The 57,671-nt window shown below is 70.8% G+C and carries 46 protein-coding genes and 1 pseudogene (1 of these 47 running past the window's edge); 35 read left to right on the forward strand and 12 right to left on the reverse strand.

Annotated elements, in window-relative coordinates; genetic code table 11:
* The coding region (locus FKR81_RS34535; protein ID WP_186763349.1) for a methionine adenosyltransferase domain-containing protein at positions 1-185 on the forward strand (185 nt) is incomplete at its 5' end.
* 52 nt (positions 186-237) lie between these two features.
* On the opposite strand, the gene FKR81_RS34540 is transcribed toward FKR81_RS34535, so the two are convergent.
* Positions 238-1,662 carry a toll/interleukin-1 receptor domain-containing protein gene (locus FKR81_RS34540; RefSeq protein WP_146358443.1) on the reverse strand — a complete coding sequence of 475 codons (1,425 nt, stop codon included), beginning with the start codon at positions 1,660-1,662 and terminating at the stop codon, positions 238-240.
* A 143-nt stretch (positions 1,663-1,805) separates the two neighbouring features.
* On the opposite strand from FKR81_RS34540, the gene FKR81_RS34545 reads away from it, so the two are divergent.
* The 3 genes from FKR81_RS34545 to FKR81_RS34555 all read left to right on the forward strand — a co-directional run bounded on the left by FKR81_RS34545 (position 1,806) and on the right by FKR81_RS34555 (position 5,834).
* Positions 1,806-2,405 (forward strand): hypothetical protein, encoded by a 600-nt coding sequence (locus FKR81_RS34545; RefSeq protein WP_146358444.1) that lies wholly within the window; start codon positions 1,806-1,808, stop codon positions 2,403-2,405.
* A 90-nt stretch (positions 2,406-2,495) separates the two neighbouring features.
* On the forward strand, positions 2,496-4,460 hold the full coding sequence (locus FKR81_RS34550; protein ID WP_146358445.1) for a phosphocholine-specific phospholipase C: 1,965 nt from the start codon (positions 2,496-2,498) through the stop codon (positions 4,458-4,460).
* A gap of 30 nt (positions 4,461-4,490) precedes the next feature.
* Positions 4,491-5,834, forward strand: a complete 1,344-nt coding sequence (locus tag FKR81_RS34555; protein WP_146358446.1) for a hypothetical protein — start codon at positions 4,491-4,493, stop codon at positions 5,832-5,834.
* On the opposite strand, the gene FKR81_RS34560 is transcribed toward FKR81_RS34555, so the two are convergent.
* Positions 5,831-7,312: an alpha/beta hydrolase gene (locus tag FKR81_RS34560; RefSeq protein ID WP_146358447.1), complete on the reverse strand. Its 1,482-nt coding sequence runs from the start codon at positions 7,310-7,312 to the stop codon at positions 5,831-5,833. The two genes, FKR81_RS34555 and FKR81_RS34560, sit on opposite strands and share 4 nt — an antisense overlap.
* Before the next feature lie 92 nt (positions 7,313-7,404).
* Here FKR81_RS34560 and FKR81_RS34565 point away from each other — a divergent pair, with 92 nt between their 5' ends.
* Positions 7,405-9,390 (forward strand): primosomal protein N', encoded by a 1,986-nt coding sequence (locus FKR81_RS34565; protein WP_146358448.1) that lies wholly within the window; start codon positions 7,405-7,407, stop codon positions 9,388-9,390.
* A gap of 798 nt (positions 9,391-10,188) precedes the next feature.
* Positions 10,189-11,961, forward strand: coding sequence for a gamma-glutamyltransferase (gene ggt, locus FKR81_RS34570; protein WP_146358449.1), 1,773 nt, complete (start codon positions 10,189-10,191; stop codon positions 11,959-11,961).
* 22 nt (positions 11,962-11,983) lie between these two features.
* Here ggt and FKR81_RS34575 read toward each other — a convergent pair whose 3' ends face one another.
* The 3 genes from FKR81_RS34575 to FKR81_RS34585 form a co-directional block, all read right to left on the reverse strand.
* The gene (locus tag FKR81_RS34575; protein ID WP_146358450.1) at positions 11,984-14,884 is read right to left on the reverse strand and encodes a LuxR family transcriptional regulator; all 2,901 of its coding nucleotides are present in this window, start codon (positions 14,882-14,884) and stop codon (positions 11,984-11,986) included.
* Between the two features lie 65 nt (positions 14,885-14,949).
* The gene (locus FKR81_RS34580) at positions 14,950-15,144 is read right to left on the reverse strand and encodes a hypothetical protein (RefSeq protein WP_146358451.1); all 195 of its coding nucleotides are present in this window, start codon (positions 15,142-15,144) and stop codon (positions 14,950-14,952) included.
* Positions 15,145-15,149: 5 nt separating this feature from the next.
* Positions 15,150-17,732 (reverse strand): type 2 lanthipeptide synthetase LanM family protein, encoded by a 2,583-nt coding sequence (locus FKR81_RS34585; protein ID WP_235921981.1) that lies wholly within the window; start codon positions 17,730-17,732, stop codon positions 15,150-15,152.
* Positions 17,733-17,868: 136 nt separating this feature from the next.
* Between FKR81_RS34585 and FKR81_RS34590 the strand changes: the two genes are divergently transcribed.
* The 7 genes from FKR81_RS34590 to FKR81_RS34620 are packed head-to-tail and all read left to right on the forward strand — an operon-like array spanning position 17,869 to position 32,718.
* Positions 17,869-18,291 (forward strand): cobalamin B12-binding domain-containing protein, encoded by a 423-nt coding sequence (locus tag FKR81_RS34590; RefSeq protein WP_146358452.1) that lies wholly within the window; start codon positions 17,869-17,871, stop codon positions 18,289-18,291.
* Positions 18,288-20,480: an amino acid--tRNA ligase-related protein gene (locus FKR81_RS45870; protein ID WP_146358453.1), complete on the forward strand. Its 2,193-nt coding sequence runs from the start codon at positions 18,288-18,290 to the stop codon at positions 20,478-20,480. The genes FKR81_RS34590 and FKR81_RS45870 overlap by 4 nt, the downstream gene beginning before the upstream one ends.
* The gene (locus FKR81_RS34600) at positions 20,477-21,697 is read left to right on the forward strand and encodes a glutamate synthase-related protein (RefSeq protein ID WP_146358454.1); all 1,221 of its coding nucleotides are present in this window, start codon (positions 20,477-20,479) and stop codon (positions 21,695-21,697) included. Before FKR81_RS45870 ends, FKR81_RS34600 begins: the two co-directional genes overlap by 4 nt.
* Positions 21,694-22,956, forward strand: coding sequence for an MFS transporter (locus FKR81_RS34605; protein ID WP_146358455.1), 1,263 nt, complete (start codon positions 21,694-21,696; stop codon positions 22,954-22,956). Before FKR81_RS34600 ends, FKR81_RS34605 begins: the two co-directional genes overlap by 4 nt.
* Positions 22,953-23,168 carry an MbtH family protein gene (locus FKR81_RS34610; RefSeq protein WP_146358456.1) on the forward strand — a complete coding sequence of 72 codons (216 nt, stop codon included), beginning with the start codon at positions 22,953-22,955 and terminating at the stop codon, positions 23,166-23,168. Before FKR81_RS34605 ends, FKR81_RS34610 begins: the two co-directional genes overlap by 4 nt.
* A complete protein-coding gene (locus tag FKR81_RS34615; protein ID WP_186763350.1) occupies positions 23,165-26,212 on the forward strand; it encodes a non-ribosomal peptide synthetase in 3,048 nt (1,015 codons plus the stop codon). The genes FKR81_RS34610 and FKR81_RS34615 overlap by 4 nt, the downstream gene beginning before the upstream one ends.
* 5 nt (positions 26,213-26,217) lie before the next feature.
* Positions 26,218-32,718, forward strand: coding sequence for an amino acid adenylation domain-containing protein (locus tag FKR81_RS34620; protein ID WP_146358458.1), 6,501 nt, complete (start codon positions 26,218-26,220; stop codon positions 32,716-32,718).
* Here FKR81_RS34620 and FKR81_RS34625 read toward each other — a convergent pair.
* Positions 32,697-33,794: a hypothetical protein gene (locus tag FKR81_RS34625; RefSeq protein WP_146358459.1), complete on the reverse strand. Its 1,098-nt coding sequence runs from the start codon at positions 33,792-33,794 to the stop codon at positions 32,697-32,699. The two genes, FKR81_RS34620 and FKR81_RS34625, sit on opposite strands and share 22 nt — an antisense overlap.
* The gene (locus tag FKR81_RS34630) at positions 33,791-34,369 is read right to left on the reverse strand and encodes an RNA polymerase sigma factor (RefSeq protein WP_146358531.1); all 579 of its coding nucleotides are present in this window, start codon (positions 34,367-34,369) and stop codon (positions 33,791-33,793) included. The genes FKR81_RS34625 and FKR81_RS34630 overlap by 4 nt, the downstream gene beginning before the upstream one ends.
* Before the next feature lie 152 nt (positions 34,370-34,521).
* Here FKR81_RS34630 and FKR81_RS43950 point away from each other — a divergent pair, with 152 nt between their 5' ends.
* The 12 genes and pseudogenes from FKR81_RS43950 to FKR81_RS34685 all read left to right on the forward strand — a co-directional run.
* A complete protein-coding gene (locus FKR81_RS43950) occupies positions 34,522-34,671 on the forward strand; it encodes a hypothetical protein (RefSeq protein ID WP_186763351.1) in 150 nt (49 codons plus the stop codon).
* Between the two features lie 49 nt (positions 34,672-34,720).
* A complete protein-coding gene (gene def / locus FKR81_RS34635; RefSeq protein ID WP_146358460.1) occupies positions 34,721-35,269 on the forward strand; it encodes a peptide deformylase in 549 nt (182 codons plus the stop codon).
* A 1-nt stretch (position 35,270) separates the two neighbouring features.
* Positions 35,271-36,194, forward strand: a complete 924-nt coding sequence (fmt, locus tag FKR81_RS34640; protein WP_146358461.1) for a methionyl-tRNA formyltransferase — start codon at positions 35,271-35,273, stop codon at positions 36,192-36,194.
* Positions 36,191-37,645: an RsmB/NOP family class I SAM-dependent RNA methyltransferase gene (locus FKR81_RS34645; RefSeq protein WP_146358462.1), complete on the forward strand. Its 1,455-nt coding sequence runs from the start codon at positions 36,191-36,193 to the stop codon at positions 37,643-37,645. The genes fmt and FKR81_RS34645 overlap by 4 nt, the downstream gene beginning before the upstream one ends.
* The gene (locus tag FKR81_RS34650) at positions 37,642-38,130 is read left to right on the forward strand and encodes a flavoprotein (RefSeq protein WP_146358463.1); all 489 of its coding nucleotides are present in this window, start codon (positions 37,642-37,644) and stop codon (positions 38,128-38,130) included. Before FKR81_RS34645 ends, FKR81_RS34650 begins: the two co-directional genes overlap by 4 nt.
* A 4-nt stretch (positions 38,131-38,134) precedes the next feature.
* Entirely contained in the window at positions 38,135-38,911 is a 777-nt protein-coding gene (locus tag FKR81_RS34655) for a hypothetical protein (RefSeq protein WP_146358464.1), read from the forward strand.
* A gap of 32 nt (positions 38,912-38,943) precedes the next feature.
* Positions 38,944-39,609 (forward strand): ribulose-phosphate 3-epimerase, encoded by a 666-nt coding sequence (gene rpe / locus FKR81_RS34660; protein ID WP_146358532.1) that lies wholly within the window; start codon positions 38,944-38,946, stop codon positions 39,607-39,609.
* Between the two features lie 14 nt (positions 39,610-39,623).
* Positions 39,624-40,631, forward strand: a complete 1,008-nt coding sequence (gene ribD / locus FKR81_RS34665) for a bifunctional diaminohydroxyphosphoribosylaminopyrimidine deaminase/5-amino-6-(5-phosphoribosylamino)uracil reductase RibD (protein WP_146358533.1) — start codon at positions 39,624-39,626, stop codon at positions 40,629-40,631.
* Complete coding sequence (locus FKR81_RS34670) at positions 40,612-41,241, forward strand: riboflavin synthase (protein WP_146358465.1); 630 nt, start codon at positions 40,612-40,614, stop codon at positions 41,239-41,241. The genes ribD and FKR81_RS34670 overlap by 20 nt, the downstream gene beginning before the upstream one ends.
* Positions 41,238-42,497: a bifunctional 3,4-dihydroxy-2-butanone-4-phosphate synthase/GTP cyclohydrolase II gene (locus FKR81_RS34675; protein ID WP_146358466.1), complete on the forward strand. Its 1,260-nt coding sequence runs from the start codon at positions 41,238-41,240 to the stop codon at positions 42,495-42,497. Before FKR81_RS34670 ends, FKR81_RS34675 begins: the two co-directional genes overlap by 4 nt.
* Positions 42,494-42,991 carry a 6,7-dimethyl-8-ribityllumazine synthase gene (ribH, locus tag FKR81_RS34680; RefSeq protein WP_146358467.1) on the forward strand — a complete coding sequence of 166 codons (498 nt, stop codon included), beginning with the start codon at positions 42,494-42,496 and terminating at the stop codon, positions 42,989-42,991. Before FKR81_RS34675 ends, ribH begins: the two co-directional genes overlap by 4 nt.
* Positions 42,988-43,410, forward strand: a pseudogene (locus FKR81_RS34685) (PH domain-containing protein); the annotation flags it as partial. The gene ribH and the pseudogene FKR81_RS34685, both read left to right, overlap by 4 nt.
* Here FKR81_RS34685 and FKR81_RS34690 read toward each other — a convergent pair.
* Entirely contained in the window at positions 43,408-43,833 is a 426-nt protein-coding gene (locus FKR81_RS34690) for a DUF1761 domain-containing protein (protein ID WP_146358469.1), read from the reverse strand. The pseudogene FKR81_RS34685 and the gene FKR81_RS34690 sit on opposite strands and share 3 nt — an antisense overlap.
* 85 nt (positions 43,834-43,918) lie before the next feature.
* On the opposite strand from FKR81_RS34690, the gene FKR81_RS34695 reads away from it, so the two are divergent.
* A complete protein-coding gene (locus FKR81_RS34695) occupies positions 43,919-44,533 on the forward strand; it encodes a hypothetical protein (RefSeq protein ID WP_146358470.1) in 615 nt (204 codons plus the stop codon).
* Here the strand turns inward: FKR81_RS34695 and FKR81_RS34700 are convergent.
* Positions 44,511-45,089 carry a class I SAM-dependent methyltransferase gene (locus FKR81_RS34700; protein WP_146358471.1) on the reverse strand — a complete coding sequence of 193 codons (579 nt, stop codon included), beginning with the start codon at positions 45,087-45,089 and terminating at the stop codon, positions 44,511-44,513. The genes FKR81_RS34695 and FKR81_RS34700 overlap by 23 nt on opposite strands.
* Before the next feature lie 22 nt (positions 45,090-45,111).
* Here FKR81_RS34700 and FKR81_RS34705 point away from each other — a divergent pair, with 22 nt between their 5' ends.
* On the forward strand, positions 45,112-45,807 hold the full coding sequence (locus FKR81_RS34705; protein ID WP_146358472.1) for a hypothetical protein: 696 nt from the start codon (positions 45,112-45,114) through the stop codon (positions 45,805-45,807).
* Between the two features lie 62 nt (positions 45,808-45,869).
* Here FKR81_RS34705 and FKR81_RS34710 read toward each other — a convergent pair whose 3' ends face one another.
* The gene (locus FKR81_RS34710; protein ID WP_146358473.1) at positions 45,870-46,463 is read right to left on the reverse strand and encodes a SecDF P1 head subdomain-containing protein; all 594 of its coding nucleotides are present in this window, start codon (positions 46,461-46,463) and stop codon (positions 45,870-45,872) included.
* A 53-nt stretch (positions 46,464-46,516) separates the two neighbouring features.
* Here FKR81_RS34710 and FKR81_RS34715 point away from each other — a divergent pair, with 53 nt between their 5' ends.
* Entirely contained in the window at positions 46,517-47,122 is a 606-nt protein-coding gene (locus FKR81_RS34715) for a hypothetical protein (protein WP_146358474.1), read from the forward strand.
* A gap of 30 nt (positions 47,123-47,152) precedes the next feature.
* On the opposite strand, the gene FKR81_RS34720 is transcribed toward FKR81_RS34715, so the two are convergent.
* Together FKR81_RS34720 and FKR81_RS34725 are read right to left on the reverse strand one after the other, a co-directional pair.
* Entirely contained in the window at positions 47,153-49,972 is a 2,820-nt protein-coding gene (locus FKR81_RS34720) for an aconitate hydratase (RefSeq protein WP_146358475.1), read from the reverse strand.
* A gap of 134 nt (positions 49,973-50,106) precedes the next feature.
* Positions 50,107-51,522 carry an aldehyde dehydrogenase family protein gene (locus FKR81_RS34725; protein WP_146358476.1) on the reverse strand — a complete coding sequence of 472 codons (1,416 nt, stop codon included), beginning with the start codon at positions 51,520-51,522 and terminating at the stop codon, positions 50,107-50,109.
* 240 nt (positions 51,523-51,762) lie between these two features.
* Here FKR81_RS34725 and FKR81_RS34730 point away from each other — a divergent pair, with 240 nt between their 5' ends.
* The 7 genes from FKR81_RS34730 to FKR81_RS34760 all read left to right on the forward strand — a co-directional run.
* Positions 51,763-52,851, forward strand: a complete 1,089-nt coding sequence (locus FKR81_RS34730; RefSeq protein ID WP_186763353.1) for an ABC transporter substrate-binding protein — start codon at positions 51,763-51,765, stop codon at positions 52,849-52,851.
* 204 nt (positions 52,852-53,055) lie between these two features.
* On the forward strand, positions 53,056-54,276 hold the full coding sequence (locus tag FKR81_RS34735) for an ABC transporter substrate-binding protein (RefSeq protein ID WP_186763354.1): 1,221 nt from the start codon (positions 53,056-53,058) through the stop codon (positions 54,274-54,276).
* The gene (locus FKR81_RS34740) at positions 54,276-55,127 is read left to right on the forward strand and encodes a carbohydrate ABC transporter permease (RefSeq protein ID WP_146358479.1); all 852 of its coding nucleotides are present in this window, start codon (positions 54,276-54,278) and stop codon (positions 55,125-55,127) included. Before FKR81_RS34735 ends, FKR81_RS34740 begins: the two co-directional genes overlap by 1 nt.
* The gene (locus FKR81_RS34745) at positions 55,124-55,924 is read left to right on the forward strand and encodes a carbohydrate ABC transporter permease (RefSeq protein WP_146358480.1); all 801 of its coding nucleotides are present in this window, start codon (positions 55,124-55,126) and stop codon (positions 55,922-55,924) included. The genes FKR81_RS34740 and FKR81_RS34745 overlap by 4 nt, the downstream gene beginning before the upstream one ends.
* Before the next feature lie 13 nt (positions 55,925-55,937).
* Positions 55,938-56,651 (forward strand): ABC transporter ATP-binding protein, encoded by a 714-nt coding sequence (locus FKR81_RS34750; protein ID WP_235921992.1) that lies wholly within the window; start codon positions 55,938-55,940, stop codon positions 56,649-56,651.
* Complete coding sequence (locus FKR81_RS34755) at positions 56,648-57,289, forward strand: hypothetical protein (RefSeq protein ID WP_146358482.1); 642 nt, start codon at positions 56,648-56,650, stop codon at positions 57,287-57,289. Before FKR81_RS34750 ends, FKR81_RS34755 begins: the two co-directional genes overlap by 4 nt.
* Positions 57,289-57,671 carry the start of a BTAD domain-containing putative transcriptional regulator gene (locus FKR81_RS34760; protein WP_235922007.1) on the forward strand. It continues 2,350 nt past the right edge of the window, so 383 of the gene's 2,733 nt are visible here — the first part of the coding sequence; it begins with the start codon at positions 57,289-57,291; the stop codon falls past the right edge of the window. Before FKR81_RS34755 ends, FKR81_RS34760 begins: the two co-directional genes overlap by 1 nt.

Here is a 57,671-nt window from a genome sequence, read left to right on the forward strand (position 1 = left end):
AGATCCAGCAGGCGATCACCGAGGTGTTCGATCTGCGTCCGGCTGCGATCATCCGCGACCTCGACCTGTTGCGTCCGATCTACGCGCCGACCGCCGCGTACGGCCACTTCGGCCGCACCGACGTCGCGCTGCCGTGGGAGTCGACGGACCGCGCCGAGGCGCTGAAGGCCGCCGCGGGCGCCTGAGAAGTTCCTTCGCCGAGGGGCCCGCCCGTTCACGGGTGGGCCCTTTTCGGTGTCAGCCGGTGTGCGCCAGCAGGTCTCGCACCACGGCCGCGACCTCCCGCGGTGTTCGCGCGGTGACCTGAGGGAGCTCGCGCGCGTCCGGCGGCACGATGTCCGAACCGTCGAGGTTGATGATCCACAGCCTCGTTCGGCCCGCGCGGTGGCGCTGCAGGGCGAGGTCCAGCTCGTCGTAGCAGAAGCGGCTGGCCGCGTACGACCGGCTCCACAGCGCGATGAACAGGTCCGACCTGAGCACCGCGTCCTCGATCGCCGCCTCCACCATGCGCGCCGACGAGATCTCCTGGTCGCCGTACAGGACCTGGATGCCCGCGGCGGACAGGTGGCGATCCATCGGTCGCGTGAAATCGGCGTCCACCGCGGCCCGGCTGACGAAGGCCACTCCGGGGCGGCCCTGTGGTCCGTCGATCCGGCGCACCCGTGCGGTCACCATCTCGTTCGCGATGATCATCGCGTCGTCCACCGCGTTCTTGTCGGTGAGCCTGCTGGTGTCCAGCCACGGGTGGACGCCCTGCCAGTCCCGCCTGCGGAACGCGCGTTCCGCCGCACCGCCGAGGAAGGCGAACGGCACGATCGGCAGCTGTCGCGCTTCCGCGAGGTGCAGGATCGTGCTGGCCGTCTTGTCGGGTTTCCCGCCCACCGCCAGCACCGCGTCGGCGTGTTGCAACGCCATCAGCTGGCACAGCACCCAGGCCTGTCCGAACGACTCCCGGTCGTCGGTCTCCGGACCGGGGTAGTACCAGTTCCTGATCCGCGCGGCCGCGGTCGGCCCGAGCAGCTCGCGGAGCTGGTCGGACTGGGCGTCCACGGCGGGGTGGACGGGCCGGTGCATGTGCACCGTCCCGCCCGCGCCGGACTCGAGATATCCCATGAGCGCGTGGAAGTCCGCGGTGTCGGGGAACGGGCTGCACACGACCAGGTCCACCCCGGCCCTGGCCACGGCGGCGCCGAGTCGCCTGCTGAACTGCTGCAGCTCCGCTTCCTCGAGCGACGGGTACGTCGTCTCACCGGTCACGCCGCCGAGCACGAACGCCGACCGCAGCCTGCCGGCCGGGACCGCCGCGACCGGCTCGTCGGAGGCTTCTCCGCCGTCCGCCTTGTCCCACAGCCGCTTGAGCTTCGCGACCTCGACCGCCGGGTCGCGAGGCGGTGTGCTCCACTCGGCCAGCACCTCGACCACCGGTGCCAAGGTGGTCCACTTCGGCAGGCCGACGCCGCGCAGCATCTGTGCGACCTTCTGGTGGCTCACCGTGCCGTCGAACCGGTCGTCGTCGTTCACCCGGTCCGAGATCTGCTGCAGGCTGCGCGCTCCCGCGGCGCGGTAGAGCTGGTGGAGTGCCTCGGTCAGGTCCCGCAACGAACCGGGTGGCAGCACCTCTGGACCCGGCAGGTCAACACCGCGCATCTCACCGTCCGACACGTCGAGGAACGTCAACTTCCGCGCGGATCTTACGCCTGCGGGGTGGTGAGTTCCGTCAACTTCGAGGTGTTGCGTCAACTAGCGATAACGCGCTCTGAGCTGGCCACACGCTTGGTGGAGACCCGACGACGAACGGAGTTGCCGTGCACGTCTCCACGGAAGTTCAGCGGCCCGCGGTGCGCCTGTGCACGGCCGCGGATGTCGAGCGCTACAGCCGGTTCACCGATCTCCAGGCGTCTCGTGCGCAGGAGCGGTTCACCTCCGCGCTGAGGAAGGCACGCGTCAACGCGGGGCTGGCCGAGTCGGAGGTCGACCTGCAGGCGTCGGGCGACGGCGAGTTCGCGGTGCTGCCGCCCGGCATCGACGAGACCGAGGTCATCCCGCGCTTCGTGGCGGAGCTGACCATCGCCCTGCGGGAGGTCAACGCCGACCTGAGCGACCACGCCCGGCTCCGGCTGAGGGTGGCGATGCACCGGGGGCTGCTCGCTCCCGGCGTGTGCGGGTGGGTCGGCACGTCCGCGATCGCGGTGCACCGGCTGCTGGACTCCCCGGCGGCGCGCAGCGCGCTGGCCGAGCACCCGGACGCGGACTTCGCGCTCATCGTCGGCGACACCCTGTACCGCGATGTGATCGCCCACGGGCATCGCGGGCTCTCGGCCGGCTCGTTCCGCGAGGTGGTCGTCGAGATCCCGGCGAAGCGCTTCAGCGAGGTCGCCTGGGTCCACCTGGGGCGGAGCTGGTGAGCAGGGCGAACGATCCCGGTCTGATCGAGACCGGGATCGTTCATACTCCCGTCGGTTTCGCGTCACATCCGGGAACTACAAACTGCAGGCATGTCCCTGACTCGTCGCGGCTTCATGGCCGCTGCCGTCGCCACCGCGGCGGGTTCGCTGCTCCCTCCCTCGGTGTACGCGGCCCTCGCGCGCACACCGAGGCCCGGCGGGTTGAGAGCGATCAAGCACGTCGTGCTGCTGATGCAGGAGAACCGGTCGTTCGACCACTACTACGGTTCGCTGCGCGGCGTGCGGGGCTTCGGTGACCGCAACGCGCTGCCCGGCGTGTTCGAGCAGTCCGGCGTGCTGCCGTTCCCGGTCAGGGAGGCCGCGTCCGGACGGGACGTCCAGTACATCGGGGACCTCGACCACAGCTGGAACGGCGGCCACAGCGCGCTGCGCAACGGCTGGAACGACAACTGGGTCCCGGCGAAGTCGGCCGCGACGATGACGTTCTACGACCGGCGCGACATCCCGTTCCACTACGAGCTCGCCGACACGTTCACGATCTGCGACGCCTACCACTGCTCGGTGCCGTCCTCGACGTCCCCGAACCGGAACTACTGGGTCAGCGCGTACACCGGGTTCGAGCCGAACGGCAGCAGGGCCACCGGCAACGCGGCCTACGACGAGGACCGCCACGCCGGCTACACCTGGACGACCTACCCGGAACGGCTGGAGCAGGCCGGTGTGCCGTGGCGGGTGTACCAGGAGTGGGACAACTTCCAGGACAACAACCTCGAGTTCTACGTGCGGTTCAAGGAGATCGCGCGCAAGGTGCTGCCGCCGGGGTTCAGGTCGCTGGACAAGCTCTACGGCACGGGTGACCCCGCGCTGATCGCCAAGATCGACCTCAGCAAGCTGACGCCGGCCGAGAAGCGCTTGTACGACCGGGGTTTGCACCGCGTGGCGCCGAAGACGCTCGGCCAGGCGTTCCGCGACGACGTGCGCACCGGCAGGCTGCCCGCGGTCTCCTACCTCGTACCGTCCTCTGTGGACTCCGAGCACCCCGGCGCGTCGTCGCCCGCGGCCAGCGCGTCGATCACCTACCAGGTGCTGGACGCGCTCGCGTCCTCGCCGGAGGTGTGGGAGTCGACGGCGTTGTTCATCACCTACGACGAGAACGACGGGTTCTTCGACCACGTGCCGCCACCGCGTCCCGGTGCGGGCGTCACCGACGAGTACGTGGGGGACCGGCCGCTCGGGCTGGGCACGCGGGTGCCGATGACGGTGGTGTCGCCGTGGACCGTCGGCGGGTACGTGTGCTCGCAGGTGTTCGACCACACGTCGATGACGCGGTTCCTGGAGCGCTGGCTGGACGTCCGCGAGCCGAACATCAGCACCTGGCGCCGGACCGTGTGCGGTGACCTGACCTCCGCGTTCGACTTCGACCGGCGCCGCACGTGGCCGGACGTCGGCGAGCCCGCGCCCGTCCCACCCGCCTCGCCCCGGTGGCGGCCGGCGCCGCCCGCGTCGCAGGCGATGCCCGAGCAGGAGGCCGGACGGCGCCGGGCGCGGCCGTTGCCCTACCAGCCTGACGCCCAGGCGGTGGTCGGCGCTGGTGCGGTGCAGCTGGAACTGTCCAACACCGGCAAGGAGTCCGCGCACTTCGCGTTGTACCCGTACGCCAAGGAGTTCGCCGATCCGGTGCACTTCGACGTGGGCCGTTCGGTGGAGCACAGGGTGCCGGTCGCCGGTGCTTACGACCTGCTTTTGCTGGGCCCCAACGGTTTCCGGCGCGAGTTCGCCGGTGCCGTCGGTGGTGAGGCGCAGGTGTCGTCGTCCGTGCGCGGGTACAGCCGGGTGCTGACGCTGACCTTGTCGAACACGGGTGACCGGACGCTGACGTTCCTGATCGGGCGCAAGCGTTACGCGGTGAAGGCCGGACGCCGGCTGGTCCTGCCGCGGCTCACCGCCATGAACTCCGGCTGGTACGACCTGACCGTCACGGTCGCCGAGGAACCGGGGTTCCGGCGCCGGTTGTCCGGGCACATCGAGGACGGCAAGGAGTCGATCTCGGGTTAACCGGCTTCACTCTCCGGCTAAGTTGGGCGGGTGGAGCTGGCGAGCGGCGAGTGGGTCGACTTCGAGGGTGACGTCGTGTCGGCGTCGCTGATACGCGACCTGCTGGTGGACTCGGACCAGCTCGACCCGCGCGGGGTGCGGGTGCGCAACGCGCGGATCGACGGTCAGCTCGACCTGTGCGACGTGGACACCAAACGGCCGCTGGCGCTGCGGGACTGCGTCGCCGAGGCACCGTTGCTGCTGGACCGCGCGCACCTGTCCGCGCTCGACCTCACCGGGCTCGTCGCGCCCGCGGTGAGCGCGCCGTGGCTCAAGGTCGACCACTACCTGTACCTGACGAACGCCCAGCTCAACGGTGGCGCGGACGACTGGGCCGTCGACCTGGGCGAGGCGTGCATCGGCAGCCACCTCAGCATGTCCGGCGCGCAGCTGCTCAGCGACACCGAGTTCTCGCTGAACGCCCACAAGCTGCGGACCGGCAGCCAGGTCTACCTCGCCGGGGTGCACGCCGTCGGGACGGTGCGGTTCGACGGCGCGCGGCTCGGCGGAAACCTCCGCTGCGACGGTGCCGTGCTGACGGCCGATGGCGCGGCGTTCCTCGGCGTCGACATGCACGTCGAGGACAACGTGTTCTTCCACAACGGTTTCCGCGCGCGGTCGGAGAACTACATCGCCGTGCGCATCCGCGGCTCCCGGATCGGCGGCCAGCTCGTGCTGGGCGGGCGCGCGACGGGGCTGACCGCGCTGGACGTCAAGCACGTGCGGGTCGGCATGGAGGTGTTCGTGCCCGCCGACTTCGCTGAGGGGCTGGTCGACCTGGACGGCCTCACCTACAGCGGGCTGCCGCGCGAGTCGGGTCTCGACGAGTGGCTGGAGCTGCTCGCCGAGAAGACCCCGCGGTACGCCAGCCAGCCGTACCTCCAGCTCGCCGCGGCGCACCAGGCCGCGGGGCACGAGCGCGACGTCCGGCGGATTCGCGTTGCCCAGCAACGGGATCTGCTGCGCCGGGGTCGGCTGAGCCGGTCCGGCAGGCTGTGGCACCGGGTCAGCGGCGCGACCGTCGGGTTCGGCTACCGGCCCGCGACAGCACTGCTGTGGCTGCTGGCGGTGCTGGCGCTGTCCGTGGGGCTGATGGTCGGGGTGGCCGGGCCGGGTGGCGCGGTGCGCTGTTCGACGGTCGAGCAGATCGGGCACGCGCTGAGCTCCGCCACACCGCTGGTGAAGCCCGATCCAGCACAACGCTGCCAGGTCGCCACGACCACGGGACTGGGTCAGTTCGTGGTCGTGACGACCTGGGTGCTCCAGCTGCTGGCGTGGGCGTTCGCGACGTTGTTCGTCGCGGGCTTCACCGGGCTGGTGCGCAAGAACGCTTAGGCGAAGGGCTTCTTGTCGATGCCGCACGTCTTCTGCCGGGGCAGGACGCCCGTGAACAGGTAGTCGCGCTTGGCCTTCTCCGCGCACGCGCTGTGCACGAACATCGTCGAGTGGCCGGAGCCCTCGACGGTCAGGAAGCCCGTCCTGGCCAGCTCGGCCGCGCCGTCCTTGGCCCCGTGCAACGGGGTTGAGGGATCGAAGCGGCTGTTGATGAACAGGATCGGCGCGGACGTGACGCGGTTCCACGGACCGGTGTAGCGGTCGGTGTCACGGCCCTGCCAGAACGCGCAGCCCATCATGTCGAACACCGCGAGGCGACCGAAGTCGGGAACGCGCTCGTCCTCGCTCTTGCCGTACTTCGAGTACACCCCGGTGTCGAGCGGGAAGTTGCTGTCCGCGCACTGGATCGCGTTGAACGCCTCGGTGCGGTTGGCGATGTAGCCCGCCGTGCGCGGCGTGGCGGGCGCCTCGTGCAGTGCCTGCAGCGTCTTCGCGGTCTCCTGCCAGGTCTCCGGCTGGGAGAGCGCGCCGTTGGCCGTGCCGATCAGCGCCACGTAGTCGAACGTGCCCTCGGGGATGGTGATCGGGCCCGCCTTCGCCTTGGCGACGAGGTTGCGCCACTTCACCTTCAGGTCGCCACCCGCGAACGCGCAGTGCGCGCCGGGCTCGGCGCACTGGGTGAGGAACTGGTCGAACGTCTCCGCGATGCCCCGCGGCACGTCCTGGCGGGTGTCGAGCGGCACCGTTGTGCCCTGGTCGCCGTGGCCGGTCGCGTTGCCGATGAAGTCGAGCGCGCCGTCGAACGCCATCGCCCGAACCTTGTTCGGGAACAGGTTGGCGTAGATCGCGCCGAGGTGCGTGCCGTAGGAGATGCCGTGGTAGGTCAGCTTCTGGTCGCCGACCGCCTTGCGCAGCTGGTCCAGGTCACGCGCGGTGTTCGCGGTGGACGTGTGGTCGAGCAGGGTGCCCGCCTCGTCCTTGCACCGCTGGGCGAACTCCTTGTACTTGGCGTAGAAGGCTGGCTCGTCCTGCGCGGTGGCCGGGAACTCGGGGATCGAGTTGAGGAAGGTCTGCTGCTCCTCCTCGGTGTCGAAGCAGTTGACAGGTGCGCTGCGGCCGATGCCGCGCGGGTCCCACGACACGAGGTCGAAGCGCTCGCGCAGTTCGGGTGAGAAGAGCCACGTCCAGCTCGCGCGCTGGCGCAGCCGGTCGACGCCGGACGAGCCGGGGCCGCCGAAGTTCACGAACAGCGACCCGATCCGCTTGCTCGGGTTCGTGGCGCGCAGCTTGATCACCGCGAGGTCGATCTTGGTGCCGGCCGGCTGGTCGTAGTCGAGCGGGACCTTGGCGGTCGCGCACTCGAAGCCGTCCTGACAGTCCGCCCAGGTCAGGGCGGTGGCTTCGTCGGCACGCGCGACCGTGCTGATGCTGGCGAGGATGGCCCCGGTCAGCACAGCGGTCAGGAATTTCCGATTCATGTAACCCCCATGTTTGTCCTTTACACGATCCTGCCACCTGATCGGTTGCCCTGTTCCCGGAACTGTCGGTGCCGTCTGGTAGACCAACTCGCATGGCGAACAAGGCGACGAGTCGGCGCGGGGAACGGGTCCCCGCCGCCGTGCTGCCGGTCGCCAGGATCGTGGTGGACGTGCCGCTGGCGCACCTCGACCGGCCGTTCGACTACCAGGTTCCGTCCGAACTGGACTCCACCGCCGTGCCGGGTGCGCGGGTGCGCGTGCGGTTCGCCGGGCAGCTGGTGGACGGGTTCCTGCTGGAGCGCGCCGAGACGTCGGACTACGGCAAGAAGCTGGCGTACATCGAGAAGGTCGTGTCACCCGAACCGGTGCTTTCGCCGGAGATCGCCTCGGTGGCGCGGGCGGTGGCCGACCGGTACGCGGGCAGCATGATCGACGTGCTGCGGCTCGCGGTCCCGCCCCGGCACGCGCGCGCGGAGTCGGCGGCCATGGACGGCGAATGGGTCGCGCCCTCGGTGCCCGACTCGTCCGGGTGGTCGCGCTATCCGCGTGGCGCGTCGTATCTGGAGGCGTTGCGGACGGGGCGGCCCGCGCACGCCGTGTGGCAGGCGTTGCCCGCCGAGGACTGGCCCGCGCGGCTCGCCGAGGTGGCCGCCGTGGTCGCGTCGACGGGCAAGGGCGTCGTGATCGTCGTGCCCGATCACCGAGACCTCGCGCGGCTCGGTGCGGCGTGCGCGGCCCTGATCGACGGTGTCGTCACGCTTTCGGCTGATCTTGGTCCGTCGGAGCGGTACAAGCGGTGGCTCGCGGTGCGGCGCGGCGTGTCGCGCGTGGTGATCGGCACGCGCGCGACGGCGTTCGCGCCGGTGCACGACCCCGGCCTGCTGGTGGTGTGGGACGACGGCGACGACCTGCACACCGAGCAGCGCTCGCCGTACCCGAACGTGCGAGACGTGCTGGCGCTGCGCGCGCACTCGTCCGGCGCGGCCCTGCTGGTCGGCGGCTTCGCGCGCACCGCGGAGGCCCAGCTGCTCGTCGAGTCCGGCTGGGCGCACGAGATCGTCGCGTCGCGCGAGGTGCTGCGCTCGGTCGCGCCACGCGTGGTGTCGGTCGGCGACAACGACTGGCAGGAGGTGAAGGACCCGGCCGCGCGGTCCGCCCGCCTGCCGTCGATCGCCTTCGAGGCCGCGCGCGCCGCCCTGCAGGACTCGCCGGTGCTGATCCAGGTGCCGCGCCGCGGCTACGTGCCCGCGCTGGCCTGCGGCCAGTGCCGCGCGCCCGCACGCTGCCGCCGCTGCGCGGGCCCGCTCGCGTTGCCCGGCGGGGTCGAGGACGGTGCGCCGAAGCCGGCGCACTGCCGGTGGTGCGGGGTGTCCGAGGCCGGTTTCCGTTGCCAGGCCTGCGGTTCACGCCGCCTGCGCGGCCAGATCATCGGTGCCCGCCGCACGGCGGAGGAGCTCGGCCGCGCGTTCCCCGGTTTCCCGGTGCGCACGTCCGGCGCGGACGAGGTGCTGACGTCGGTGCCGTCGAAGCCGGCCTTGGTGGTGGCGACGCCCGGCGCCGAGCCGGTCGCCCTCGAGGGCTACGGCGCCGTGCTCCTGCTGGACGGCTGGGCGCTGCTCGGCCGCGCCGACCTGCGCGCGGCCGAGGAGACCCTGCGCCGCTGGATGACCGCCGCCGCACTGGTGCGTCCGGGCAACGGCCGAGTCGTCGTGATCGCGGACTCGTCACTGGCCCCGGTGCAGGCACTGGTCCGCTGGGACCCGGTGTGGCACGCGAGCACCGAACTCGCCGCCCGCACCGAACTCGGCTTCCCGCCCGCAGTGCGCATGGCGACCATCGACGGCGCCCCGGACGCGCTGAACGCCCTGCTCGACGAGCTGCGCCTACCGCCGACCGGGGAGATTCTCGGGCCGGTGCCGTTGGGGGAGGATGAGCAGAAGGAGCGCGCGTTGGTGCGCGTGGCTCGGGCCGAGGGGCGGGCGTTGGCTGCTGTTCTGGCTGAGGCTCAGGCTGTGCGGACGGCGCGCAAGGAGCAGGAGTTGGTGCGGATCAAGTTGGATCCGCTTGAGGTTTTGTAGCGGGCGTGTGCTGGGTGAGGCGCCTGTTGGGGCTGGGCTCCATGCCTGCTGGTCGTTGGGGTTCGCCTTGGCTGCCGGTTCCGTCGGGGCTGGGTTCTTTGCGTACTGCCCGTTGGGGCATGGCTTCTGCCGGTTTTTCTTGGGGCTGGGTTCTTTGCGTATTGCCCGTTGGGGCTTGGTCTCTGCCGGACTTTCTTGGGGCTGGGTTCTTTGCCTGGCTGCCGGTTTCGTGTGGGCTGGGTTCTGATGGTTGCTGCGGCTGTGGTGTTTCGGTGTCGTGGGTTGGGTCGCGCCTTCGGCGCAGCGATTGGGCCTTGACTTGAGACCTCATGGGCCCTGTGTTTGATCCCGCTGGGCGGCGTGGTGGGGCCGGCTCCGCCGGCAGGAAGAGCACCTGCCGGCCCGATAGGGGTACCACGCCGCACCCCAAGTCAAGGCCCAATCGCCAGGTGCCCACCACCCCGCACACTGCGGACACGCACACTCCTTGCCTGATCACACCGACCCACCTGCCGTCGTGCTCGCCTTCCGCAGTCGCACAGACCCGCTTGCCGTTGTGCTCGCCTTCCGCAATCGCACAGACCCGCTTGCCGTTGTGCTCGCCTTCCGTAGGTGCGCCGACCCGCTTGCCGTCATGCCCGCCTTCCGTAGACACGCCCGTAGGCCTGGCGCAGCCGCAGTGGCACCTGAGGCCTGCTCACCTAAGCGGGCGCGGGCCGCGCTTGAGGCAGGAGTGCGCAGCAAGTTGGGTCCCCTGGAGGTGTTGTGATGCGCCCATTTCGCGGTACAAGGGGGACCATGCTGCTGCTGCGAACTGTTGCCGCTGTCGTGTCCGTCCTGCTGGTCGCGCCTCCCGCTGGAGCCGCGCCCGCTGCTCCACCGCGGGTACCGGAGGCGGTGGGCTGGGGAGGCGCGGTGTCGAGTGTCGACCCGGACGCCTCGCAGATCGGGATCGACGTGTTGCGGCGTGGTGGCAACGCGGTTGACGCGGCGGTGGCCACGGCTGCCGCGCTGGGCGTTACCGACCCGTTCTCGGCTGGGATCGGTGGTGGCGGGTTCTTCGTGCACTACGACGCCAAGTCGAGACGCGTGTCCACAATCGACGGACGGGAGACAGCGCCCGCGTCGGCCACCGACAAGTTGTTCGTGGAGAACGGGGTGCCGTTGCCGTTCGACCAGGCGATGACCAGTGGGCTGTCCGTCGGCGTGCCCGGTACGCCGCGCACGTGGCAGCAGGCGTTGCGGCGCTGGGGGACTTACTCGCTGCGGGACGCGTTGCGGCCGGCCGAGGAGCTGGCGCGGCGGGGGTTCGTGGTGGACTCGACGTTCAACGCGCAGGTCAGTAGCAATGCGGCCCGGTTCGCGGACTTCACGTCTACCAGTGCGCTGTACCTGCCGAACGGTGTGCCGCCGGCCGTGGGCAGCACGTTCCGCAACCCGGACCTGGCGAACACCTACCGCGAGCTGGGGCGTGACCTCGGCTCGTTGTACGGCGGCGCGGTCGGTCGTGACCTGGTGCGCACCGTGCAGCAGCCGCCCGTCACGCCCGGCTCCACGCGCAACGTCCGCGCAGGCAAGCTGACTGTCTCGGACCTCGCGAAGTACACGGCGCCGTTCCGGGCGCCCACGTTCACGACCTACCGCGGGTTGGACGTGTACGGCATGGCGCCGCCGTCGTCCGGTGGTACGACCGTGGGGGAGGCGCTGAACATCCTGGAGAGCTACGACCTGGCGAAGCTCTCCGAGCCCGAGTACCTGCACCGCTTCATCGAGGCGACGAAGCTGTCGTTCGCCGACCGCAACCGCTGGGTCGGTGACCCGTCGTTCTACGACGCGCCGACCCGACAGTTGCTGTCGCAGCGCTTCGCCGACTCGCGCTCGTGCCTGATCAAGCCGAACGCGGTGCTCCCGGCGCCCGCGGCTCCCGGCGATCCGCGCAACCCCGCCCCGTGCGTCAGCGAGGGTGTCGCCGCGCCGACGCCGCAGGACGCCGAGCGCACCACCCACCTGACGGTCGCCGACCGCTGGGGCAACGTGGTCGCCTACACGCTGACCATCGAGGCCGAAGGTGGCAGCGGCATGGTCGTGCCCGGTCGCGGCTTCCTGCTGAACAACGAGTTGACCGACTTCAACTTCGTCCCGATCACGCCCGGCGTCCCCGACCCGAACCTGCCGGGTCCGTCGAAGCGGCCCCGGTCCTCGATGTCGCCCACGATCGTCCTCGACGACCACGGGCGCGTGGTGCTGGCCGTCGGCTCGCCGGGTGGCGCCACCATCATCACGACCGTCACCCAGGTGCTGACCAGTCGCCTGGACCGCAAGGCTCGCCTGGTCGACGCCATCGCGAGCCCGCGCGCCTCCCAGCGCAACAGCGCCACCACCCCGGCCGAGGCCGCCTTCATCGCCTCACCGGCGGCGGACGCGCTCAGGGCGATCGGTCACCGCTTCAGCACGAACGCCGACATCGGTGCGGTCACCGCCATCGAACCGGCCGGCCGCGGCCAGTGGCGCGCGGCAGCCGAACCCGCGCGCCGCGGCGGAGGTGCGGCCCGAGTGGTCCACCCCGGCTGAACACCTCGCCCGCGAGCCCGTGTCAGAGCGGGCTCGCGGCGTACGTGCTGAGCGCCTCGCGATCGGGCGTGCCGGTCTTCGCGATCAAGCTCGCCACGTGCTTCTCCACCGTCCGCGGCGAGATGTGCAACCGGGTCGCGATGGCCTTGTTGCCCATCCGCTCGGCCAGCAGCACGAACACCTCGTACTCGCGTGCGGTGACACCGGAGGCGCGCAGCGGGGCGGGCACCTGCTCGGTGCCCGAACGCCGTTGCTGCACGGGCACGCCGACCTGGCGCAGCAGGCCGCGGCAAGCGCTCGCGACCGCGCCCACCTGGGCCTGGTGGAAGTGCTCCTCGGCGGCGCGCAGCCACGCCACCGGCGAGCCCCAGCCGTCGGAGTGGGCGGCGGACGCGATCAGCCGCAGGCCGAGGTACCGGGCCATCGGGTACGAGGACGCGACCTCCTGGGCCGCCGCGACCGCCGCGTCGGCCTCGGTGAGCCTGCCGTCGCGGCCCAGCAGCACGGCGTGCGCCAGCAGGGCGAAGTGCCGGTTCCAGCGCATCCCGCTCGGCGAGGAGGCGACGATCTCCTCGTGGTGCGGCCAACCGGCCCGCCCGGCGAGCACGCTCAGCAGCAGGTGCAAGCCGTGCCGCCCGGACAGGTGGAACGTCGTGGGGTTCTCCGCCTCGTACGACAGCGCCTTGGCCAGCTCGCTCTCCGCGAGGTCGCGGTTCTCCTCCAGCAGCGCGCAGAACGCCCTTGCGAGACCGAAGCACAGCGGCAGCTCCGGCAGGCCGCCGCGCGCGCCCGCGAGGAACGCGGTGACCGCCTCCTCCATCTCGTGCCGCTTCCCCTGGTGCGCCGCCCACGCCGCCTTGGTCATCAGCAGGTACCGGGTCAGCCCGCCCAGCTGCAGGCGGTTGGTCGCCTCGAGACAGGCGTCGATCTGCTGACCAGCCAGCACGTAGTCGCCGCACAGCACGGACTGCAACGCGACGATCGCGTCCACGTTGTACGCCACGGTGATCGCGCCGACCCGCAACGCCTCCTCGTGTGCGCGTTCCAGGCCGGTCGTGGTGCCGTTGCGCAGCCAGTCGTTGCCCGCGACCCGCACCAGCGCGTAGATCCGCTGGATCGGCAGGTTGTGCTCCTCGGCGAGCTGGCGGGCGCGGTCGAAGCAGCGGTTCGCCTCGTCGAGGTCCTGCTCGCGGGCGATCACGCCGAGCAGCTGCCACGCCTCGCAGCACACGACCGGCAGTCCGGCGCGATCGGCGGCGTCGGCGGCCCGCCGGGCGAGCACGCCTGCTGAGGCGATCCGGTCGGGGGACGGGGTGTTCAGCGCGAGGAACGCGGAGATCACGTCCACCTCGGCCGTGTGCTCCTCGCCCGCGTCGGGACCGAGCAGGGTGCGCGCGGTGCTGATCTGCGTGCTGCCGTCGGTCCAGCGGCCGGCGAGATACGCGACGCGCGCGAGCCGGGTGTGCAGCGCCGCGCGGCGGAAGCGGTCCAGGCCCGCGGTGCTCAGCTCCGTCAGCGTGTCGGCGAGCTGGAACGCCCGCTCGAACTGGCCCGCCTCGGACAGCGCGGGCAGCAGCGACTCCAGCACGTCCGCGCGCACGTCGACGTCCACCTGCGACGCCAGCAGCCGGTTCGCGCGGTCGAGCAGGCTGACCGCGGACCCGGCCGCGCCGCTGCCGAGCGCACGCCGTCCAGCCTCAGCCAGCAGCGCTCCGCCCGAAGCGGTCTCGCCCGCGTCGAGCCGCAACGACGCGACCAGCGGGCACCAGTCGCCGGGCAGGCCGGGGTGCAGCGCCTCGATCGCGTCGGCGGTGCGCCGCGACAGCGAGGCGCGGTCGGCGGGGTTGAGCTGGGTGAGCAACGCGTCCGCGGTGAGCGGGTGGCGGAACGCGTACCAGTCCGGCGCCGGCTCGTCCGGGGTGACGAGCTGGGCGGCCACGCCCGCGTGCAGGTGGCTCAGCAGGCTGCGGTCGTCGGCGCCGGTGACCCGCTGCACGACCGACAGGGAGAACCGGTGGCCCAGCACGGCGGCGACCGACAGCAGCTCACGGCCTTCCGGACCGAGGCGGTCGGTGCGGTGCGCGATGCTGCGCACGAGCGACTCGGGCACCTCGACCCGCAGCTGGCCCAGCACGTGCCAGCCGCCGGCGCCGGGCACGAGCAGGCCGCCGGACACCATGCCGTGCAACAGTTCCTCGACGACGAACGGGTTGCCCGCGCTGTCGTGCCACAGCCGGTCGGTGACCTCGTCCGGCATGTCCTGCGACTCGAGGCACGCCGCCGCCATGCGGCTGACCTGGTTGCGGTCCAACGGTTTCAGCGACAGCAGCAGTCCGGCGTCGCGGCGCGCGGCCAGCCGCACCACCTCGAGCGCGTTGCCCGGCTCGTCCCGGATCGTGGCGAGCACCATCACCGGCTGGTAGTCCAGGTTGTCGACCAGGTACTCGATGACGGCGAGCGTCTCGGCGTCCGCGTCGTGCAGGTCCTCGAGGATCATCACGCACGGGTTCTTGCGGCCGACGACGGACAGCAGCCGCAGCACGGCCTCCGCGAGCACGACGAGCGAGTCACCTGCCTGGCGGTGGTCGCTCCACTCGGGAATCAGCCTGCCCAGCACCGGTTTGTACGGGCCGAGCTCCGCGTCGTCCGGCGGCTCACCACCGCGGAACAACGACAGCAACGCCTCGGCGATCGGCCGGAACGGCACCATCGGCCCGATCGTGGTGCCGCGGCCCCGCAGCACCCGCATGCCCTCGTCGAACGCCCGGCCCGCGACCAGGCGGGCGAGCCGGGACTTCCCGATCCCGGCCTCGCCCACGAGGAAGACCGCCCGCCCGTGCCCGTGCCTGGCGTCCTCCAGAGCCCGCTCGAGCTGAATGACTTCCTTGTCACGGCCGATGACGACCGGCGCGCGGGTCTGCATGAGCAGCAACATTAGTCACCGAACTACTACGGGCGAATCGGCTGCTCAGCGGCAGTCGTTGCGTGCTATTGCTCGATCGACACCGTGGTGAAGGTGAAGGTGCCCGCGACGGAGTAGAACGCGCCCGCGGCGAGCGTGAGACCGGCCAGTGCGCGGACTCTCGCGCTGGCACGGGACTTCGGAGCCAGCGCCATCTCCCCGGCGGGGTGCTCGGCCGACTCGATGTCGAACTCGGCGTCCTGGTGCTCGGCGTTGTTCATCTGAATTACCCCTCGTTGTTCTCGTTGTGGTGTGGAGCGGAAAGCAGGAGCACGGACGGCACCCGCTCGGCGAAACCGAGGCGGAGAAGTCCGTATCCGATACCGGCGAGGCCGGTGAGAAGTCCCGGTGACGCTACGGCGCCCGGCGTTCCGCACCGCGCGCCGTACTCGTCCAGCGCGCCGAGCAACAGGCCCGCGCGGCGTGTCACCGCAGCCTGCGCGTCCTCGTCACCGCGGTCGGCGAGCGCGGCCAGCGCCTCGGTCACGCCCAGCTCGCCGTGGCAGAGACTCATGTCCCGCAACGGTTCCCGCTCGACGAGGTGCCGTTCCAGTCCGGGCGCGCCCGCCAGCACCAGGCCGGCGAGGCCCGAGCACCAGCTGACGTCGTCCACCGGCACGGCAGCGGAGGCGGGACGCCCCAGCGCCCAGTCGACCCCGGCCGCGCCGCGCGCGAAACCCGTGCCGGACACCGGCATCGTGGCGAGCTGGTCGGTGTAGCGGCACACCAGCTTCTCGGCCGACGGCAGCCCGGTCTCGGCGTGCACGGAGATCATCGCGGCGAGCGCGCCCGCGGTGCCGTCGACGACGTCGAACGCGTCGCTGTCGGGCATCAGCGCGAGCGCCGCGTCGACGAGCAACGGGTCGCTGCCCAGCAGGGTGGTCATCCGGGACAGCGCGTAGGTGATGCCGCCGAGCCCGTGGAACCCGCCGTTGCCGACCGCCGCGGCCATCTCCGGCTCGGCCGCGAACGCCTGCAGCAGCCGGGGGATCGTGCTCGTGGTGCGGTGCGCGGCGTCGAGATACCTCGCGGCACCCGTCAGCGCGCCGAGCTGTGCGAGGAACAACGCGACGCCGGTGTAGCCGTTGGACAGGCCCGCGCCCATCGGCAGCACGGCCCAGTGCCGGTCGTCGACCAGCTCGAGCCCCACCCAGTTCATCCGTTCGCCGTCGATGGCGGCGCGGGCGAGGATCTGGTCCGCGATGCCGCACGCGGCGGCCAGCAGGCGCTGCGCGTCCGGCGCGGTCGGGGTGACCTGGCCGGACAGCGGCTCACCGCCGCGGTGCTCGACCGGCTTCGGCCTGCTCGCCAGCGCGGCGCTGATCAGCCACTGCTGGTCGTGCCGGTCGACCTCGCCCAGCGCGGCGATCTTGCGCTCCACCGCGTCGAGCCCGCTGCACGGCAGGAGATCCGGGAGTCGTTCGCCGGACGCGGTCCACAGGTCGGCGGATCCGGGGCGCGAGCACACCAGCGGCACGTCGCCGGCCCAGAGGTCGCCGATCTCGTGCGGCACCAGCGCCCGCAGCAGCTCGTCGTCCTGCGACTCGGCCCACAGCAGGTCCAGCGCGAGGTCGCGGTCGAGCGGGTCGCGCAGCACGTCCGGGTGCGTCGACTCGTCCAGCAGCCGCGCGTAGAGCTGCGTCGGCCTGGCGACGAACCGGATCTCGTCGTCCGCGCACTCCCGCACCAGCGCGAGCAGTTCCTCGCGGTGCCCGACGATCGCGTCGTACCCGGCGTGGAACCCGGCCGACAGCGCGGCCTGGTACTCGGCCGGCTCGGCCTCGTGGTCGCCGATCCGGGGGCGGTTGCTCGCACCGGCGGCGGAGGCGGGCGTGCGGATCAGCCGCATCCGGTCGGTGCCGGGATCGGCCCAGCCGACGGCGTCGACCGGCAGCGTCGCGCCGCGGTCGCCGCCGAGGCCGGAGATGTCCGCGATCCCGTTGTCCCCCAGCATCATCTGCGGCAGCAGCGCGGTGCGGTGCACCGAGCTCGCCAGCGCCAGCGCGGCCGGGTCGTCGCCGACGACGAGCGTCGGGTGGAACAGCGTCTCCACGTCGATCAGCACCGGCTGATCGCCGCACGCGATCAGGTTCTCGAAGTGCATGTCCGTGCCGTCGACCGCGTAGAGCAACGCCAGCAGCGCGCCCAGCCGGTGGTAGAACGCGCCGACCTCGGTGACGTCCGCGCACGGCGCCTGCTCGGCGAACTCGAGCCACCCGTACCCGTCGCGCGGCACCAGGGCCACCGTGCGCAGGGCGATCGACGTCCGCGCGCTCAGCCAGCCGAGCTGGGCGTTGAAGTGCGCGTGCAGGTCGATCGGGCGCGGCCGGTAGACGACCCGGCGGCCGTCGGCGAACCGCAGCGTCGTGACCGAGCGGCCGCGCCGGTGCGCGTCACCCTTGCCGGTCTCGACGGCGACGAGTGAGCCGGGATCCACGCCGTCCAGCAGCGTCGCGACGATCTCCGCGCGGTCCTCGGCGAACCGCCGCAGCAGCTCCTGGTGCGCCTCGACGGCCTGCCGCACCGCTTGGTACAGCAGCCGGGCGAGCACCGGGTAGCGGGTGAGCAGGCCCGAGAGGTCGAGCGTCCGGGTGAAGTACGTGAACCGCTCGCTCGGCGTCGCGCCCTCGAGCAGACCCTGACGACGGGCGAGGTTGAGCTCCAGCACCAGCGTGCGCGCGGCCATCCGGACCAGCCGCCTGGCCAGCTGGGTGTCCGCGCCGTGGCTCAGTCCGTCCGCGGGGAGCAGCGGGCGCAACGCGAACGCGAAGGCCGCCATCCACGTCTCATCGGCTGCTGCTCTGGTCACGAGAGGAACTTTTCACGGGTGACCCCCTACCCACATGGGGGCATCGCCCCCACATTCCCGCGTGCCCCCGTCGCGGCGAATTTGGGTGGGTCGTCCCCATGCGGGCGCCCCATCCGGCACCGGAGTGTTCCGGTCCATGGAGCTTGCGAGAAAACGCCTGAGCGTGGTGCTCAGCAGCGTCGCATCCGATTCCCACACGTGGAATCTCGTGTACCTGCAGCTGGTGCTGGAGGAACAGGGGCACGACGTGGTCAACCTCGGTGCGTGCGTCCCCGACGACCTGCTCGTCGCGGAGTGCCTCCGGTGCGACCCGGACCTGGTCGTGCTCAGCAGCGTCAACGGCCACGGCAGCCAGGACGGCGAACGCGTCGTCCGCAGGCTGCGCGCCTGCCCCGAGCTCGCCGGCACCCCGGTCGTGATCGGCGGCAAGCTCGGCGTCGACGGCGACGGACGGCACACCGGGAACCTGCTCCGCGCGGGGTTCGACGCCGTGTTCTCCGACGACGTCGACGCGTTCCGCGCCTTCGTGGACGGACTCCTGGTGCGGGTCGCGGCATGACGGGCTTCGGGGGGTTCGTGGCCCGCGCACACGCTGCGGGGCAGTTGGTCGTGCAGCCGCGCATGGGGTTCAGCGACCCCGGCCGGATGCGCGGCGGCCTGATCGCCACCAAGCTCGCCGACGCGACCACGGTCGGCACGCTCACGCTGGACAGCTACACCAGGGTCGGCGCGAACGACGAGGCCCGGCGGGCGCTCGCCGAAGGAGCGGCGCTCAACGGCTACCCGATCGTCGCGCACGACGCCGCGACCACCGCGTCGGTCGTGGAAGGACTGCGCGGCCAGGACTTCCCGGTGCAGATCCGGCACGGGTCCGCGTGTCCCGAACACATCGTGGACGCGCTGGTGCGGACCGGGTTCGACGCCACCGAAGGCGGCCCGGTGTCGTACTGCCTGCCGTACAGCCGGCTGCCGCTGCGCGAGTCGGTGCGCAACTGGGAACGCGCGTGCCAGCGGCTCGCGGCGGTGCCCGGCTCGCATCTGGAGACGTTCGGCGGCTGCATGATGGGCCAGCTGTGCCCGCCGAGCCTGCTGGTCGCGATCAGCGTGCTGGAGGGGTTGTTCTTCGCCCAGCACGGGATGCGCGGCATCTCGCTGAGCTACGCCCAGCAGACCGACCTCGCCCAGGACACCGACGCGATGTTCGCGCTGCGCAGGCTCGGCGAGGAGTTCTTCGCCGGCCTGGACTGGCACATCGTCGTCTACGCCTACATGGGCGTGTACCCGAAGACGCCGCACGGCGCGCTGAACCTGCTCGCCCAGGCGGCGCGGCTCGCCGTGCGCACCGGCGGGGCGCGGCTGATCGTCAAGACGGTCGCCGAGGCCTACCGGATCCCGACCGTCGCCGAGAACGTCGAGGCACTGGAGCACGCCGCGAGTGCGGCCGCGCTGACCAGCGCACTGCCCGTCGGGGACGGCGGCGAGGTCTACCGCGAGGCCCGCGCGCTGATCGACGCCGTGCTGAACCTCTCCGACGACCTCGGCCGGGCGTTCGTCCAGGCCTTCGCGCTCGGCTACCTCGACGTTCCCTACTGCCTGCACCCGGACAACGCGGGCCGCGCCCGCGGTCACGTCGACGCCTCAGGGCGGCTCGCGTGGACGTCCGTCGGTGCGATGCCCATCCCCGGCGCCACCGGGCGCTCGGCGGGCATCACCTCGTCGTCACTGCTCACCGCTCTGTCCCACGTGGAGCGGACCTTCGATTGGAGTCCCATGGAAACCCCTCCGTCGCCCCAGCAGCACCTCGCGTCGCCGGTCACGAAGACGGTCATGCGCATCCAGGACACCGCGTTGACCGCGGCCAGGGAGTACCTGCGCGACAACGGTTTCGTCGAGTTGCTCCCGGCGATCATCGGCCCGGTCACCGACCCCGGCGTGCGCGGCTCCAAGCAGGTCGACGTCGACTACTACGGCCACAAGTACAAGCTGATGACCAGCGCGATCCTCTACAAGCAGGCGTCGTTGCTCGGCTTCGACAAGCTGTTCTACATCGCGCCGAACGTGCGGCTGGAGCCGCCGGAGACCGCGTCGACCGCGCGGCACCTGGCCGAGTTCCACCAGCTCGACGTGGAGATCTCCGGTGCTTCACGCGAAGACGCCATGCAGGTCGTCGAGGACCTGGTCCGCGTGATGGTGCAGCGGGTCGTCACGACGATGCCCGCCGAGCTGGAGCAGCTGGGCCGCGACGCGGACGCGTTCAAGGACCTGCTCGTGTCGGCGTTCGACCGCAGAACGCACGCGTCCGCCGTCGCGGACCTGCTGGAGATCGGCCACCCGCAGAGCGCGGACGCCGAGATCGACTGGCAGGGCGAGGAGATCCTGTCCCGCAAGTCGTCGCGGCCGTTCTTCGTGACCGACTACCCGAAGGGCTGCCGTGGGTTCTACGACCGGGAGAACCGCGACGTCCCCGGCATGCTGCGCAACTTCGACCTGATCGCGCCCGAGGGCTACGGCGAGCTGTGCAGCGGCAGCGAGCGCGAGTTCGAGTACGCGAAGATCGTCGCCCGGATGCGCGAGACGGGGGAGAACCCGGCCAAGTACGGCTGGTACCTGCAGATGGTGCGCGAGGGCATCCCGGACAGCGCCGGGTTCGGCATCGGCATCCAGCGGTTCATCCGGTACGTCGCCGGGCTCGACTCGGTGTGGCAGGCCAGCGCGTACCCGAAGATCCCCGGTCAGGTGTCGGCGTGAAAGCCTCCGGATTCCCCGAGGACGCGGTGCGCCTGCGCGCCCGCACCGGTGCGGCGGCCGCGTTCCCCTCGACCTCCTCGTACGGCCAGGAGCTGTTCGGCGCGACCGGCGCGGCCGGTGACGCGATCGACGAGCTGCGCCTGGTGCCGCCGGTGTTCGTGCCGGAGCGGCTGGAGAAGCTGATCGACCTGGCCCGCGAGCCGCTCTACTCCGACGTCGACCTGATGACGGACATCGGCGGGTTCAGCTCGACGCTGCCGGTCTACCTGTCCGCGTTCGGCTCGACCCAGGTGGCCAACTCCTCGCTGGGTGTGGACGCGTCGCGGCAGGCCGCGTTGCTGGGGATTCCCATGGTGATCGGCGAGAACATCGTGCCGGTCAACGGGTACGCCTCCGATCGCGGACTGCTGGATCGCATCCAGGCGTACGCATCGCACGTGCCCGACGGGTTCGGCGGCGTCGCGATCCAGCAGAGCACCGAGGACGCGGACGCCGAGGTGTGGAACCTCGTCTACAGCCACCCGTCCGCGCAGCCGCTGCTCGACACGGGGCGGCTGGCGTTCGAGCTGAAGGTCGGCCAGGGCGCGAAGCCCGGACTCGGCGGCATGACCGTGCTCGCGCCGGAAGCGGCGGAACGGGTGGCCGAGCAGTTCTCGCTCGACCCGCTGTGGGGCGACCGCGTGCTGCGCTCCAGCTCGCCCGGCACGTTCACCGACGAGATCCTGCGGCAGCAGATCCGGTTGATGCGCAACAACTTCCCGCGCGCCCGGATCTGGGTGAAGCTCCCACCCGCGCGGGACGTCTCCGAAGCCGTGCGGGTGGCCTGGCTGGCCGGCGCGGACGCGGTGACCGTCGACGGCGCCGAGGGCGGCACCGGGTGGGCGCCGACGAGCTTCCTCGACCACGTCGGGCTGCCGCTCGCGGAGTGCCTGCGGCGCATCGGTCCCGTCGAGGACTGCCTGCTGGTCACCGGCCGGATGTGGGAGGGCACGCGCGCGGTCAAGTGCCTCGCGCTCGGCGCCCGCGCCGTCGGTCTCGGCCGGGCCGCGCTGCTCGCGGTGGACACCGACCCCGCGTCGGGTCTCCTGCGGCTGGCAGAGTGCCTGGCACTCGAGATGCGGTTGCTCATCAGCGCATTGGGCAAGTACTCGCCGGACGCCGTGTCCGCCGACGACGTGTGGCCGTCGACCGCGCAGAAGGTCGAGGTCCTCCGATGACGGCGACGCTGGAAGCCCCGGCGCGGAGATCGCTGTGGTTCCACCGCGACTTCCGGCTGCTGTGGATGGGCGAGACGATCAGCAAGGTCGGCGGCGCCGTCACGGGTGTCGCGGTCTCGCTGGTCGCGGTGGACGTGCTGAACGCGAGCAGCCTCGAGATGGGCGTGCTGCGCGCGATGTCGTGGCTGCCGTGGCTGCTCATCGGGCTGCCCGCGGGAGCGTGGATCGACCGCGTGCGGCGCAAGCCGGTGATGATCTGGGTCGACGTCGTGTCGATGGCGCTGTTCCTGACCGTGCCGATCGCCGCGTGGCTCGGCGCGCTGACCATGACGCAGCTGCTGGTGGTCACGCTGGTCGCCGGTGTGGGACAGGTGTTCTTCAGCGCGGCGTACGGCGCGTACCTGCCCACGCTGGTGCACAAGGACGATCTGCCCGAGGGCAACGCGAAGCTGGCGGGCACCGAGCAGGTCGCGATGGTCGCCGGTCCCGGACTCGGCGGCGTGATCGCCCAGCTGCTCGGCCCGGTGACGGCGTTGCTGAGCCAGGCCGTCGGGTTCCTGGTGTCGGCGCTGTGCCTGCGCCAGATCCGCACCGAGGAACCGGCACCCGAGCGGTCCGAGCAACCGAACCTGCGCCGCGACATCGCCGACGGCTGGCGCTACATCGTGCGCGACCCGTACCTGCGGGTGCTCGCGGCGTGCAGCGCGGTCGACAACCTGACGCTCAGCGGCGCGCAGGCGTTGCTCGTGCTGTTCCTGGTCCGCGACGTCGGGCAGGACGCGGGCGCCGTCGGCCTGCTGATCGGCGCGGACGCGCTGGGCGGCGTGCTGGGCGCGTTGATCGCCACCCGGATCGTGAAGCGGCTCGGCACTGGACGCGCGCTGCTGGCGTCGTCCCTGCTCGCCACGCCGTTCGGACTGCTGATCCCGTTGACGGACAGCGGGATCGGCCTCGGGTTCTTCGTGGCCGGGCTGCTGATCCCGTCCATCGGCATCGTCGTGACCAACGTCGTCGTCAACGGCTTCCGCCAGGCTTACGTGCCGTCGCACCTGCAGGGCCGGGTGTTCACCAGCTCCCGGTTCGTCGCGTTCGGGGTGATCCCGATCGGCGCGCTGCTCGGCGGCTGGCTCGGTGACGCGATCGGCATCCGCGACGCGCTGTGGGTGCTGCTGTTCGCCGCCGCACTCGGCAAGTTGCTCCGCCTGGCCGGCCCTTTCCGCACCACGAAAGACCTTCCGACTGAACCGAGGACGTCATGACCAACCCCTTCGAGAACACCGAGACCCCGTACGTCGTCCTCGTGAACGACGAGAACCAGCACTCGCTGTGGCCCGCCGCGATCACCGTGCCCGCGGGATGGCGCGCGGTGCACGGCCCGGACACCAGGTCGGCGTGCATCGAGCACGTCGAGGCCAACTGGACGGACCTGCGGCCCGCGTCGCTGGTCGCGAGCATGAAGGAGTCGGTGTGATCCCCCTGTCCTTCGCCCAGCGCAGACTCTGGTTCCTCGGCGAGCTGGGGGAGAGCGCCGCGTACAACGTGCCGTTCTCCGTGCGTCTCAAGGGAAGCCTGAACCGCGAGGCGCTGCGTGCCGCGCTCACCGACGTCGTCAACCGGCACGAGGCGCTGCGCACCGTGTTCCCGGTCGTGGACGGCGAGCCCCACCAGGAGATCCGTCCACACGCGACACCCGAGCTGACCTTCGTCACCTGCACCGAGTCCGACCTGCCCGCCGCGCTCACCAGAGCCAACGGCCACGTCTTCGACCTCGCCGAGGACCTGCTGATCCGGGCGTGGCTGTTCCAGCTCCGGCCGGACGAGCACGTGCTGCTCGTGGTGGTGCACCACATCGCGAGCGACGGCTGGTCGATGGGCCCGTTCCTGCGCGATCTCGGCATCGGCTACGAGTCGCGCTGCGCGGGCCGTGCGCCGGTGTGGGAGCCGCTGCCCGTCGAGTACGCGGACTACACGCTGTGGCAGCAGGACCTGCTCGGCGACGCGGACGACCCGGCGAGCCTGCTGGCGCAGCAGCTGAAGTACTGGACCGGCGCGCTCGACGGCATCCCCGCGGAGCTGGTGCTGCCGACCGACCGGCCCCGTCCGGCCGCACCGAGCGGGCGCGGTGACATCCTCGGGTTCGAGATCGACGGCGACCTGCACCGGGCGTTGACCGATCTGGCGCGCGACACGAACACGACGCTGTTCATGGTGCTGCAGGCCGCGATCGCGACGCTGCTGTCGAAGCTGGGCGCGGGCGACGACGTGCCGGTCGGCTCGGTCGTCGCCGGCCGCACCGACGACGCGCTCGACGAGCTGGTCGGGTTCTTCGTCAACACCGTGGTGCTGCGCGGCGACCTGTCCGGCAACCCGAGCTTCCGCACCCTGCTCGACCGAGTCCGTGAGGCCGGACTCGCCGCGTACGCGCATCAGGAGGTGCCGTTCGAACGGGTCGTCGAGGCCGTGAACCCCGCCCGCTCGCTGGCCAGGCACCCGCTGTTCCAGGTGATGCTGGTGCTGCAGAACAACAGCAAGGCCGAGCTGGCGTTCCCCGGACTGGACGTCTCGCCGGTCGTGGTGCGCACCGGCTCGTGCAAGTTCGACCTGATGTTCGGGTTCGAGGAGGCGGACTCCGGCATCGGCGGCGCGATCGAGTACGCCACGGACCTGTTCGACCGCAGCACGATCCAGCGGCTCGGTGAGCGGCTGGTGCGGGTGCTGACCCAGGTCACCGCGAACCCGGACGCGCCGATCGGCGCGGTGGACGTGCTCGCCGAGACCGAACGGCAGGTGGTGTTCGAACGCACCGCCACGGCCGTCGAGATCCCGGACCGCTGCCTGCACGAGCTGTTCGAGGACCAGGTCGTGCGCACGCCCGACGCGACGGCGGTCGTCTTCGAGGGCACCGAGATCAGCTACGCCGAGCTGGACGGCGCCGCCAACCAGCTCGCCAGGCACCTGGCACGTCGCGGGGTCGTGCCGGGTGACCTGGTGGGCATCCACCTCGATCGGGGCCACGAGCTGGTCGCCGCGCTGCTCGCCGTCCTCAAGGCGGGCGCGGGCTACACGATGCTGGATCCCAAGTTCCCGGCCGAGCGGATCGCGAGCGCCGTCGCGGACTCCGGTGTCTCACTGGTGATCGACCGCGCGTGGCTCGAGTCCGAAGGCGACCTGATCTCCGCCCAGCGGCTGGACGCGCTGGAGCTGCCGGTGCACCCGGCGACGACCGCGTGCGTCATGTTCACCTCCGGCTCGACCGGCCGCCCGAAGGGGGTGGCGACGTCGCACCGCGGCCTGGCGGGCACCTACCTCGGGCAGAGCTACTTCGGGCCGGGTGAGGTGTTCCTGCAGTGCTCGCCGGTGTCGTGGGACGCCTTCGCGCTGGAGGTGTTCGGGCCGCTGCTGTTCGGCGGACTGCTGGTGGTGCAGCCCGGTCAGAACCCGGAACCGCGGGTGATGGCGGCGCTGGTGGCCAAGCACGACGTGACCGCGCTGCAGATGTCCGCGAGCCTGTTCAACTTCATGCTCGACGAGCACCCGGACGTGTTCAAGATCGTGCGCACGGCCATGACCGGTGGCGAGGCGGCGTCCGTGCCGCACGTCGCGCGGGCGTTGCGCGACTTCCCCGGCCTGCGGGTGATCAACGGCTACGGACCGGCCGAGAGCATGGGCTTCACCACGGTCTTCGACGTCCACGAGGCGACCGGCACGTCGATCCCCATCGGCACGCCGATCGCGAACAAGAAGGCGTACGTGCTCGACGGCGCGCTGGGGCTCGTGCCGGACGGCGTGGTCGGCGAGCTGTACGTCGGCGGGATCGGACTGGCGCACGGGTACATCAGCCGCCCCGGCCTGACGGCGGAACGGTTCGTCGCGTCGCCTTTCGGTGACGGCGAAAGGCTTTACCGCACGGGCGACCTGGTTCGCTGGCTGCCTTCCGGGCAGCTGGACTACGTCGGCCGCATCGACGACCAGGTGAAGGTGCGCGGGTTCCGGGTCGAGCCGGGCGAGGTCGAGTCCGCGCTGATGAGCCACCCCGGCGTGACGCAGGCCGCGGTGCTCGTGCGCGACGGGCTGCTCGTCGCCTACACCGTGGGCGGTGGCGAGGACCTGCGTGACCACGTCGGCAGGGTGCTGCCGGAGCACATGGTCCCGTCCGCCTTCGTGTCACTCGACGCGCTTCCCATGACGCCCAACGGGAAGCTCGACAAGCGGGCGCTGCCCGCGCCGACGTTCGTCGCCCGCGGCCGCGACCCGCGCACGCCGCAGGAGTCCATCCTCTGCGGACTGTTCGGCGAGGTGCTCGGCGTCGACCGGGTCGGCATCGACGACGGGTTCTTCGAGCTGGGCGGCCACTCGCTGCTCGCGACGCGCCTGGTGAGCCGGGTGCGGTCGGCGTTCGGCGTGGAGCTGTCCATCAGGGACGTGTTCGAGGCGCCCACACCCGCCGGACTGGCCGAGCGGGTCGGCCGGGCGGGCAAGGCGCGGCCGGCACTGGTTCGCAGGGCGAGGGGGTAGTCGAAGTGATCCCGCTGTCTCACGCACAGCGCAGGCTGTGGTTCCTCAACCGGATGGAGCCGGGGTACCACATCCCGTTCACGCTCAGGCTCCGCGGCGACGTCGACGCGGACGCGCTGGCGACCGCGCTGGCCGACGTGGCAGGCAGGCACGAGGTGCTGCGGACGGTGTTCCCGGACTCCGACGGCGTGCCGTCGCAGTGCGTGCTGCCCGCCGCGCCCGAGCTGGTGCGCCTGCCGTTCACGCCGGACGCGGTCGAGGAGGCGGCGGGACTTCCCTTCGACCTGGCGGTCGACCTGCCCCTGCGGGCGTGGCTGTTCACCGTGTCGCAGGACGAGTTCCTGCTGCTGGTCGTCGTCCACCACATCGCGAGCGACGGCTGGTCCATGGGCCTGCTGTTGCGAGACCTCGCCGACGCCTACGCCGCGCGCCGGTGCGGCCGGGCTCCGGCCTGGGCACCCCTGCCGGTTCAGTACGCCGACTACACGTTGTGGCAGCGAGACGTCCTCGGTGGCGAGGACGATCCGGACAGCGAGCTGTCACGCCAGTTGGCGCACTGGGCCGACGCCCTCGCCGGAGCACCGGAGGAGCTCGTCCTCCCGTTCGACCGGCCGCGGCCCGCCGTCGCGTCCGGCCAGACCGCGCTCGAACCGGTGTGGATCGAGCCTTCGGTTCAGGCACAGCTCGCCGCGCTGGCGCGGTCGGCGGGCGCGACGACGTTCATGGCTCTGCAGGCGGGACTCGCCGTGCTGCTGTCGCGGCTCGGCGCGGGCACGGACGTCCCGATCGGGTCGGTCGTCGCCGGGCGCACCGACGAGGCGCTCGACGACCTGGTCGGGTTCTTCGTCAACACGCTGGTGCTGCGGACCGACGTGTCCGGCGCGCCGTCGTTCCGCACGGTGCTCGATCGCGTGCGGGAGACCGACCTCGCCGCCTACGCGCACCAGGACGTGCCGTTCGAGCGGCTCGTCGAGGTGCTCAACCCGGCGCGCTCGCTGGCGCGGCACCCGCTGTTCCAGGTGATGCTGGTGCTGCAGAACAACTCCGACGGAGCGGTGACGTTCCCCGGCGCCGACGCGGCGGTCGAGCCGGTCGGCGCTCCCGGCTCGCGGTTCGACCTGACGGTCAACCTGAAGGAACGCGCGGGCGGGGGGATCGGCGGTGTCGTCGAGTACGCCACCGACCTGTTCGACGCCTCGACGGCGGCCGCCTTCTCCGCCCGGTTCGCGGCGGTGCTCGCGCAGCTCGTCGCCGATCCGGAGGCATCCGTCGACGCGGTCGACGTGTTGTTGCCCGGTGAGCCGGTGGTCGTGGACACCGCGGTCGAGTTGCCGGACGTGTGCGTGCACACGGTGTTCGAGGAGCACGCCGCTGCGACGCCCGGCGCGATCGCGTTGGTGTCGGACGGTGTGCCGATCACCTACGGGGAGCTGAACGCGCGGGCGAACGCGGTCGCCGCCGGGATCACGCCCGGCTCGCTGGTCGGGCTGTGCCTCGACCGCGGGCCGGACCTGGTCGCCGCGATGCTCGGTGTGCTCAAGGCCGGTGCGGGGTACGTGCCGCTCGACCCGGCCCACCCGGCCGGTCGCCGCGACGCGATCGTCGCCTCCGCGGGGATCAGCGCGGTGCTCACGTCCGTCTCCGGTTCGGTGCCTGAGAACCCCGGTGTCGCGGTGGATCCGCGGTCGGTGGCGTGCGTGCTGTTCACGTCCGGCTCGACCGGCGTGCCCAAGGGATCGGCCGCGTCGCACCGGTCCGTCGTGCGGACGTTCCTCGGCCAGGACTTCGTCCACTTCGGACGGTCTGAGGTGTTCCTCTCGTGCGCGCCGATGTCGTGGGACGCGTTCGTGCTGGAGCTGTTCGGCGCACTGCTGCACGGCGGCACGTGCGTGCTGGCGGCCAGCCCCGACCCCGCCGAGATCTCCCGGCTGGTCGAGCGGCACGACGTGACGACGCTGTGGCTGTCCGCCGGGTTGTTCGCGGTGGTGGCGGACGTGTGCCCAGCGGTGTTCGGGCAGGTGCGGCAGGTGATGACCGGCGGCGACGCGCCGTCGGTCCCGCACGTCACGCGGATCCGCCGCGACTTCCCCGCGTTGCGGCTCGTGCACGGCTACGGGCCGGTCGAGAGCATGGTCTTCGCGACGTGCCACCAGATCGCGGTGGCCGACGGCGAACGCATCCCGATCGGCCTGCCCATCGGCAACACGACGGTGTTCGTGCTGGACGCGGTGTTGCGCCCGGTGCCGCCGGGCGTGGTGGGGGAGGTGTACGTCGGCGGGCTCGGTCTCGCGGACGGCTACGCCGGTCAGCCGGGGACGACGGCCGAGCGCTTCGTGGCGTCGCCGTTCGGCGTGGGGGAACGCCTGTACCGCACGGGTGACCTGGCGCGGACGCGGGCGGACGGCGTGCTGGAGTTCGCAGGGCGGGCGGACGACCAGGTGAAGGTGCGAGGCTTCCGGATCGAGCCGGGAGAGGTCGAGGCGGCGCTCGCCGGGGTGGTCCGCCAGGCCGCCGTGGTCGTGCGCTCGGGGAAGCTGGTGGCGTACGTCGTCGGTGCCGCCGACCTCGACCTGAAGGGGTATCTGGCGGAACGTCTGCCGCAGCACATGGTGCCGTCGGCGTTCGTTCCGCTGGATGCCCTGCCGCTGACGCCCAACGGCAAGCTCGACCGCCGCGCGCTGCCGGACCCGGTGTTCGAGGTGTCCGGGCGCGCCCCGCGGACCGAGGCGGAAACCGTGATGTGCGGCCTGTTCGCGGACGTGCTCGGCCTCGCGTCGGCCGGCCCGGACGACGGTTTCTTCGACCTCGGCGGGCATTCGCTGCTGGCGATGCGGCTGGTGAGCCGGGTGCGCACGGCGTTCGGCGTCGACCTGGCGATCCGCGCGGTGTTCGAGTCGCCGACGCCCGCCGGGCTCGTGCTGCGGCTGGGGCCCGCGTCGACTCGGCCGGTGCTGCGGCCGGGTGACCGCCCTGAGCATCCGCCGCTGTCGTTCGCGCAGCAGCGGTTGTGGTTCCTCAGCCAGCTCGGCGACGACTCGGCCTACAACGTGCCGTTCGCGCTGCGTCTCTCCGGGGCCTTGGACGTGGGCGCGCTGCGTGATGCGCTGACGGCGGTGGTGGCGCGGCACGAGGCGCTGCGCACGGTGTTCCGGGTGCACGACGGCGAGCCGTACCAGCACGTGCTGGACTCCAACGTGCTGCTGGACGTGCGCAAGCACACGCCGGAGGCCGTCGAGGAAGCCGCGTGGGCGCCGTTCGACCTGGCTCTCGACGTGCCGTTCCGGGCTTCGTTGTTCACGGCGGGACCGGCTGAGCACGTGTTGCTGTTGGTCATGCACCACATCGCGTGCGACGGCTGGTCGATGGGGCCGCTGCTGAACGACCTCGTCGCGGCGTACCGCGGCGAGCCGCTGCGGCCCACCGCGGTGTCCTATGTGGACTACTCGCTGTGGCAGCGCGAGCTGCTCGCGTCCGACGACCAGCTGACGTACTGGACCTCGGCGCTGGACGGGCTGCCGGAGGAGCTGTCGCTGCCCGCCGACCGGCCACGTCCCGCGGTGCCGTCCGGCGCGTCGGGCTCCGTGCCCGTGCACGTCCCGGCCGAGGTGCGCGACCGGCTGGTGGCGCTCGCGCGGTCGTCCGACTCGACGTTGTTCATGGTGCTGCACGCGGCAGTGGTGTTGTTGCTGTCGCGGATGGGTGCCGGGGACGACGTGCCGATCGGCACGCCCGTCGCCGGTCGCACCGAAGAGGCCTTGGACGACGTGGTCGGGTTCTTCGTCAACACCCTGGTGCTGCGGACGGACGTCTCGGGCGCGCCGTCGTTCGGCGAGCTGCTGGCGCGGGTCAGGGAGACCGACCTCGGGGCGTTCGCGCACCAGGAGCTGCCGTTCGAACGCCTGGTGGAGGTGCTGAACCCGGCGCGCTCGGTGTCACGGCACCCGTTGTTCCAGGTGATGCTGGTGCTGCAGAACAACTCCGGCGCGAGCGTCGAGCTGCCCGGTGTCGAGGTGAGCACCGAGCCGATCGGTGGCGGCGGGGTGAAGTTCGACCTCAACGTCAGCCTCGGTGAGTCGGCGGACGGGATCGACGGTGTCGTGCAGTACAGCGCGGACCTGTTCGACCCGGCCACCGCGGCCTCGCTGGTCGCGCGGTTCGTCGCGGTCCTGGAGCAGATCGCGTTCGAGCGTCCGGTCGACGTGCTGCTGCCGGGGGAGCGGTCGCGGCTGCTCGTCTCGTGGAACGACACCGCGCACGAGGTTCCCGCTGCCGCCGTGCACGAGCTGTTCGAGGCCCAGGCCGCGCGGACTCCCGATGCGGTCGCCGTGGTGGACGGCGAGGTGTCGTTGACGTACGCGGAGCTGAACGCACGCGCGAACCAGCTGGCGCGCAGGCTGGTCCGCGAAGGCGCCGGGCCGGAGCAGGTCGTCGCGCTGATGATGCCGCGGTCGGCCGACCTCGTGGTCGCGCTGCTGGGCGTGCTCAAGTCCGGTGCCGCGTACCTGCCGATCGAGCTGGACTACCCGGCGTCGCGCATCAAGTACCTGCTCGACGACGCGCGGCCCGTGCTGGCGCTGCGTTCTCTCGGCGAGCTGGACGGGTGCACCTCGAACCTCGACTCCGCTGTGCGGCCGGAGAACCCGGCCTACGTGATCTACACGTCCGGCTCGACGGGCAAGCCGAAGGGCGTGGTCGTGTCGCACGCCTCGGTCGTCGACTACCTGGCGTGGGCCGCTCAGGCCTATCCGGGTGCGGCGGGCGAGTCGGTGTTCCACTCGCCGATCGCGTTCGACCTGACCGTCACGTCGGTGCACGTGCCGCTCGTGGTGGGCGGGTGCGTGAAGATCGGTCCGCTGGAGTCGTGCACCCTGCTGAAAGCCACGCCCAGCCACCTCGCACTGGTGGACTTCATGCCGTCCGGCGACCTGGTGCTCGGCGGCGAGCAGCTGCTCGGCGAGATGGTCGCGCACTGGCCGGACGTCACGGTGATCAACGAGTACGGCCCGACCGAGGCGACCGTCGGCTGCGTGGAGTACCGCATCCGGCCCGGTGACCCGGTGCCCGCGGGCGCCGTCCCGATCGGCAGGCCGACCTGGAACACCCAGGTGTACGTGCTCGACTCATCGTTGCACCCGGTGCCCGTCGGTGTCGTGGGCGAGCTGTACATCGCCGGTGACGGGCTGGCGCGCGGCTACCTCAACCGGCCGGGGCTCACCGCGTCCCGCTTCGTCGCCTCACCGTTCGCCGCGGGGACGCGCATGTACCGGACCGGCGACCTCGTGCGCTGGCTGGCGTCCGGCGACCTGGAGTACCTGGGCCGCGCCGACGACCAGGTGAAGCTGCGCGGGTTCCGGGTCGAGCTCGGTGAGATCGAGTCGGCGTTGTCGTCGTGCCCCGGCGTGGCCCAGGCCGCGGTGGTGGTGCGCGAGGAGCTGCAACAACTCGTCGCTTATGTGGTGGGCGACGTGGACGTGGCGGCTCTGCGGGGGCGGGTGGCCGATGTTCTGCCGCAGCACATGGTGCCGTCGGCCTTCGTCGTGCTGCCCGCCCTCCCGTTGACCCCCAACGGAAAGCTCGACCGCGCCGCGCTGCCCGCACCGCCGGGTGCGGCCGGCCGGGCGCCCCGCACGTCGCTCGAGGCGACGCTGTGCGGTCTGTTCGCGTCCGTGCTCGGTCTGTCCGAAGTGGACGTCGACAGCGGGTTCTTCGACCTCGGCGGCCATTCGCTGCTGGCCGTGCGCCTGCTGGCCTCGCTGCGGTCGCTCGGGCTGTCGCTGACCATCGCGGACCTCTTCGCCGCACCGACCGTCGCCGGCCTCGCGGCGCTCGTCGACTCCGGTCCCGGCGACGCGCACGCGGTGCTGCTGCCGCTGCGCACCGGGCCGGGCACGCCGCTGTTCTGCGTGCACCCGGCGGCGGGCGTCAGCTGGGTCTACTCGGGGCTGCTGCGGCACGTCGACGGCCCCGTGCACGGCCTGCAGTCCCGCACGCCGGGCGCGTCGTCGCTCGCCGAGATGGTCAAGGACTACCTGGAGCAGATCCGCGCGGTGCAGCCGTCCGGTCCGTACCGCCTGCTCGGCTGGTCGTTCGGCGGGACCGTCGCGCACGAGATGGCGCGCGAGCTCCGCGCGTCCGGCGAGGAGGTCTCGCTGCTGGCCGTGCTCGACGGCTACCCGGCATCGCTGCCGCGGTCGGCCGACGTGTCACCCGAGGAGGTGCTGGAGTCCATCGGCAACCCGGCCGGCGTGGACGCCGACCGGCTCGTGTCCGCGTTCGTGCACAACGTCGGCCTCCTGGCGGACGCGGCGACGGGGCCGTTCGACGGCGAGATGCTGTTCTTCCACGCCGCCGGGTCCCCGTCGCCCGCGCTGTGGGAGCCGCTGGTCTCCTCGCTCGAGGTGCACGAGGTCGCGTTCGCGCACGGCGAGCTGATGCAACGCGACGCGCTCGCGCACATCGGCCCGGTGCTGGCCGCCAGGACGGCTCAGGCGACGGGGGCGATGTAGATCACCTCGTTCGCGGAGTTCACCAGCTTGATCATCGCGCCCGCCGGGGGATTCGCGGCGGGCGCGAACCGGTGCTGGAGCGCGAAGCTGCCGAGCGTGATCGGCAGCGGTGGTGCCAGCACGGTGCCACCGCCCAGGTCCAGCTCGACCTTCGTCCCGGCCGGTGCGAGCCCGGCGATGGTGAAGGTGCCGGTGCCGGCGACCCAGCCGCGGTGCAGCACCTCGACGCCGCTCGCCGCGGGGTTTCGGGCGATGGTCCCGGTGAGAGCTCCCGACCCCGCGTCGTCGACCTCGCAGACACCCCAGTCGCCCTTGCCGTTGCGGGCGAGCAGCACACCGGGGACGCCGGTCATCGCGCCGGCCTGCCAGTCGTTCTCGAAGCCCGGCGCCGCGCGCTTCGGGATCGCGTTGTCGAGGCAGCGGTCCAGGAGGTTGGCCGAGTGGGCCGTCGACGCGTCGTTCGAGTAGCTGTCCTGCGGTGTGCCGCGCACCGGGATGTCGCCGAAGGTCAGCTGCACCTGGTGACCGTCGAACTCCATGGTCAGCGTGGAGTTCTCCGGCTTGGTCGGGTCGGCGTCCACCAGGAAGAGGTCCAGCGTGATCACCGTCGGCGGCGACCAGTCCGCGCGCGGTGCCGCGGGGTCGTGCTGGTGGGCGGTCATCGAACGGGCCTGCACCGGCGGGCGGCCGACGACGAGTCCGCTCGGTGTGCGAACGGCCGTGGCGCCGGCCGCGTCGAACGCGGTCACCCTCGTGCGGGTGAGCTCGCACAGCCGGCCGTCGATGCCCACCAGCACCTTCCTGGCCCGCAGCTCGAGGGTGTTCACGACGCTCCACCGGTCGTCGCGCAACGCCTCGCGGCAGCGCGCGAGGTCCGCCGACACCGCGGCGAAGGGGGCGGGCTCGTGCTGCTGGGTGGACTGGGTGAGGAACACGCCACCCGTGATGACCAGCGCCGCGGCGGCGGCCGCGCCCATCCACGCCCGGCCGCGTGGACGTGCGCGGGTGATCGTGGGCCGCATCCGCTCCTTGATCTCGGGCGGCAGCTGGCGGCGGGGTGGTAGCTCGATGTTCATGACTGGCCCTCGATGAGGTTGCGCAGGCGGGCACGGGCACGGGAGATGCGGGCGCGGACGCTCACCTCGGCGACGCCGAGCACCTCGGCGGCCGATGCGATCGGCAGCTCGCCCAGCAGCACCAGTTCGACGGCTTCGCGTTCGGCGCGGGGGAGGAGTTCGACCGCGTCGAGCACCTCGCGCAGGCGGCGCTCGCCGTCGACCGACGACGCGACCTGGTCGGCGTGGTCGCGCTCGGTCGTCTCCGGCGGCACGCGGTGCAGCAGCCGCTGGAAGCGCGACGACCTGCGGAACTCCGAGCGCGCCAGGTTCGCCGCGACGGTGAACAGCCACGGCAGCGCGCTGTCGTGCACCAGCCGGATCTCGTGGCGGCGCCGCCAGGCCGTGAGGAACGTGGTGGACGTCAGGTCCTCGGCCGTCGACCAGGACGCGGTCAGCCGGTAAGCGTGGTTCCACACCGCCTCGGCGTAGCGGTCGTACAGCTCCGCGAACGCCGCCTCGTCGCCGCACTCCCACAGCGCGGCGTCCGTTGGTCGGTCAACCACCCCGGCCGCCCCTCGCCAGCGTTCCCGCATCAGCCTCATGACCGAGTGTGTCCACCCATCGGCCAGGTGTTGCACCGCGATCTTCATACCAGGGGCCGACCCGAGATGTGTACTCCAAGTGGACGTGCGCTGACCTGCGGTCGGGGCATCGTGGAGCTGTCACGAGGGAACAGGAGCCCACCATGGTCGCCAGCACGATCCACGCACCCGTCGCCGTCCCGGCCGTCGTCTTCACCGTGCTGAAAGCGCTCGCCACGGCCGCCCGGTTCGCCGGCCACTTCGCCGTCGCGCTGCTGGGCGTGATCTTCCTGGGAAGCGGCACCGAGCACTGAGGCTCCTCCTCGTAGACTGGCCGCCAGTCCACCCCGAGGAGTAGTGCGCGTGACCGTTCAACCCATCCGACTGTTCGGCGACCCGGTGCTGCGCACCGCCGCCGTCGAGGTCACCGACTTCGACGCCGAGCTGCGCACCCTGGTGAAGGACCTCTGGGAGACGATGCGCGACGCCGGTGGTGCCGGTCTCGCCGCGCCGCAGCTCGGTGTGGGACTGCGCGTGTTCACCTACCACTGCGACGGTTTCGCCGGTCACCTCGTGAACCCGACGTTCGACGTCGTGGGCGAGGAGTTCCAGGACGGGCCCGAGGGGTGCCTGTCGATTCCAGGGATGTCGTGGGACTGCCGCCGCCACCTGCACGTCGTGGCCAAGGGCTGGAACATGCACGGCGACCCGGTCGAGGTCGAGGGCAGCGATCTGCTGGCCCGGTGCATCCAGCACGAGACGGACCACCTCGACGGCGTGCTGTTCCTCGACCGGCTCGACGCCGAGACGCGCAAGGACGCCATGAAGGCCATTCGGCAGGCGGAGTGGTTCGACGGTACCGTTCCCACGCTCAAGCAGAGCCCCCACCCACTCTTCGGCAGGGCAAACTGACATGCGACTGGTGTTCGCCGGTACGCCCGAGGTCGCGTTGCCCTCGTTGCGTGCCTTCATCTCCTCATCGCGGCACGAGGTCGTCGCGGTCGTGACGCGGCCCGACGCGCCGTCCGGTCGCGGTCGCAGGCTGGAGCGCTCACCCGTCGCCGCGCTCGCTGACGAGCACGGCATCGAGGTGCTGACGCCCGCGAAGGCAGGGGAACCCGAGTTCCTGGACCGGTTGAAGGCGCTGGAGCCCGACCTGTGCCCGGTCGTGGCGTACGGGAACCTGCTGCCGCAGCGGACTTTGGACGTGCCGAAGCACGGCTGGGTGAACCTCCACTTCTCGGTGCTGCCCGCGTGGCGCGGTGCCGCGCCGGTGCAGGCCGCGGTGCGCAACGGCGACGACGTGACCGGCGCGTCGACGTTCCGCATCGTCAAGGAGCTCGACGCGGGCCCGGTGTTCGGCGTGGTGACCGAGACCGTCCGGCCGCGTGACACGTCCGGCGACCTGTTGGAGCGCCTGGCTTCCTCCGGTGCGTCCCTGCTGCTGTCCACTGTGGACGGAATCGAGGACGGCACCGTGCGCGCCGTCGAGCAGCCCGCGGACGGCGTCACCTACGCGGCGAAGATCGCGGTCGAGGACGCCCGGCTCGACTTCAGCCTGTCCGCCGTCGTGCTGGACCGGCTGGCGCGTGCCGTGACCCCCGAACCCGGCGCGTGGGCGACGTTCCGCGGCGAGCGGCTGAAGCTGGGCCCGGTCACCCCGGTGGACGGCGATTTGCCGCCGGGGGAGATCGTGGTGGAACGTAAGCGGGTGCTGGTCGGTACCGCGACGTCCGCGGTCGCGCTGGGTGAGGTTCAGGCCCAGGGCAAGAAGCGGATGGCGGCGACCGACTGGGCGCGCGGCACGCGCATCGAAGCGGGGGAGCGGATCTCATGACTGGTGAACGGAACCACTCGAGCCATTCGCGAGGAGCCTCGAAGCCGTCCCGCCCGCGCAAGCCTGCCCCGCCGCGCCGCCGGACCGGCCCGTCCCGGCCGCCGGTCGAGGACCCGGCGCGCACGGCCGCGCTGGACACGCTGCGCGCCGTGCGCCAGCGCGACGCCTACGCGAACCTGGTGCTGCCGCAGCTGCTGCGCGAACGCCGGATCAGCGGCCGGGACGCGGCGCTCGCCACCGAGCTCGCCTACGGTGCCTCGCGCGCGCAGGGCCTGCTGGACACCGTGATCGAGGCGTGCTCGGACCGGCCCCTGTCCGAAGTGGACGGGTCGGTGCTCGACGCGCTGCGTCTGGGCGCTTACCAGCTGTTGCGCACGCGCATCCCCGCGCACGCCGCCGTCGCGTCCACTGTGGATCTCGTGCGCGGTGAGGCGGGCTCGGGTGCCGCGGGCTTCGTGAACGCGGTGCTGCGGCGCATCACCCAGCAGGACGAGGCGGGGTGGGTCGACGAGCTCGCCCCCGACCCGGACGAAGACCCGATCGGCTACCTCGCGCTGGCCAACGCCCACCCGCGCTGGATCGCGCAGGCGTTCGCCGAGGCGCTCGGCAGCCGCGAGGAGCCGCTCAAGCTGGCACTCGAGGCGGACGACGCGCGGCCGGCCGTGCACCTGGTCGCCAGGCCGGGCGAGGTCAGCTCGGACGAGCTGGCCGCCATGACCGGCGGCGACGTCGCCCCCTACTCGCCTTACGGCGTGCACCTCGAGGCCGGTGCGGGCGACCCCGGCGACCTCGACCCGGTGCGCGAACGCCTCGCAACGGTGCAGGACGAGGGCAGTCAGCTGTGCGCGCTCGCACTGACCAGGGCGCCGCTGGAGGGCACTGACCAGCGCTGGCTGGACCTGTGCGCGGGGCCGGGCGGCAAGGCGGTGCTGCTCGCCGCGCTCGTCGGCCTCGAAGGTGGCGAACTGGACGCCGTCGAGAAGGCACCGCACCGCGCCGAGCTCGTGCGCAAGATCACCAGCGGGCTGCCGGTGAACGTGCATGTCGGCGACGGGCGCGAGTCCGGGCTCGAGCACGGGACGTACGACCGCGTGCTGGTCGACGCGCCGTGCACCGGGCTCGGTGCGTTGCGCAGGCGGCCGGAGGCGCGGTGGCGGCGGCAGCCGTCGGACGTCGGGCAGCTCACCAAGCTGCAGCGCGAGCTGCTGACCGAGGCGCTGCTGCTCGTGCGGCCCGGCGGGGTCGTCGGGTACGTCGTGTGCTCGCCGCACCTGTCCGAGACGGTCGCCATCGTCGGCGATGTCGCGCGGCGGACCGGCGCCGAGGTGCTGGACGCGCGCGAGCTGTTCCCCGGCGTGCCGCAGCTCGGCGACGGGCCGCACGTGCAGCTGTGGCCGCACCTGCACGGCACGGACGCGATGTTCTGCGCGGTGCTCCGCCGGGTGCCGTGATCCTCGGCTTGGTGGCGTCCGCGGGCGGTGGCGTCGAGCAGTGGTTTCGCACCGGCCTGGTGGAGCCCGCGATCCAGCGCGGCTGGCAACCGGCGATCACGTTCACGCCGACCGTCGCGCGGTGGTTCGAGCCGGAGCTGGCAGCGTTGCAGGCGTTGACCGACCTGCCGGTCCGGTGGCTGCCCCGGCTGCCGTCCGAGCCCAAGCCGTACCCGATGCCGGACGCGTTCATCTTCGCGCCCGCCACCGCGAACTCGATCGCGAAGCTGGCGCTCGGCATCGCGGACAACCAGGCGCTGACGGCACTGGGCGAGGCGCTCGGCACCGTGCCGATGGTGATCCGGCCGCAGGCCAACGACGCGCAGCGCGGCCACCCGGCGTGGGCGGGCCACGTCGAGACGCTGCGCCGGGCCGGTGCGGTCATAGCCGAACCAGAGTCCCCGGAACGGCTGATCGACTACCTGGAGGCCGCGGTCGCACGCTGAGTGCATGGACCGCAATCGCATCAGCGGGCACCTGTGGGGGAACGCGGTCCAAGCGCAGGAGATCCACGGTGACGTTACGTTCAACGTCAAACACCGTTGGTGGCTGACCGCTCTGGCGGTGGTCATCGCGGTCGGCGCGGCCACCGTCGCCGGGTACTTCCTGAACCGCGGCACCGCGGGCGTGCCCGTCGCGGGACCACCGGCGCCGAAGCTGGTGAGCAAGGCCGCGTACTACGGGTGCGGTTGGCAGTACCACGATGGTGATCCGGCCAAGGCCGACGTGGCGCGCGTCGCGGCCGGCAAGGACCCCACCCTGGTGTTCCAGCAGTCCAGCCTGCTGACGTTCGACCTCTACGTGCAGAACCCGAGCGCGCAGGAGATCCTGCTGACGGACCTGAAGGTGGAGACCGTCCGGCGCGGCGACGTGCCCACCACGGGGTTCATGGCCAACTCCGGTCTCTGCGGCAGCGCGCTGGAGCCGCGGTACTTCGAGGCGGACGTGCTGAAGGAGCAGGTCACACCGAAGCAGGGGGAGGACGGCTCACCCGCGGTCGACTTCCCGTTCAAGGTCAGCGCGGGCGATCCCGAGCTGCTCCGGACGCACTTCGCCGACGTCACGGGCCTGGTGGAGTTCGTGGTCGTGCTGGCGATCGTGGTCGAGGGTCGCGACTACGAAATCCGCCTCGACAACGGCGGGCAGCACTACAAGGTGATCGGGCCCACCACCCTGCCCCGGTACCAGGTGAACGACGAGGCCGACCGGCTGCTTCCCGACGGCTGAGCCTAAACTCACCAGTCGTGGTCCACGCTCCGATGATCGCCCCCAGCATCCTGTCCGCCGACTTCGCGAACCTCGCGGCCGAGCTCGCGGCCGTGCCGTCCGCGGACTGGATCCACGTCGACGTCATGGACAACCACTTCGTGCCGAACCTGACGCTCGGCCTGCCCGTGGTGAAGTCGCTGCTGAAGGTCACCGACATCCCGCTGGACTGCCACCTCATGATCGCCGACCCGGACCGCTGGGCGATCGGGTACGCCGAGGCGGGCGCGTACAACGTCACGGTGCACGTCGAGGCCGCCGCCGACCCGGTCATGCTGGCCAAGAACCTCCACGCCGCGGGCGCGAAGGCGGGCCTGTCCGTCAAGCCGGGCACCCCGCTCGAACCGCACCTCGAGACGCTCAAGCACTACGACACGCTGCTCGTCATGAGCGTCGAGCCGGGCTTCGGCGGGCAGTCGTTCATGGCGGAGGTGCTGGACAAGGTCCGCACCGCGCGCAACCTGGTCGACACCGGCCACCTCAAGCTCGTCGTCGAGATCGACGGCGGCATCAACGCCGAGACCATCGAGCAGGCCGCCGAGGCAGGCGTCGACTGCTTCGTCGCGGGCTCGGCCGTCTACGACACCACCGACCCCGGCAAGGCGGTCGAGGCGCTGCGGCTCAAGGCTGCCGAACACAGGGTGGACGAGGCGAGGTGACGCCGGAGGACGCGATGGCGCTCGCCATCGCGGAGAGCGAACGGGTCCGCGGCACGACGAGCCCCAACCCGCCGGTCGGCTGCGTGATACTCGACGCCACCGGCAAGCCCGTCGGGTTCGGCGCCACCCAGCCGCCCGGCGGCAAGCACGCGGAGAAGATGGCGCTGCACGACGCGGGCGACCGCGCGCACGGCGGCACCGCCTACGTCACGCTCGAACCCTGCTCGCACTGGGGTCGCACGCCGCCCTGCACGGACGCGTTGCTCGAAGCGGGCGTCAAGCGCGTCGTCTACGCCGTGTCGGACCCGAATCCGCAGGCAGCGGGTGGTGCGGAGATCCTCCGCAAGGCGGGTCTCGACGTCGAGGTAGGCGTGCTCGCCGAGGCGGTCGGCAAGGGCCCGCTGCGCGCGTGGCTGCACTACGCGCGCACCGGCCGCCCGCACGTGACCTGGAAGTACGCGGCCAGCCTCGACGGCAGGGTGGCGGCGAAGGACGGCACGAGCCGCTGGATCAGCTCCGAGGCGTCGAGGCGCGAGGTCCACGACCTGCGCACCAAGATCGACGCCATCGTGGTGGGCACCGGAACCGTCCGCGCGGACGACCCGGCGCTGACCGCGCGGGACGCGGACGGAATGCCGTTGGCGCGCCAGCCGTTGCCCGTGATCGTGGGCACGAGCGAAATCCCTCCGGCGGCCAAGTTGAAAACGACCGCATTGCACCTCAGAACGCGGGATCCTGACGTGGTGCTGAGTGAGCTCGCCGGACGCGGCGTCGTCGACGTGCTGCTGGAAGGCGGCCCGACGCTGGCAGGCGCGTTCCTCGAACGAGGACGGATCGACCGCGTCGTGGCCTACGTGGCGCCCGTGCTGCTGGGCGCGGGCCCCGAGGCGCTGAAGGACGCGGGCGTGTCAACCATCACGGATGCTGTCCGGCTGGACGTCGAAGAAGTCACCATGAGCGGTGCCGATATGCGGATCAGCGCGGTTCCGCAAAGGAGGAATGGTGTTCACCGGGATCGTTGAGGAACTCGGCCGGGTCGTGGAAGTGACCGACCTGCCGGACGCCGCACGCGTCACCATCGCGGGCCCGCTCGTCACGAGCGACGCCAAGCACGGCGACTCGATCGCGGTGAACGGCGTGTGCCTCACCGTCGTCGACGTGGTCGACGGCGCGTTCACCGCGGACGTGATGCGCGAGACGCTCACCCGCAGCAGCCTGAACAAGATCGCCGAGGGCGACCGCGTCAACCTGGAGCGGGCCGCCGCGCTGGGCCAGCGCATCGGCGGGCACATCGTGCAGGGCCACGTCGACGGCACGGGAACCGTGCTGGCGCGCGAGAAGGCCGAGCACTGGGAGATGGTCCACATCGGACTCCCGCCCACCCTCGCGCGGTACGTCGTCGAGAAGGGCTCCATCACGGTCGACGGCGTGTCGCTGACCGTGGTGCACATCGACATCGACCAGTTCTCGGTGAGCCTCATCCCGACCACGCTGGAGCTGACGACGCTCGGCCAGCGCAAGCCGGGTGACCACGTGAACCTCGAGGTCGACGTGCTCGCGAAGTACGTCGAGCGGCTCGCCGCACCGCACCTGCGCGACAATGCTGGAAACGCCGCCGAGGAGACCCCGTGAGTGACTACGCAGACATCGAGCGGGCGATCAAGGACATCGCCTCCGGACGCCCCGTCGTCGTGGTCGACGACGAGGACCGCGAGAACGAGGGCGACCTGATCTTCGCGGCGGAGAAGGCGACGCCGGAGCTGCTGGCGTTCATGGTCCGCTACACGTCCGGCTACGTGTGCGTGTCGCTCACCGAGCAGGACTGCGACCGCCTCGACCTGCCGCCGATGTACCACACGAACCAGGACCAGCGCGGCACCGCGTACACCGTCACGGTCGACGCGCGCGAGGGCATCACGACCGGCATCTCGGCCGCTGACCGCGCGCGGACCATCCGGCTGCTCGCCGACCCGCACGCCAAGGCCACGGACTTCAACCGGCCCGGCCACGTGGTTCCGTTGCGCGCCAAGGACGGCGGCGTGCTGCGCAGGCCCGGCCACACCGAGGCCGCGGTCGACCTGTCGCGCCTCGCCGGGCTCGCGCCCGTCGGCGTGCTCTGCGAGATCGTGTCGCAGAAGGTCGAGGAGGACATGGCGCAACGCGACGAGCTCGAGGTGTTCGCCGCCGACCACGACCTGGCGATCATCACGATCGCGGACCTCATCGCGTACCGCCGCCGCAAGGAGACGCAGGTCGAGCGGGTCGCCGAGGCGCGCATCCCGACCGCGCACGGCGTGTTCACCGCGGTGGGCTACGACAGCCTGCTGGACGGCATCGAGCACGTCGCGCTGGTGTACGGCGAGATCGGCGACGGCGAGGACGTGCTGGTGCGCGTGCACTCCGAGTGCCTGACCGGTGACGTGTTCGGTTCGCTGCGCTGCGACTGCGGCCCGCAGCTCGACGCGGCGCTGGAAGCCGTTGCGGCGCAAGGTCGCGGCGTCGTGCTGTACATGCGCGGGCACGAGGGCCGCGGCATCGGCCTCATGCACAAGCTGCAGGCCTACCAGCTGCAGGACGCGGGCGCGGACACCGTCGACGCGAACCTCGCGCTGGGCGTGCCCGCCGACGCGCGCGACTACGGCACGGGCGCGCAGATCCTGATCGACCTGGGCATCAAGTCGATGCGCCTGCTGACGAACAACCCGGCCAAGCGCGTCGGCCTGGAGGCGGGGTACGGCCTCCGCGTCGTCGACCGCGTGCCGCTGCCGATCTCGCCGAACCCGGAGAACCTGCGGTACCTGCGCACCAAGCGCGACCGCATGGGTCACGAACTGCATCAGCTCGAACAGTACGAGGCCGTCGTTTCGGCTACGGAGGAACAGGAATGAGCGGCGAAGGCCGTCCCGAGATCGAGGTGCCGCGCGGAGAGGGGCTGCGACTCGCGATCGTCGCCACCCGCTGGCACACCAAGATCACCGACCAGCTCGTCTCGCGCGCACTCGAAGCCGCGGGCAAGGCGGGTTGCGTCGACACCACGGTCGTCCGCGTCGCGGGCGCGATCGAGCTTCCCGTTGTGGTGCAGGAGCTCGCGCGTCACCACGACGCCGTCGTCGCGCTGGGTGTCGTGATCCGCGGTGGCACGCCGCACTTCGAGTACGTGTGCGACGCGGTGACCGACGGCCTGACGCGGGTGTCGCTGGACGAGTCGACGCCGGTCGGCAACGGCGTGCTCACGTGCAACACCGAGGAGCAGGCGCTGGCGCGGGCCGGGCTGCCGGACTCGGTGGAGGACAAGGGTTTCGAGGCCTGTGTCGCGGCCATCGACACCGCTCTCGTGCTGCGCGGGCTGCGTCAGCCGTGGACCGAGCGGGGCTACGAGTGAGTGTCGAGTGCCGTCCGCGCAAGATCCGCCGCGTCGCGTGGGTGTGCGCGGTGGGTCTGGTGGTCGTGTTCGCGATCGTCGGCGTGCTGCTGGGCAACACGCCGACGGGTGTGATCTTCCGGGTGTCCGACCAGGTCGCCATGGTGCTGCTGGGCTTCCTGCTCGCCGGTGGCGTGCTGCTGCTGACGCGGCCGCGCGTGCGGGCCGACGCCGAGGGCGTCGAGGTGCGCAACGTCTTCACCGTGCACCGTTTCAAGTGGACGGACGTGCTCTACGTCAGCTTCCCGGACGGTGCCGCGTGGGCGCGTCTGGAGCTGCCGCACGACGAGTTCATCTCGATCATGGCGGTGCAGGCGACGGACCGCGAGCACGCCGTGAAAGCCGTGCGCGCGTTGCGTGAGCTGCACCGGGTCGCTTCACCGCCAAAGGGACAGGATGACGCTGGCGAGGAGCAGGCCGACGAAGTGGTACCCACCGCTGATGGCGACGGTGGTCATTCCTGACGGCTTCGTCGCGTCGAACAGGCCCGTCACGAACAGGACCGCGGCGCTGATGCCGATGCCGACGACGATCGCCAGCACGATCGCCTCGCCGATGGTGTCGGTGCCGGTGGCCTGTGCGATCAGGGCGGTCGCGAGCGTGGCGACGAAGCACGTGGCGAGCGGCACGGCGTAGACGGCCGGGCCCGTGCCGCCGCCCGAGGCGCCGTCCCAGCCCATGGCCTTCTGCCACGCCTTGCCGAACGCGAACTCGGCGTACCAGAGCCCGCCGAGACCGAAGTAGACGATGCCGGCGACGATGACGGCGAACCAGTTGAGGTCGCCGAGTAGGCTGAAGCTCATAGCTCCTCCAGCTTGATCGGGTGCCTGGGAATCGCGATGTGGAGCACGGTCGTTACCGCCGTGCGACGAGAGGGGACCGCGTCCGGTGAAGGAAGCGGTGTGGAGTCTGGTCGGTCTGATCGGCGGCTTCGCGTTGTCGACGATCTGGTGGTACGCGGTCTCCCACGTGTGGGCACCGCGCCTGGGGTTCAGCGACAAGATCAGCGTGCTGCCGGACGCCACGTCCCGGTCCACCTACCGGGTCAAGGTGATGAACACCGGCAAGCGCGGCGTGATCGACCTGTCGGTGGACACCAGGATCTGCTATCCGGGTGTGTCGGTGTATCCGGGGCTGGACGTCCCGACCATCATGTTCCCGCTCCGCGTGCCGGTGCCGAACGCGAAGGCGATGAGGCTCGGCCCCGGCGAGGCGTGGTTCTTCCGGCTGCGCATGGACGAGCTGCTGGAGCCGGACAACAGTGACACCAAGGCGATCCTGGCGACCCTGTACCCGGTGGAGGCGCAGCGGCAGGGCCTGACGTTCGAGGCGATGCTCAAGCGGAGCGAGGGCGCGTACCTCCAGTTGCGCGTGCTCTGCTACGACCAGTGGAGCGGCGCGCGGAAGTACTACGAGTCGCAGCCCTACAAGATCACCGACATCGTGCACGGCAGGTTCGACGGACTCGAGGTCGTGCCGTTCAGCGCTGACGCCGGCTCATGAGGAACGCGGCGAACCCGTTGGCGGGCCTCGGGAGCCGCTCGATCGTCCAGTCGGCACCGAACAGCTCGGTCTCCTCACCCGGCTTCAGTCCGGGGAACCGGGCGCCCTTGCGGCGCCACCACGGGATCTCGTCGTAGAAGCACCACAGCAAGAAGCGTGAATTCTCGTGCGACAGCCGCAGGATCGTCCGCGCCATGGCTTCGCGTTGCGGGCCCCTGAGATCGTCCAGCACGCCGTAGTCGACGAGCAGGTCGAACGTGCCGTCGACGCCGGGAATCTGGTCGGCCGTGAGGTCGCCCTCGAGGAACCGCGCCGGCAGGTCCTTGGCCTTCCGGCGCGCCTTCTCCAGTCCGACGGGGGAGAAGTCGACACCCGTCACCTCGAATCCGCGCTGTGCCAGGAAGATGGCGTTCGCACCGCTGCCGCAACCCAGGTCGATGGCGCGGCCGGGTTCGAGCACGTGCCTCGTGACGAGGTCGACGAGCTCTTCGCGAGGCCCGCTCTCCCACGGTGCCCAGGTGCGGTACATGAAGTTGTAAGCACGACGGCCGACCATGTTCCGACCGTACGCTTCCGGTGTGGCCGTGTTCACCCTGATGACCAAGTACCCGTTCGAGTTCGACTACGACTGCGAGCCCGCCACGCTCATGCGGCTCGCCGAGTGGGTGCGGCAGTACCGCGGCCAGGAGCTCGTGTGGAGGCCTGAGCACTACGAGGGTGTCGGGTTCCGGCTCGGCGACGGGACGTGGTCGGCGCTGGAGGAGTGTTGGGGGAGCGCCCAGCACATGGCACGCAACTGCGCGGCCGTCGCCGACCGCCTCGAGGCGGGACGTGTCGGGTTGCTGGGGGCCTTCATGAGCGGAACCTGCTACGTGGCCTTCGTGCCCGAGCGGCAGGTGGTCCGGACGACCAAGCTGATTCCTGCCTTCATGGACGAGAAGCCGCCCAGCGACATTGTCATGCCTCATGTCTCCGGCGGCGTGCCACGGACGCCTGAGGACATCGATGCCCTCCACGCATGGGCGGCGGCGCACGTGGACGACAGGCCGAGTCGCCTGCCTTCACTGCCGCTGGGCGAGCTCGTGGAGAACCTGCGCACCGAGTCCGAGACGGCGTTCGTGGTGGCCGAGATCGATTCGCGGGTGCAGGCGGAGATCAACCGGGTGCTCAGGAAGATGACCGTGGACGTGCCGTGGGACCCGGACACGCCACGGCCGCTCGGTTACCCGGAGGATTTGGAGTGGCCGCCCACCGGGGTGAACGGCCATTCCTGAATGTCCGCTGACCAGCTGCGGTGCGGTACATCAGGTCGTACGCGAGACGGCCGACCACGGCGTCACCTCCCGGACAGCTGGTCGGCGAGGCGCTCGGCGTCCTCGCGGGAGAAGTCGCCGGAGATCTCCGTGACACCGTTGAGGATGGGCGCCTGGATCGTGGGCGCCGACAGGACCTTGGTGCGCAGGACGATCGCGACCTGCTCCTGGACGTGCGTCGAGGTGTACTCGCCCCACGTGCTGGTGCCCTCAGCGGTGAACGTCAGCCGCAGCACCCAGCCGTTGGAGTCGTTGTTCTGGGCGGCCTCGGCCTTGCTGATCGCGTCGCCGTCGAAGATGACTGAACCGAGCACGTACTTGTAGTCGCCCTTCGCGTCACACGTGACCAGCGGCAGCTCGTGATCGTCGAGGCCGGTCAGCGGGTCGGGCTTCGCGCAGTCGAGCGCTTCGGCGGCCTGCTTCTGCTGGTCGGGATCGCGACTCTGCCGGGAGACGTTGGCCTCGGAGCCGGCCGCGGCAGGCAGCGGTTCGCCGAGCACCGGGCGGAACACGAACTCCGCCAGGGCGCTTTCCGCAGCCGGCTGGGCATCGCCCGTGATCGCGGTCGTGCACCCGGCCAGCGCGAGAGCGGCGACGGCGAGCAGAACGCGTGACACCACGCGAGCGTACCCGCGGGTCTCTCGTTCCCGTGCGTCCGTAGGGTTCCGCCATGGCGGTCTTCACCCTGACCACGCAGGACCCGCTGGACCCGTGGCCGGAGGATCCACCGGCCTCGCTCATGCCGCTGGCGGACTGGCTGGCGCAGTACCGGGGCCAGGAGCTGGTGTGGCTTCCCCGGCACCACGACGGCATCGGCGTCCGGCTCGGCCACGGGACCGCCGCGTACCGGAACGAGGCCTTCGGACCCGCCGGCCACCTGGCGCGCAACTGCGAGGCGCTGGCGGATCGGCTGGAGCAGGGGAACGTGGGGATCCTGCTCGCCGATCTCTGGGGCGAGTGCGCCTACTACGTCCTCGAGCCGGCGGGTGACGTGGTCCGGGGTGGCCTGCTGCGGGAGAAGCCGCGGTACGGCATGGTTCCCTACAGCCCGAACACGTTCTCCACGCCGCCGGAGGATGTCGCTGAGGTGCACGCGTGGGCTGCGGCACGTGTTGACGACGTGTCCGAGGTGTTGCCCGCGGTGCCGCGGGAGGAGCTCATCGCGGACCTGCGCGTCGAAGCGGTCATCGCCCAGCAGGTGGCGGAGATCGATCGGCGGGTGAACGAGGAGATCAACCGCGTGCTGCTGAAGATGAGCGAAGGGCCCGCCCGCTGAACGCGGACGGGCCCCTCACGAACACAACGACTAGCTGCGAACCATCTTGCGCAGCACGTACTGCATGATGCCGCCGTTGCGGTAGTAGTCGGCCTCACCAGGAGTGTCGATGCGGACAACCGCGTCGAACTCCACGGAAGACCCGTCGGCCTTGGCAGCCACCACGTGGACAACAGACGGCGTGGTGCCGGAGTTGAGCTCGGTGATGCCGGTGAAGTCGAACGTCTCGGTGCCGTCGAGGCCGAGGGACGCCGCGGTGGAGCCCTCCGGGAACTGCAGCGGCAGGACGCCCATGCCGATCAGGTTCGAGCGGTGGATGCGCTCGAAGGACTCGGCGATGACGGCGCGGACACCCAGGAGCGACGTGCCCTTGGCGGCCCAGTCGCGGGACGAGCCGGAGCCGTACTCCTTGCCCGCCAGCACGACCAGCGGCACGCCGGCCGCCGCGTACGACACCGAGGCGTCGTAGATCGTGGTCTGCGGAGCGCCCTCGGCGAGGAAGTCGCGGGTGAAGCCGCCCTGCACGTCGTCCAGCAGCTGGTTGCGCAGCCGGATGTTCGCGAAGGTGCCGCGGATCATGACCTCGTGGTTGCCGCGGCGCGAGCCGTAGCTGTTGAAGTCCTTGCGGTCCACGCCGTGCGAGGACAGGTAGAGACCTGCAGGCGAGTCACCCTTGATGGAACCGGCGGGGGAGATGTGGTCCGTCGTCACGGAGTCGCCCAGCAGGGCGAGCACGCGGGCGCCGGAGATCTCGGTGACCGGGGTCAGCTCCATCCGCATGCCCTCGAAGTACGGGGGCTTGCGGACGTAGGTCGACTCGGGGTCCCACTCGAAGGTGTTGCCGGTCGGCGTGGGCAGCGACTGCCAGCGCTCGTCACCGGAGAACACGTTGGTGTAGCCCTTGGTGAAGCCCTCGGGGGAGATCGAGGAGGCGATCACCTCGGCGATCTCGGCCGGGGTCGGCCAGATCTCCGAGAGGTACACCGGCTTGCCGTCCGGATCGAACGCGAGCGGCTCGGTGGTGATGTCCTTGTCCATCGAACCGGCCAGCGCGTACGCCACGACGAGCGGCGGCGACGCGAGGTAGTTCATCTTGATGTCCGGGTTGATCCGGCCCTCGAAGTTGCGGTTGCCGGACAGCACCGAGACGACCGCGAGGTCGCCCTGCTGCACGCCCGCGGAGATCTCCTCCTGCAGCGGGCCCGAGTTGCCGATGCACGTGGTGCAGCCGTAGCCGACCAGGTGGAAGCCCAGCTTCTCCAGGTAGGGCATGAGGCCGGCGCGCTCGTAGTAGTCCATGACGACCTTGGAGCCGGGCGCGAGGGTCGTCTTGACCCACGGCTTGCGCTCCAGGCCGCGCTCGACGGCCTTCTTCGCGAGCAGTGCGGCGCCGAGCATCACCGACGGGTTCGAGGTGTTGGTGCACGACGTGATCGCGGCGATCGCGACGGCGCCGTGGTCCAGCTCGAACTCCGCGCCGTCCAGCGACACCTTGACCGGGTTCGAGACCCGGCCGGTGGAGCCCTCGGCGGCGGACTGGAACACCGCGGGCTTGCCGCTTCCGTTGCCGCCCTCGTGGATGGCAGCAGGGTCGCTCGCGGGGAAGGACTCGTCGACGGCCTCGTCGACACCGGACAGCGCGGCGGACTCGGTGTGGTCGACGTACGCGCCGAGCGCCTGGCGGAACGACTCCTTGGCGTTGGTCAGCTCGATGCGGTCCTGCGGGCGCTTCGGGCCGGCGATCGACGGGACGACCGTCGACAGGTCCAGCTCGAGCGTCTCGGAGTACACGGCCTCGCGCGACGGGTCGTGCCAGAGGCCCTGCTCCTTGGCGTACGCCTCGACCAGTGCGATCTGCTCGGCCGAACGGCCGGTCAGGCGCAGGTAGTCGATCGTCTCGGAGTCGATCGGGAAGATGCCGACCGTGGAGCCGAACTCCGGCGACATGTTGCCGATGGTGGCGCGGTTGGCCAGCGGCACCGCGCTGACGCCCTCGCCGTAGAACTCGACGAACTTGCCGACGACGCCTTGCTTGCGCAGCATCTCGGTGATCGTCAGCACGAGGTCCGTCGCGGTGGCGCCGGGGGGCAGCTCACCGGACAGCTTGAAGCCGACGACGCGCGGGATGAGCATCGACACGGGCTGGCCGAGCATCGCGGCCTCCGCCTCGATGCCGCCGACGCCCCAGCCCAGCACGCCGATGCCGTTGACCATCGTGGTGTGCGAGTCGGTGCCGACGAGGGTGTCCGGGTACGCCTGGCCGTTGCGGACCATGACCACGCGGGCCAGGTGCTCGATGTTGACCTGGTGCACGATGCCGGTGCCGGGCGGGACGACCTTGAACTCGTCGAACGCCGTCTGACCCCAGCGCAGGAACTGGTAGCGCTCGCGGTTGCGCTGGTACTCGAGGTCGACGTTGAGCTCGAACGCGTCCGGGCGGCCGAAGATGTCGGCGATGACCGAGTGGTCGATCACGAGCTCGGCGGGCGCGAGCGGGTTCACCTTCTCGGCGTCGCCACCGAGCTGGGTCACGGCCTCGCGCATGGTGGCGAGGTCGACGACGCAGGGGACGCCGGTGAAGTCCTGCATCACCACGCGGGCCGGGGTGAACTGGATCTCGGTGTTCGGCTCGGCGCTGGGGTCCCAGTTGGCGAGCGCGCGCACGTGGTCGGCGGTGATGTTCGCGCCGTCCTCGGTCCGCAGCAGGTTCTCCAGCAGGATCTTCAGGCTGAACGGAAGACGCTCTGCGCCCTCCACGGCGCCCAGTCGGAACACCTCGTACGAGGCGTCGCCGACCGTGAGCGTTCCGCGGGCGCCGAAGCTGTCCTTACTAGTCACGTGCAACTCCATTGGTGACAGCGCAGGTGGTCAGTTCGGGGTAACAGGAGCGAGTCTTCTACACGCGTTCACCGCCTGCAGCGTCGCCCTCTCGCCTCAAACAGTACGCGTGTCCTGTATTCCGTTTCAACCAAGGTTGGCCTAAGTCACCGCGCCCAGTCCGGGTACGTCAGCGAAGATCGTTGCAGACCGATCCAGCGGCGCTTCGTGAACTCGTCGAGATCGACGTCGTCGGCGTCCGTCGGGCGCGGGCCCGCGTCGTTGACGTGCACGTTCTTGCTGTCCACCTGTTGCGCGAACGCGAGTCCCCTCGCGAGATCGCCGGTGTGGACCGCGTTGACCAGCGCCTGGCACCTGTTCACGAGCGCCAGCGCCTCCTCCTCGCTGTCGACCACGGTCACCGGCGCGACCGGCCCGAAGATCTCCTCGGTGAACGCGGGCATCTCCGGTGTCACGTCGGCCAGCACGGTCGGCTGGTAGAACAGTCCGTCGTGGGTCGCGCCGGTGACCACGCGGGCGCCCATCTCGATCGACGGCTGCACGATCCGGTCGTGCACGCGGTGCAGCTGCTCGGCGCTGATCAACGGCCCGAGGTGCACGCCGGGCCGGGTCGGGTCGCCGACCACGATCTGCCGCGCGCGCCGGGTCAGCGCCTCCAGGTACGGCTCCAGCACCGCCCGGTGCACGATGTGCCGCGACGCGGTGATGCAGGTCTGGCCCTGGAAGTCGAACGACGTCCACGCGCCGCACGTCGCCGCGGCCTCCACGTCGGCGTCGTCCAGCACCGCGAACGCGTTGTCGCCGCCCAGTTCCAGGCACGTCCGGCGCAGGTCGCGCGCCGCGATCCCGGCCACCCGCACGCCGATCTCGTTCGAGCCGGTGAAGTGCACCAGTGCGACGTCCGGGTGCGCGGCGAGCGGCTCGCCCGCGTCCGGGCCGTCACCGGTGACGACGTTGAACACGCCCGGTGGGATGCCCGCCTCGTGGCAGACCTCGGCGAGCAGCTGCCCGCCCGCGATCGGCGTCAGCTCGGCCGGCTTGAGCACCACGGCGTTGCCGACGGCCAGTGCGGGCGCCATCGCGCGCATCGCCAGCACCAGCGGGAAGTTCCACGGCGTGATCACGCCGACGACGCCGAGCGGGATCCGTTCGAGCAGCGTCAGCTTGCCGGGCTTCGGCGAGGGCTGGATCTCGCCGCGAGCGAGCTGCGCCTGCGCGGCGGACACGTTCAGCCGGGAGAGCGCGGCCCCGACCTCACCGCGCGCCTTCGCCTCCACGCCGCCGGTCTCGCGCATCAGGTGGTGCACGAAGTCGTCGGCGCGGTTCTCGATCACGCGGGCGATCTTGCGCACCGCCGCCGCGCGCTCGGCCGGAAGCAGAGCTGCCCAACCTTTCTGCGCGTTGACAGAACTGGCGACAGCAAGACGTACGTCCTTCTCGTTTCCCAGCGCGTACTCGCCGATCACGGCATTAGTGGCCTTCTCCTGGACAGGAGCAGTGGCGCCACTCGCCGGTACCACGAAATCGCCGTCGATGTAATGCCTGCCGTTCGATATGCGCATCTCGGATCCCGATCTTGACAAGCTTCTGGGCCCAGGAGTAGGACCTTCGTGTCCTGTGCATGGTAAGCGCTTACCTGGTGATTCGGGGATTCAGTGAATCTTTGGACCGGCAAAATGCGAGTGATGCTCGTCAGCGTGCTGTTCGCGATCTCCGCGTGCAGTAACGGGGCATCATCCAGTGATGGGACGACTCTGACCTGGTGGGATTACTTCGGCTACTCGCCGGCTTCTGATCAGGCAGTGAACACGCTCATCACCCGGTATCAAGACGCACACCCCGGTGTCCAGATCAAACGCACTCCCATCGGATTCGCGGACTTTCACGCGAAGATCGTTCAGGCCGCGGCGTCGGGTACGTTCCCGGACATCGCGGTGATCGACACCCCGGACGTGCCGCTGCTCGCGAGCCAGAACGCCATCGGCGATCTGACCTGGCGCTTCGCGAGCTGGCCCGACAAGGACAAGTATCTGGAACACGTCCGCGACGGGGTGAAGTACCAGGAGAAGTTCTACGGCGTCCCGCTGCGCAGCAACACGACCGCGCTGATCTACAACGCCGACCACTTCGCCCAGGCGAACATCTCCGCGCCCCCGAAGACGTGGGCCGAGCTGCGCACCGCCGCCAAGTCGCTGACGAGCGCCGACCACTCCGGTCTGTGCTTCGCGGCGGCGGCGAACGAGCAGCTGACGTTCAACTTCCTCCCCCTGATGTGGCAGGCGGGAGGTGACCTCCGCACCGTAGGCGACGCGCCGTCGGTCGAGGCGCTGAAGTTCGTGAACGCGCTGGTCAACGAGGACAAGAGCGTGCCGAGGTCAGTGCTTCAGTGGGGTCATTCCGACGTGGAGAAGGAGTTCGCCGCAGGGCACTGCTCGATGATGGTCAACGGTCCGTGGACGCTGCCTTCAGTGGAGAAGGCCGGGTTCGCGTGGGCCGCGGCACCGCTGCCCGCCGGCGCGAAGGGACCGGCGTCGCCGCTCGGCGGCGAGGCGTGGGTGGTCGGCGCGAAGTCGAAGAACACCGACGCCGCGTGGCAGCTGCTCACGTGGCTCGCCGACCCGAAGAACAGCGCCAAGGAGATCGGCGGCGGGCTCGGGTCCATCCCGAACCGCGACGACACGCTGAAAGACCCCGCGTGGAAGTGGAACAACGCGGTGGAGGCGTTCGCCGAACAGATGCCGTCCGCGCGGGCCCGCAGCGTTTACGGGCCCAAGTACCCGCAGATGTCGGAGGCGATCTGGACCATGGCGCAGCAGGTCATGACCGGTGAAAGAGATCCGCAGCAGGCCGCCGACGCGGCCAAGGCCAAAATCCAGCCTCTCCTGGGCTAGTAGTTGCACTTTCAATAGTTAGCTCGGCTCCAATCCCGCTGCTCCGTTCGTGTCCAAACTTGACATGGCTTGTTCCATTCGAGTAGGAATCGACGGGCAAGTTGGGGAAAGCGCTTGCCAGGCTTCATTTATCGCGCCGCCGCCGAGGCTGTTGGGATGGGTATGCTCAAATCCAGGAAAGCTTTCAGGGTGTTCTCGTTAGGCATGGCCGCGGTACTCGCGGCCGCCGGTTGTTCGAGCGGAACGGCAGAAGAGAGAGAGCCCGCCGCGCAGAACGTGACCGTGACCTGGTGGGACTACTTCGGCTACTCGCCTGGTTCGAACAAGGCGGTGGAAGCGCTGATCACGCGATACCAGGAGGCGCACCCGAACGTTCAGATCAACAGAACCGCGATCCCGTTTCCCGAGTTCCACACCAAGATCGTCGAATCGGTCTCAGCGGGGACCTTTCCGGACATCGCGGTGATCGACACCCCGGACGTGCCGCTGCTGGCCAGCCAGGGCGCGCTCGCCGACCTGACGGGGCGCTACAAGGGGTGGAGCAAGAGCAACCAGTTCCTCGAACCGGTGCTCGAGAGCGTCAACCACGACGACAAGCTGTACGGGGTCCCGCTGCGCAGCAACACGACCGCGCTGATCTACAACAAGGACCTGTTCGGCAAGGCCGGGATCGCGGGCCCGCCGGCGACGTGGGCCGACCTGCGGGCCAACGCGAAGGCGCTCACCAAGGACGGCGCGTCCGGACTGTGCTTCGCGGCTGGTCCCAACGAGTCGACCACGTTCAACGTGCTGCCGTTCGTGTGGATGGCGGGCGGTGACGTCACGGCGATCAACGACAAGCCCGCGGTCGAGGCGCTGACCTACGTGCACGACCTGTTCAACGTGGACAAGAGCGTGCCGGAGGCGGCGCTGCGCTGGACGCACTCCGACGTCGAGAAGGAGTTCGTCGCCGGTCGCTGCGCGATGATGATCAACGGCCCGTGGGTGCTGCCCGGCATGCAGAAGGCGACCTTCCAGTGGGGCACCGCGCCGCTGGCCGCGGGCAGCAAGGGCGTCGTGTCGCCGCTCGGCGGTGAGGCGTGGGTCGTCGGCGCGAAGAGCAACAACGCCGACGTCGCGTGGGACGTGCTGACCTGGCTCGCCGAGTCGCGCAACAGCGCGCACGAGTTCGGCAGCGGGCTCGGCTCCATCCCGAACCGCAACGACACGCTCAACGACCCGGTGTGGAAGTGGGGTCCCGGTGTCGGCGCGTTCATCAGCGAGATGCTGTCGACCCGGTCGCGCAGCCAGTACGGACCCAAGTACGCCAGGGTGTCGGAGGCGATCTGGACCATGACGCACCAGGTGGTGAAGAAGGAGAAGAAGCCACAGGCCGCGGCCAACGACGCGCAGGCGACGATCAGACCGCTGCTGCCGTCGAGCTGATGCGCAGGCTGACTCCGTATCTGTTCGTACTGCCCGCGGTGCTCTTCCTCGGAGCGCTGCTGGTCTACCCGGTCGTGCTCAACGTGCTGATGTCCTTCCAGGACGTGAGCGCGGGGAACCTGCTCGGCGGCGCCGAGTGGATCGGGTTCGAGAACTACCGCGCGGCCTTCGCCGATGAGGTCTTCGTCGACGCGGCGTGGCACTCGGTGACCTACGCCGCGGTGTCGGTGGTCGTGCAGCTCGTGGCCGGGACGGGACTGGCGCTGTTCTACGCCCAGTCCTTTCCCGGCGCACGGGCGCTGCGCTCGCTGTACATGATCGCGTACGCGATTCCCGTCGTGGTGTCGGCGGAGCTGTTCCGCTGGCTGCTCGACGGGCGCTCGGGTTTCGTGAACTGGGTGCTCGGCACGCGTGACGTGTTCTGGCTCGCCGACACCTCCCTCGCGCTGCCCGCGGTGATCGGAATCCAGGTGTGGCTGGGCGTGCCGTTCGTGCTGGTGTCGCTGACGGCCGGGCTGGTGGCGATCCCCCGTGAGTTCGGTGAGGCCGCGCTGATCGACGGCGCGTCGGCGTGGCAGCGGTTCCGGTGGGTCACCTGGCCGCTGCTGCGCCCCGTCGTCGCCGCCACGGCCGTGCTGTCGACGATCTTCACCTTGAAGAGCTTCGACCTGGTGTGGATCGCGACGCAGGGCGGTCCGGCAGGCGCGTCCGAGATCCTGCCGACGCTGGCCTACCGGCTGGTGTTCACGTCGTTCCTGTTCGGCAAGGGCGCGGCGATCATGAACGTGATCTTCGCCGTGCTCTTCGTGCTGTCGCTGCTGTACCTGCGCACCGACCGGAGGACGTCGTGAAGCGGGTCATCGGCGTCGTGCTCGTGCTGGTCTACCTGTTCCCGGTGTACTGGATGGTCTCCGCGTCGTTCAAGACGCCCGCCGAGCTCGCGTCCGTGCGGCTGGTCCCGAGTTCCCTGTCGCTCGACACGTGGACCGCGCGGATCTTCGACGACCCGCGCGTGCTGCGGTACGTGTTGAACAGCGTGATCGTCGCGTCCGGGACCATGGTGCTCACGCTGGTGCTCGGCATTCCGGCCGCGTACGCACTGGCCCGGCTTCCGTTGCGCGGCAAGCCGGTGCTGATGCTGATGATGCTGTCCAGCCTCATGTTCCCGGCGATCATGCTGGCCACGCCGCTGTTCGTGGTGTTCAGCAGGCTCGGGCTGACCGACAGCTACCTCGGTCTGATCCTGGCCGACACAACGCTCGCCCTGCCTTACTCGATCGTGCTACTTCGACCGGCGTTCGCCGCCGTACCGCGGGACTACAGCGAGGCCGCGCTGATCGACGGCTGCTCACCGTTCGGTGTGTTCGCCCGGATCATCGTGCCGCTGGTGATGCCGGGCATCGCGACCGTGGCGGTGCTGGCGTTCCTGTGGGGCTGGGGCGACCTGGTGTTCGCGCTGACGCTCGCGACCGAGGACTCGATGCGGCCGGTGACCACCGGCCTGTGGGGCTTCTTCGGTGCCACGACCAGCGACTGGGCGGGCGCGATGGCGTTCTCGACCGTCGCGATGCTGCCCCCGCTGGTGGTGTTCCTGTTGACCCAGCGGCTGGTGGTCAGCGGTGTCGCGGCGGGAGGCACCAAGGGGTAGGTACCTTGGATTCGTGCGGTTGCTGGGGGTCGGTAAGAGGTACGGGCGCGGACCGTGGGTGCTGCGTGATCTCAGCTTGGACGTGTCCGGGCTCGTGGTGCTGACCGGCGGCAACGGGTCGGGCAAGTCCACGCTGCTGCGGATCGTCGCCGGGGTGACGTGTCCGACCGAGGGGCGTGTCGTGGACCGTCCCGCCTCGGTGGGGTACGTGCCCGAGCGGTTCCCATCGGATGTGCGGATGTCCGTGCGGGACTACCTCCGGCACATGTCCGCGATTCGCGGGGCGTCCGGCGAGGTGCTGGAGCGGCTCGGGTTCCGCGGGTCGATGACCGCGCCCATGGCGACGCTGTCCAAGGGCAACACGCAGAAGGTCGCGCTGGCACAGGCTTTCGCGGCCACGGACCTGCTGGTGCTGGACGAGCCGTTCTCCGGTCTGGACACCGCCGCGTCGGTGGCGCTCGTCGAGATGCTCGCGGAACGGACGGCCGTGGTCGCGGACCACGAGGGGCACCTGCCGTCCGCGCAGGTCGTGTCGCTGTCGGGCGCGCACGTGACGATCGAGTTCAGCCGGGCGTCCGGATTGGGTGAACTGTCCGATCTGGACGGTGTGCGGTCGGTGGAACCGCGGGGGACGGGAGCACGGGTGCTGGTGGAGCCCGCGCACAGCGACACGGTACTCGCCGAGGCGTTGCGGCTGGGCTGCTCGGTCCGGAGCGTGCGGTCGTGACGGCGCTGGTGCGGTACCTCGCCGCCGATGTCCTGCGCGGGCAGCGTTTTCTCGCGCCACTGTTGGTGTACTGCGGTGTGCTCGGGATGCTCTTCTTCGACGACCCAGGGCCCGCGTTGCAGGCCTACGCCGGGTCGTGCGCGCTGATCTACCCGATCACGGCGTGGCTGGCGGTGGTGATCGCGACGTCCGAGGACCAGGCACGGCGCGAGATCACCGTCGTCACCGCGGGCGGCTGGCGGCCGGTGCTGGGCGCGGTGGCCGTGTTGTCCGCCCTGTTCACGGTCGTGCTGGCCGTGATGGCGACTTTGCTGCCGGTGCTGACGAACACGCGCCCGTACCAGGTCTCCTGGGTGCTCGCGGGGTTCGCGGCGCACGTCGTGTGCGGGTTCCTGGGCACGGGAGTCGGGTTGCTCTTCGCACGGCCGGTGCTGCGGTCGATCGGGCACACCGTGCTCGCCGTGTTCGGCGTCGTGGTGCTGACGTACCCGCTGGGCCCGCGCTCGCCGCTGGGCTGGGTGCTCGACATGTTCGGCGCGGACCGGGTGAGCACCGCGCTGGTGTGGTCGGGCCTCGCCTCGGTGGTGCTGGTCGTCGCCGCGGTGCTGCTGGGCCTGCGCGCCACCCGGCGGACGTGATGCGGATCGGGCTGCTCGGCCCGCTCGTCGTGGAGACCGACGACGGCGAACCCGTTGACGTGCGCGGGAAACGCCTGCGGTGGCTGCTGATCCGGCTCGCGATGAAGCCGGGTGTCGTGGTGCCCGCCGACCACCTGATCGCGGACCTGTGGGGCGACGAGCCGCCGGTGGACGGCGCCGCCGCGCTGCAGTCCGCGGTGTCGCGGCTGCGCAGGGCGCTGCCGGAGCCGGTGATCGTGTCGAAGCACCCCGGCTACTACCTGGACGTGCCGCCGGAGCACGTCGACGTGCGGCGGTTCGAACGGACGCTGGACCCGGCGCTGTGGCGCGGCGAGCCGTTCGAGGACGCGCCGTTCGCCGAACGTGCCGCCGCGCGCTTGAA

The organism is Lentzea tibetensis, from assembly GCF_007845675.1.
GTDB classification, from domain to species: Bacteria; Actinomycetota; Actinomycetes; order Mycobacteriales; family Pseudonocardiaceae; genus Lentzea; species Lentzea tibetensis.

Coding starts and splice junctions, on each gene's coding strand:
- FKR81_RS34550 (WP_146358445.1), top strand. CDS start 2,496: ATGTCCCTGACTCGTCGCGGCTTCATGGCCGCTGCCGTCGCCACCGCG.
- FKR81_RS34560 (WP_146358447.1), bottom strand. CDS start 7,312: ATGAATCGGAAATTCCTGACCGCTGTGCTGACCGGGGCCATCCTCGCC.
- FKR81_RS34565 (WP_146358448.1), top strand. CDS start 7,405: ATGGCGAACAAGGCGACGAGTCGGCGCGGGGAACGGGTCCCCGCCGCC.
- ggt (WP_146358449.1), top strand. CDS start 10,189: ATGCTGCTGCTGCGAACTGTTGCCGCTGTCGTGTCCGTCCTGCTGGTC.
- FKR81_RS34575 (WP_146358450.1), bottom strand. CDS start 14,884: ATGCAGACCCGCGCGCCGGTCGTCATCGGCCGTGACAAGGAAGTCATT.
- FKR81_RS34580 (WP_146358451.1), bottom strand. CDS start 15,144: ATGAACAACGCCGAGCACCAGGACGCCGAGTTCGACATCGAGTCGGCC.
- FKR81_RS34590 (WP_146358452.1), top strand. CDS start 17,869: ATGGAGCTTGCGAGAAAACGCCTGAGCGTGGTGCTCAGCAGCGTCGCA.
- FKR81_RS45870 (WP_146358453.1), top strand. CDS start 18,288: ATGACGGGCTTCGGGGGGTTCGTGGCCCGCGCACACGCTGCGGGGCAG.
- FKR81_RS34605 (WP_146358455.1), top strand. CDS start 21,694: ATGACGGCGACGCTGGAAGCCCCGGCGCGGAGATCGCTGTGGTTCCAC.
- FKR81_RS34610 (WP_146358456.1), top strand. CDS start 22,953: ATGACCAACCCCTTCGAGAACACCGAGACCCCGTACGTCGTCCTCGTG.
- FKR81_RS34625 (WP_146358459.1), bottom strand. CDS start 33,794: ATGAACATCGAGCTACCACCCCGCCGCCAGCTGCCGCCCGAGATCAAG.
- FKR81_RS34630 (WP_146358531.1), bottom strand. CDS start 34,369: ATGCGGGAACGCTGGCGAGGGGCGGCCGGGGTGGTTGACCGACCAACG.
- FKR81_RS43950 (WP_186763351.1), top strand. CDS start 34,522: ATGGTCGCCAGCACGATCCACGCACCCGTCGCCGTCCCGGCCGTCGTC.
- fmt (WP_146358461.1), top strand. CDS start 35,271: ATGCGACTGGTGTTCGCCGGTACGCCCGAGGTCGCGTTGCCCTCGTTG.
- FKR81_RS34645 (WP_146358462.1), top strand. CDS start 36,191: ATGACTGGTGAACGGAACCACTCGAGCCATTCGCGAGGAGCCTCGAAG.
- FKR81_RS34655 (WP_146358464.1), top strand. CDS start 38,135: ATGGACCGCAATCGCATCAGCGGGCACCTGTGGGGGAACGCGGTCCAA.
- rpe (WP_146358532.1), top strand. CDS start 38,944: ATGATCGCCCCCAGCATCCTGTCCGCCGACTTCGCGAACCTCGCGGCC.
- ribD (WP_146358533.1), top strand. CDS start 39,624: ATGGCGCTCGCCATCGCGGAGAGCGAACGGGTCCGCGGCACGACGAGC.
- ribH (WP_146358467.1), top strand. CDS start 42,494: ATGAGCGGCGAAGGCCGTCCCGAGATCGAGGTGCCGCGCGGAGAGGGG.
- FKR81_RS34690 (WP_146358469.1), bottom strand. CDS start 43,833: ATGAGCTTCAGCCTACTCGGCGACCTCAACTGGTTCGCCGTCATCGTC.
- FKR81_RS34700 (WP_146358471.1), bottom strand. CDS start 45,089: ATGGTCGGCCGTCGTGCTTACAACTTCATGTACCGCACCTGGGCACCG.
- FKR81_RS34715 (WP_146358474.1), top strand. CDS start 46,517: ATGGCGGTCTTCACCCTGACCACGCAGGACCCGCTGGACCCGTGGCCG.
- FKR81_RS34720 (WP_146358475.1), bottom strand. CDS start 49,972: ATGGAGTTGCACGTGACTAGTAAGGACAGCTTCGGCGCCCGCGGAACG.
- FKR81_RS34725 (WP_146358476.1), bottom strand. CDS start 51,522: ATGCGCATATCGAACGGCAGGCATTACATCGACGGCGATTTCGTGGTA.
- FKR81_RS34735 (WP_186763354.1), top strand. CDS start 53,056: ATGGCCGCGGTACTCGCGGCCGCCGGTTGTTCGAGCGGAACGGCAGAA.
- FKR81_RS34740 (WP_146358479.1), top strand. CDS start 54,276: ATGCGCAGGCTGACTCCGTATCTGTTCGTACTGCCCGCGGTGCTCTTC.